Origin of the sequence: Streptomyces sp. NBC_00057 (assembly GCF_045041165.1) — a bacterium.
Lineage (GTDB): Bacteria > Actinomycetota > Actinomycetes > Streptomycetales > Streptomycetaceae > Streptomyces.
Genome location: NZ_CP108256.1, coordinates 1084586 through 1142256, shown reverse-complemented (window position 1 = coordinate 1142256; position 57671 = coordinate 1084586). Strand labels below are relative to the sequence as shown.

The 57671-nt window shown below is 70.8% G+C and carries 40 protein-coding genes and 6 pseudogenes (2 of these 46 running past the window's edge); 21 read left to right on the top strand and 25 right to left on the bottom strand.

What is annotated here, in order from left to right; all coding sequences use genetic code 11:
* The 4 genes and pseudogenes from OG953_RS05685 to OG953_RS05670 form a co-directional block, all read right to left on the bottom strand.
* Positions 1-15215 carry the 5' portion of a non-ribosomal peptide synthase/polyketide synthase gene (locus OG953_RS05685; RefSeq protein WP_405682848.1) on the bottom strand. It extends 8623 nt beyond the left edge of the window, so 15215 of the gene's 23838 nt are visible here — the first part of the coding sequence; it begins with the start codon at positions 15213-15215; its stop codon lies beyond the left edge, outside the window.
* Between the two features lie 106 nt (positions 15216-15321).
* Positions 15322-17604 carry an ATP-binding cassette domain-containing protein gene (locus OG953_RS05680; RefSeq protein ID WP_405682846.1) on the bottom strand — a complete coding sequence of 761 codons (2283 nt, stop codon included), beginning with the start codon at positions 17602-17604 and terminating at the stop codon, positions 15322-15324.
* A 173-nt stretch (positions 17605-17777) separates the two neighbouring features.
* Positions 17778-18134, bottom strand: coding sequence for a DUF5132 domain-containing protein (locus OG953_RS05675; RefSeq protein ID WP_405682845.1), 357 nt, complete (start codon positions 18132-18134; stop codon positions 17778-17780).
* Positions 18135-18692: 558 nt separating this feature from the next.
* Positions 18693-19030, bottom strand: a pseudogene (locus tag OG953_RS05670) (hypothetical protein); the annotation flags it as partial.
* Positions 19031-19293: 263 nt separating this feature from the next.
* Here OG953_RS05670 and panD point away from each other — a divergent pair.
* The 3 genes and pseudogenes from panD to OG953_RS05655 form a co-directional block, all read left to right on the top strand.
* On the top strand, positions 19294-19719 hold the full coding sequence (gene panD, locus OG953_RS05665; RefSeq protein WP_405682844.1) for an aspartate 1-decarboxylase: 426 nt from the start codon (positions 19294-19296) through the stop codon (positions 19717-19719).
* A gap of 30 nt (positions 19720-19749) precedes the next feature.
* Positions 19750-20109: a GNAT family N-acetyltransferase gene (locus OG953_RS05660; RefSeq protein WP_405682843.1), complete on the top strand. Its 360-nt coding sequence runs from the start codon at positions 19750-19752 to the stop codon at positions 20107-20109.
* Positions 20110-20175: 66 nt separating this feature from the next.
* Positions 20176-20662: pseudogene (locus OG953_RS05655) on the top strand (arylsulfatase); the annotation flags it as partial.
* Positions 20663-21028: 366 nt separating this feature from the next.
* On the opposite strand, the gene OG953_RS05650 reads toward OG953_RS05655, so the two are convergent.
* From OG953_RS05650 to OG953_RS05640, 3 genes and pseudogenes are all read right to left on the bottom strand, one after another.
* On the bottom strand, positions 21029-21472 hold the full coding sequence (locus OG953_RS05650; RefSeq protein ID WP_405682840.1) for a hypothetical protein: 444 nt from the start codon (positions 21470-21472) through the stop codon (positions 21029-21031).
* 2 nt (positions 21473-21474) lie between these two features.
* A complete protein-coding gene (locus OG953_RS05645) occupies positions 21475-21963 on the bottom strand; it encodes a MarR family winged helix-turn-helix transcriptional regulator (RefSeq protein WP_405682839.1) in 489 nt (162 codons plus the stop codon).
* A gap of 72 nt (positions 21964-22035) precedes the next feature.
* Positions 22036-22840: pseudogene (locus OG953_RS05640) on the bottom strand (helix-turn-helix domain-containing protein); the annotation flags it as partial.
* 88 nt (positions 22841-22928) lie between these two features.
* Here OG953_RS05640 and OG953_RS05635 point away from each other — a divergent pair.
* The gene (locus tag OG953_RS05635; RefSeq protein ID WP_405691657.1) at positions 22929-23321 is read left to right on the top strand and encodes a M64 family metallopeptidase; all 393 of its coding nucleotides are present in this window, start codon (positions 22929-22931) and stop codon (positions 23319-23321) included.
* A 111-nt stretch (positions 23322-23432) separates the two neighbouring features.
* Here the strand turns inward: OG953_RS05635 and OG953_RS05630 are convergent, their stop codons facing one another.
* The 4 genes from OG953_RS05630 to gndA form a co-directional block, all read right to left on the bottom strand.
* Entirely contained in the window at positions 23433-24230 is a 798-nt protein-coding gene (locus OG953_RS05630) for a family 1 encapsulin nanocompartment shell protein (protein WP_405682837.1), read from the bottom strand.
* Entirely contained in the window at positions 24230-25297 is a 1068-nt protein-coding gene (locus tag OG953_RS05625) for a Dyp-type peroxidase (protein ID WP_405682835.1), read from the bottom strand. Before OG953_RS05625 ends, OG953_RS05630 begins: the two co-directional genes overlap by 1 nt.
* Before the next feature lie 399 nt (positions 25298-25696).
* A complete protein-coding gene (locus OG953_RS05620) occupies positions 25697-25843 on the bottom strand; it encodes a hypothetical protein (RefSeq protein WP_405682834.1) in 147 nt (48 codons plus the stop codon).
* A 70-nt stretch (positions 25844-25913) separates the two neighbouring features.
* Positions 25914-27356, bottom strand: coding sequence for an NADP-dependent phosphogluconate dehydrogenase (gndA, locus tag OG953_RS05615; protein WP_405682832.1), 1443 nt, complete (start codon positions 27354-27356; stop codon positions 25914-25916).
* Positions 27357-27520: 164 nt separating this feature from the next.
* On the opposite strand from gndA, the pseudogene OG953_RS05610 reads away from it, so the two are divergent.
* The 3 genes and pseudogenes from OG953_RS05610 to OG953_RS05600 all read left to right on the top strand — a co-directional run.
* Positions 27521-27847, top strand: a pseudogene (locus OG953_RS05610) (TetR-like C-terminal domain-containing protein); the annotation flags it as partial.
* 318 nt (positions 27848-28165) lie between these two features.
* Positions 28166-28309: pseudogene (locus OG953_RS05605) on the top strand (ABC transporter permease); the annotation flags it as partial.
* A gap of 238 nt (positions 28310-28547) precedes the next feature.
* On the top strand, positions 28548-29906 hold the full coding sequence (locus tag OG953_RS05600; protein WP_405682831.1) for a peptidoglycan DD-metalloendopeptidase family protein: 1359 nt from the start codon (positions 28548-28550) through the stop codon (positions 29904-29906).
* On the opposite strand, the gene OG953_RS05595 is transcribed toward OG953_RS05600, so the two are convergent.
* Positions 29876-31120: a DMT family transporter gene (locus OG953_RS05595; protein ID WP_405682830.1), complete on the bottom strand. Its 1245-nt coding sequence runs from the start codon at positions 31118-31120 to the stop codon at positions 29876-29878. The genes OG953_RS05600 and OG953_RS05595 overlap by 31 nt on opposite strands.
* A gap of 224 nt (positions 31121-31344) precedes the next feature.
* Here OG953_RS05595 and OG953_RS05590 point away from each other — a divergent pair, with 224 nt between their 5' ends.
* Positions 31345-32025 carry a (2Fe-2S)-binding protein gene (locus OG953_RS05590; protein WP_405682829.1) on the top strand — a complete coding sequence of 227 codons (681 nt, stop codon included), beginning with the start codon at positions 31345-31347 and terminating at the stop codon, positions 32023-32025.
* 35 nt (positions 32026-32060) lie between these two features.
* Here OG953_RS05590 and OG953_RS05585 read toward each other — a convergent pair whose 3' ends face one another.
* From OG953_RS05585 to OG953_RS05560, 6 genes are all read right to left on the bottom strand, one after another.
* Complete coding sequence (locus tag OG953_RS05585) at positions 32061-33707, bottom strand: APC family permease (RefSeq protein WP_405682828.1); 1647 nt, start codon at positions 33705-33707, stop codon at positions 32061-32063.
* Positions 33708-33889: 182 nt separating this feature from the next.
* Positions 33890-34120 carry a hypothetical protein gene (locus tag OG953_RS05580; protein ID WP_405682827.1) on the bottom strand — a complete coding sequence of 77 codons (231 nt, stop codon included), beginning with the start codon at positions 34118-34120 and terminating at the stop codon, positions 33890-33892.
* Positions 34117-34671, bottom strand: a complete 555-nt coding sequence (locus OG953_RS05575; RefSeq protein ID WP_405682825.1) for a hypothetical protein — start codon at positions 34669-34671, stop codon at positions 34117-34119. The genes OG953_RS05580 and OG953_RS05575 overlap by 4 nt, the downstream gene beginning before the upstream one ends.
* Before the next feature lie 14 nt (positions 34672-34685).
* Entirely contained in the window at positions 34686-35141 is a 456-nt protein-coding gene (locus OG953_RS05570) for an ATP-binding protein (RefSeq protein ID WP_405682824.1), read from the bottom strand.
* A 99-nt stretch (positions 35142-35240) separates the two neighbouring features.
* Positions 35241-36866 (bottom strand): ATP-binding protein, encoded by a 1626-nt coding sequence (locus tag OG953_RS05565; protein WP_405682823.1) that lies wholly within the window; start codon positions 36864-36866, stop codon positions 35241-35243.
* Positions 36863-38143, bottom strand: a complete 1281-nt coding sequence (locus OG953_RS05560) for a PP2C family protein-serine/threonine phosphatase (RefSeq protein WP_405682822.1) — start codon at positions 38141-38143, stop codon at positions 36863-36865. The genes OG953_RS05565 and OG953_RS05560 overlap by 4 nt, the downstream gene beginning before the upstream one ends.
* Before the next feature lie 258 nt (positions 38144-38401).
* On the opposite strand from OG953_RS05560, the gene OG953_RS05555 reads away from it, so the two are divergent.
* The 3 genes from OG953_RS05555 (at position 38402) to OG953_RS05545 (ending at position 40741) form a co-directional block, all read left to right on the top strand.
* Entirely contained in the window at positions 38402-39886 is a 1485-nt protein-coding gene (locus OG953_RS05555; protein ID WP_405682821.1) for an SDR family NAD(P)-dependent oxidoreductase, read from the top strand.
* A 347-nt stretch (positions 39887-40233) separates the two neighbouring features.
* Positions 40234-40410, top strand: coding sequence for a hypothetical protein (locus tag OG953_RS05550; protein WP_405682819.1), 177 nt, complete (start codon positions 40234-40236; stop codon positions 40408-40410).
* A gap of 124 nt (positions 40411-40534) precedes the next feature.
* Entirely contained in the window at positions 40535-40741 is a 207-nt protein-coding gene (locus tag OG953_RS05545) for a hypothetical protein (protein WP_405682817.1), read from the top strand.
* On the opposite strand, the gene OG953_RS05540 is transcribed toward OG953_RS05545, so the two are convergent.
* From OG953_RS05540 to OG953_RS05530, 3 genes are read right to left on the bottom strand one after another with little or no spacing between them, the layout of a single operon-like run.
* The gene (locus OG953_RS05540) at positions 40719-42155 is read right to left on the bottom strand and encodes a lipase maturation factor family protein (RefSeq protein ID WP_405682816.1); all 1437 of its coding nucleotides are present in this window, start codon (positions 42153-42155) and stop codon (positions 40719-40721) included. The two genes, OG953_RS05545 and OG953_RS05540, sit on opposite strands and share 23 nt — an antisense overlap.
* Before the next feature lie 49 nt (positions 42156-42204).
* A complete protein-coding gene (locus OG953_RS05535) occupies positions 42205-42717 on the bottom strand; it encodes a DUF1990 family protein (RefSeq protein WP_405682815.1) in 513 nt (170 codons plus the stop codon).
* The gene (locus tag OG953_RS05530) at positions 42714-43556 is read right to left on the bottom strand and encodes a YndJ family protein (RefSeq protein ID WP_405691655.1); all 843 of its coding nucleotides are present in this window, start codon (positions 43554-43556) and stop codon (positions 42714-42716) included. Before OG953_RS05530 ends, OG953_RS05535 begins: the two co-directional genes overlap by 4 nt.
* Before the next feature lie 130 nt (positions 43557-43686).
* On the opposite strand from OG953_RS05530, the gene OG953_RS05525 reads away from it, so the two are divergent.
* Entirely contained in the window at positions 43687-44139 is a 453-nt protein-coding gene (locus OG953_RS05525) for a hypothetical protein (protein ID WP_405682814.1), read from the top strand.
* A 16-nt stretch (positions 44140-44155) separates the two neighbouring features.
* On the opposite strand, the gene OG953_RS05520 is transcribed toward OG953_RS05525, so the two are convergent.
* The 4 genes from OG953_RS05520 to OG953_RS05505 form a co-directional block, all read right to left on the bottom strand.
* A complete protein-coding gene (locus OG953_RS05520; RefSeq protein WP_405682813.1) occupies positions 44156-45220 on the bottom strand; it encodes a FecCD family ABC transporter permease in 1065 nt (354 codons plus the stop codon).
* Positions 45217-46254, bottom strand: a complete 1038-nt coding sequence (locus tag OG953_RS05515) for a FecCD family ABC transporter permease (RefSeq protein WP_405682811.1) — start codon at positions 46252-46254, stop codon at positions 45217-45219. The genes OG953_RS05520 and OG953_RS05515 overlap by 4 nt, the downstream gene beginning before the upstream one ends.
* Positions 46255-46271: 17 nt before the next feature.
* Positions 46272-47321, bottom strand: coding sequence for an iron-siderophore ABC transporter substrate-binding protein (locus OG953_RS05510; RefSeq protein ID WP_405682809.1), 1050 nt, complete (start codon positions 47319-47321; stop codon positions 46272-46274).
* A gap of 326 nt (positions 47322-47647) precedes the next feature.
* The gene (locus OG953_RS05505) at positions 47648-49015 is read right to left on the bottom strand and encodes an FAD-dependent oxidoreductase (RefSeq protein ID WP_405682808.1); all 1368 of its coding nucleotides are present in this window, start codon (positions 49013-49015) and stop codon (positions 47648-47650) included.
* Between the two features lie 259 nt (positions 49016-49274).
* Between OG953_RS05505 and OG953_RS05500 the strand changes: the two genes are divergently transcribed.
* The 9 genes and pseudogenes from OG953_RS05500 to OG953_RS05460 form a co-directional block, all read left to right on the top strand.
* The gene (locus tag OG953_RS05500; protein ID WP_405682806.1) at positions 49275-51341 is read left to right on the top strand and encodes a SpoIIE family protein phosphatase; all 2067 of its coding nucleotides are present in this window, start codon (positions 49275-49277) and stop codon (positions 51339-51341) included.
* Positions 51342-51462: 121 nt separating this feature from the next.
* The gene (locus tag OG953_RS05495; protein WP_405682805.1) at positions 51463-52854 is read left to right on the top strand and encodes a wax ester/triacylglycerol synthase family O-acyltransferase; all 1392 of its coding nucleotides are present in this window, start codon (positions 51463-51465) and stop codon (positions 52852-52854) included.
* Between the two features lie 146 nt (positions 52855-53000).
* Positions 53001-53996: an aldo/keto reductase gene (locus tag OG953_RS05490; protein ID WP_405682803.1), complete on the top strand. Its 996-nt coding sequence runs from the start codon at positions 53001-53003 to the stop codon at positions 53994-53996.
* Between the two features lies 1 nt (position 53997).
* Positions 53998-54309 carry an L-rhamnose mutarotase gene (locus OG953_RS05485; RefSeq protein WP_383974877.1) on the top strand — a complete coding sequence of 104 codons (312 nt, stop codon included), beginning with the start codon at positions 53998-54000 and terminating at the stop codon, positions 54307-54309.
* Between the two features lies 1 nt (position 54310).
* Positions 54311-55165, top strand: coding sequence for an amidohydrolase family protein (locus tag OG953_RS05480; RefSeq protein ID WP_405682802.1), 855 nt, complete (start codon positions 54311-54313; stop codon positions 55163-55165).
* A 36-nt stretch (positions 55166-55201) separates the two neighbouring features.
* Positions 55202-55346: pseudogene (locus OG953_RS05475) on the top strand (Fpg/Nei family DNA glycosylase); the annotation flags it as partial.
* 37 nt (positions 55347-55383) lie between these two features.
* Positions 55384-56136: a LytR/AlgR family response regulator transcription factor gene (locus OG953_RS05470; RefSeq protein WP_405682800.1), complete on the top strand. Its 753-nt coding sequence runs from the start codon at positions 55384-55386 to the stop codon at positions 56134-56136.
* Between the two features lie 64 nt (positions 56137-56200).
* Entirely contained in the window at positions 56201-56563 is a 363-nt protein-coding gene (locus OG953_RS05465; protein ID WP_405682799.1) for a hypothetical protein, read from the top strand.
* Positions 56560-57671, top strand: partial view of a cation acetate symporter gene (locus OG953_RS05460; protein WP_405682798.1) — the 5' portion only. The gene runs 352 nt beyond the window's last position; the window shows 1112 of its 1464 coding nt (coding positions 1-1112); it begins with the start codon at positions 56560-56562; the stop codon falls past the right edge of the window. The genes OG953_RS05465 and OG953_RS05460 overlap by 4 nt, the downstream gene beginning before the upstream one ends.

Sequence of the window (57671 nt, the reverse complement as noted above, 5' to 3'; positions counted from 1 at the left end):
GCCGGACGTACGACCGCGTCGGGACGCGCTGCCACGTAGCCGACGAGCCGCTCGTCCTGTGCGAGGACGGCGGTCTGGGCGACGGCGGGGTGCTCGGCCAGAGCTGCCTCGATCTCGCCGAGCTCGATGCGGAAGCCGCGTACCTTCACCTGCTGGTCGGCGCGGCCGACGTACTCCAGGTCGCCGTCGGCGCGCCGGCGCACCAGGTCGCCGGTGCGGTACATGCGCTCGCCGTCCGTGCCGAACGGGCAGGCCACGAACCGTCCGGCCGTCAGTGCCGGCTGGTTCAGGTACCCGCGCGCCAGGCCCGCCCCCGTGACGTACAACTCTCCCACCACACCCGGCGGCACGATGCGCAGGCGCTCGTCGAGTACGTATGCCAGGAAGCCCGCGACCGGTCGGCCGATGGGCGGCACGCCCGACCCCGGGGACAGTGGGTCGCTCATCGTCGCGCACACCGTCGTCTCCGTCGGACCGTACGCGTTGATCAACCGGCGTCCGGCCGCCCACCGGGACACCAGCTCCGGCGCACACGCTTCACCCGCCACCACCAGGGTGGCGGCCGAGACGTCGGCGCCGTCCAGCGCCGCCAGGGCCGAGGGCGGCAGCGTCACATGGGTGACGCCGAGCCGGCGGTCCGTCAGGGCCTCCAGCGGGGCCTCGGCCGGGGCCAGGACGAGGGCGGCACCGGTGAGCAGGGCACTGCACAGGTCCCAGAAGGACGCGTCGAAGCTGGGCGAGGCGAGCTGGAGCACCCGGCTGCCCGGCTCCACGCCGAGCCGCTCGGCCTGTGCCGCCACCAGGCCCGGCACACCGGTGTGGCTCACGACGACGCCCTTGGGGCGGCCGGTCGAGCCGGAGGTGTAGATCACGTAGGCGGGGTGCCGGACGTCGAGCGTGATCTTTGGATCGGTGTCCGGCCAGTCTCCGTCGGCGACCATGGCCGGGTTGTCGATGACCACCGTCGGTCGGGCGTCGTCCAGCATGAACGCGATCCGCGACTGGGGGTACGAGGGATCCACCGGCAGGTACGCGGCCCCGGCTTTCAGCACGCCCAGGACGGCCACCACGGACTCGAGCGAGCGCGGCAAGGCCACTGCCACGATCTGCTCCGGGCCCACGCCCCGAGCGATCAGCGCATGCGCGAACCGGTTCGCCCGGGCATTGAGCTGCCCGTACGTCAACTCGGTCTCGCCACGGACCAGCGCGATCGCATCCGGCGTCGCCTCCACCTGCGCCGCCAGCATCTCCGGCAGGCTCATGGTGGCAGACCCGCCCTCAGCGGCAGGCAACAGCTCGCGGCGCTCGTCATCGGACAGCAGATCGATCCCGCCGATCGGCCGGTCCGGAGCGGCCGCGACCGCGGCCAGCAGCTTGGTCCACCGGGCGAAGAGGGCCTTCACGGTCGAGCGGTCGAACAGGTCGGCGCTGTACTCCACCGCACCGCTCAGTCCGGCCGGAGTGCCGTCGGACCCGTGCTGCTCCGCCAGGCCGAAGGTCAGGTCGAGCCGGGAGGTCCCGGTGGACACGGCCATCCCGGCAGCCCTCAGGCCGGGCAGCTCGAACTCACCGCCCGGCGCGTTCTGTACGACCAGCCCGGTCTGGAACAGGGGGTGGTGCGACAGTGACCGGGACGGGTTCAGCACCTCCACGAGGTGTTCGAAGGGCACGTCCTGGTGGGCGAAGGCCGACAGTGCCGTCTCCCGCACCCGCCCCAGCAGCTCGGCGAACGTCGGGTCGCCGCTCGTGTCGGTGCGCAGCATCAGCGTGTTCACGAAGAACCCGACCAGATCGTCCAGCGCCTCGTCCGTACGCCCCGCGATCGGGCTCCCGATCGGGATGTCCGTTCCCGCGCCCAACCGCGTGTACAGCGCGGCCAGGGCCGCCTGGAACACCATGAACAGACTGGTGCCGGTACGCCGCGCCAACTCCAGCAGCGCGGCATGCAGTTCGGCGTCGATCCGCACGTCCAGCAGGTCGCCGCGGTACGACATGGCGGCCGGACGCGGCCGGTCGACGGGCAGGTGCAGCTGGTCGGGCAACCCGGCCAGCGCCTCGGTCCAGTAGGCGACCTGACGCGCGAACACACTGTCCGCGTCCCGCTCGTCACCGAGGATCTCGTGCTGCCACAGGGTGTAGTCGCCGTACGTCACCGGCAGCGGAGGCCATGCGGGCGCCTCACCGCCCCGCCGGGCGGTATAGGCCGCGGCGAGGTCGCGGGCCAGCGGGCCCATGGACCAGCCGTCACCAGCGATGTGGTGCAGCACCAGCAGCAGTACGTGCTCCTGCGGCGCGACCGCGAACAGCGCGACCCGCAGCGGCAGTTCCGACGTCAGGTCGAACGCCCGCACCGCCGCCTCGCGCAGCAGGGCCGGAACCTCCGCCTCGCCGACCGCGCGCACCGCCAGCGGGACAGTGACCTCGGCGGCGTCCAGCACCCGCTGGTGCGGAACCCCGGAGGTGTGCGGGAAGATCGTGCGCAGGGTCTCGTGCCGGGTCACCACGTCGGCGAGCGCGGCCTTCAGCGCAGCCCGGTCGAGGTCGCCGGACAGCCGCAGGGCGAGCGGCATGTGGTAGGTGGCGCTCGGCGTCCCGAACTGCTGGAGGAACCAGAGCCGGCGCTGTGCGAACGACAGCGGCATGGGCTCGCGGCGGGGCTGGGGAACCAGGGCCCGCCGCGCGGTGCCGGCGTCGTGCAGCCCGGCCGCGAGGCCGGCGGGCGTCGGCGTCCGGAACAGGCTGCGCAGTTCCAGCTCGACGCCGAGGGTCGCCCGGACCCGCGAGACCAGCCGGGTGGCGAGCAGGGAGTGACCGCCCAGGTCGAAGAAGTCGTCGTCCACCCCCACCTGGGGTGCGCCCAGCACCTCGGCGAACAACTCGCACAGGATCTGCTCCTGCGGCGTGCGCGGCGCGCGGCTGCTCCCGGCGGTATCCGGCTCGGGCGCGGGCAGCGCCGCACGGTTCAGCTTCCCGTTCGCCGTCAGCGGCAGCGCGTCCAGCAGCACGAACGCCGACGGCACCAGGTAGTCCGGCACGCGGTCGCGCAGGTACGCCGCCAGCGTCGCAGCCGTGGCCCCGGTCTCGGCCGTGGGCACCACGTACGCGACGATCCGGGTCTCGGTCGGCCGGTCCACCCGGGCGAGCACCGCGACCTGGGCGACACCCGGATGCGCGGCCAGCTCGGCCTCGATCTCGCCCGGCTCGATCCTGAACCCGCGGACCTTCACCTGGTGGTCAACCCGGCCCCCGAACTCCAGCTCGCCGTCGGCGCGCCAGCGAACCAGGTCACCGGTGCGGTACATCCGCGCGCCGGCCGGACCGTACGGGTTGGCGACGAACCGCGTGGCGGTGAGCCCGGGCCGGTTCAGGTAGCCGCGGGCGAGTCCCGCACCGGCGAGGTACAGCTCGCCCGGCACGCCCGGGGCGACCGGCCGCAGTGCCGTATCCAGCACGTACACCTGGCAGTTCGCGATCGGACGGCCGATCGGCACCGGGAGCGGGCAGTCGGAGGGGTCGGCCGGCAGCGGGTAGGCGGTGATCACGTGGGTTTCGGCGGGGCCGTAGTGGTTGTGCAGCACCCGCCCCGGCCGCCGGGCCTGGAAGCGGTGTACCGCACCGCCCAGCCGCATCGCCTCGCCGGCCTGCGCGATCAGCCGCAGGTTCGGCAGCTCGAGCTCGGCCTCCTCGGCGGCCTCGGCCAGCGCCTCGACCACCAGATTGGGCGCGAACAGCTCCTCGACCCCCTGCCGGTCCAGCCACCGGGCGAACAGCTCGGCGCTGCGGCGCTGCTCCTCGGTCGGCACCACGAGGGTCTTGCCGTACAGCAGCGCGGACAGCATCTCCTGCACCGAGACGTCGAAGCTGATCGCGGTGAACTGCGCGGTGCGCGTGCCGGGTTCGCCACCGACAGCCCGGTGGTGCCAGGCCAGCAGGTTCAGCAGCCCGGCTGCGGGCATCACCACGGCCTTGGGCCGGCCGGTGGAGCCCGAGGTGTAGATGACGTAGGCCGGGTGCCGCGCGTCCACGGCGACGGCCGGATCGTGCTCCGGCTGCTCCTCGACCGGTGTGACGGCCGCGAGGTCGTCGAGCACCACGGCCGGTCGCGCGTCCTGAAGCATGTACGCGATGCGGGCGGCCGGGTAGTCCGGGTCGACCGGCAGGTACGCCGCACCCGTCTTGAGGACCGCGAGGACGGCGACCACCAGCTCGGTGGAGCGCGGCAGTCGCAGGGCGACGACCTGCTCCGGTCCCACCCCACGCGCGATCAGCGCGTGCGCCAGGCGGTTGGCCCTGCGGTTCAGCTCCCGATAGGTCAGTGCGGTGTCCTCGAACACCACCGCCGGGGCGTCCGGGGTCGCCCGGACCTGGGCCTCGAACAGGGATGGCAGGCCGGTGAGGGGAGCCGGGCACGCGGTGTCGTTGCGCACGACCAGCAACTCGTGTCGCTCCTCGGCGGTGAGCACGTCGATCCGGCTCAGCGGCCGCTCCGGCTCGGCGACCACCGATGCCAGCAGGCCCAGCCACCGGGCGACCAACGCCTCCACCGTGGCGCGGTCGAACAGGTCGGTGCTGTACTCGACTCGTCCGATGATGCCCTCGGCCGGCCCGCCGGTGCCGCCGCGCTCCAGCAGGTGGATGGAGAGGTCGAACATCGCCGTGGGCGTCCGCACCAGTACGGTCTCGGCGCTCAGGCCGGGCAGGGAGAACTCGGTGCGGGGCACGTTCTGCAGCGCGAGCAGCACCTGGAACAGGGGCTGGCGCGCGAGCGACCGGGCCGGGTTGAGGGCCTCGACGAGGTGCTCGAACGGCAGGTCCTGGTGCGCGTACGCGGCCAGCGCGTTCTCCCGGACTCTGCCCAGCAACTCGGCGAACGTCGGGTCGCCCGAGGTGTCGGTCCGCAGCACCAGGGTGTTGACGAAGAACCCGACGAGGTCGTCCAGAGCCTGGTCGGTCCTTCCCGCGATCAGACTGCCTACAGGGATGTCCGTGCCCGCGCCGAGCTTGTCCAGCAGCGCCGCCAGTGCGGCCTGCAACACCATGTATGCGCTGGCCCCGTGCTCCCGGCCCAAGCGGAGCAGCCCGGCGTGCAGTTCGGCGTCCACCTCGACGGCGAGGTGGCCGCCGGAATAGGAGGGGGCGGAGGGACGGTGGCGGTCGGCAGGGAGACGGATCTGCTCCGGCAGGTCCGCCAGCGTCCGTGTCCAGTAGGCCGTCTGACGGGTGAACAGGCTGTCCTGGTCGGCCGCGTCACCGAGCAGCCGGTGCTGCCACAGGGTGTAGTCGGCGTACTGAACGGGCAGCGACGCCCACTGCGGTTCCTCGCCCCGGCAGCGCGCCGCGTACGCGGTGGCCAGGTCGGTCGACAACGGGCCCAGTGACCAGCCGTCACCGGCGATGTGATGGACCACCACCAGCAGCACGTGTTCGTCCGGCGCCGCCTCGAACAGGTCGGCTCGCAGCGGTGGTTCGGAGGCGAGATCGAATCCGCGCGCCGCGGCCGTCACCAGCAGCTCCGGCAGGTGAGTCTCGTCGGCCGGGGTGGCCCGCAGCTTCGGCCGCACCGCCCCGGGGCTCAGCACCTTCTGGAACGGTACGCCGTCCGTCGTCGGGAAGACCGTCCGTAGGCTCTCGTGACGGTCGATGACGTCGGCGAGCGCCTTCTCCAGGGCCACCCGGTCCAGTGGTCCGGAGAGCCGCCACGCAAGCGGCATGTTGTAGACCGGTCCGGCGCCCTCCAGCTGGTGCAGGAACCACAACCGCCGCTGCGCGGACGAGAGCGGTACGAGCTCCGGCCGGTCCGCCCGGCTCAGGGCGAGCCTGGCCCGGTCGGCGTCGCCCATGACGGCGGCCAGCCCGGCCACCGTCGGGGTCCGGAACAGGGTGTGCAGCGCCAGCTCGACGCCCAGGGTCGCCCGGACCCGGGCCACCAGCCGGGTGGCCAGCAGGGAGTGTCCACCCAGGTCGAAGAAGTTGTCGTCGACGCCGACCTGCGTCAGGCCCAGCACCTCGGCGAACAGCCCGGCCAGCACCTGCTCCTGCGGGGTGCGCGGTGCCCTGCCGACCCGCGATCCGGTGAACTCGGGCTCGGGCAGGGCGCGCCGGTCGAGCTTGCCGTTGGCGGTCAACGGCAGGGTGTCGAGGGCGACGAACGCGGCGGGCACCATGTAGTCCGGCAGCGACTCGCGGAGGTGGGTGCGCAGTTCCTCCGGCTGAAGCTCGGCGCCGGTGGCGGGCACCAGGTAGGCGACCAGGCGGGTGTCCTCCGCCTGGCCCTTCCGGGCGATCACCGCGACCTGACCGACCTGCGGGTGTTCGGCCAGCGCCGTCTCGATCTCGCCGAGTTCGATCCGGAAGCCGCGCACCTTCACCTGGTCGTCGGCACGGCCGAGGTACTCCAACTGGCTGTCAGCGCGTCGGCGCACCAGGTCCCCGGTGCGGTACATGCGCTCACCTGCCGCGCCGAACGGGCAGGCCACGAACCGCCCGGCGGAGAGCTCGGGCCGGTTCAGGTAGCCGCGCGCGAGACCCGGGCCGGCGACGTACAGCTCCCCGGTCACACCGGGCGGCACCAGGTCCAGCCGCTGGTCCAGCACGTACGTCCGGAACCCGGCGACGGCACGGCCGATCGGCGGCACGCCCGTCCCCGGCGACAGCGGCTCGCTCATCGTCGCGATGACCGTCGTCTCGGTCGGACCGTACGCGTTGATCATCCGGCGCCCAGGCGCCCAGCGCGCCACCAGTTCCGGCGGGCAGGCCTCACCCGCGACCGCCAGCGTCGGCACGGTCACCGCGTCCGGCGACAGCGCCGCCAGCACGGACGGCGGTACCGTCGCATGGGTGAGAGCGAGGCTCGGGTCGGTCAGCGCGGCGACAGGCTCGTCCGCGGGCGCCGGCACCAGGGCGGCACCGGTGAGCAGGGCGCCGCACAGGTCCCACAGCGAGACGTCGAAGCTGGGCGAGGAGAACTGGAGCACCCGGCCGGCCGCGTCGATGCCGAGCCGCTCGACCTGCTCGGCGACCATTCCCCGCAGGCCCGCGTGGCTCACCACGACGCCCTTGGGCCGTCCGGTCGAGCCGGACGTGTAGATCACGTACGCCGAGTGTCGGGCGTCCACCGCAACGGCGGGATCGGTGTCCGGGCGCTCGGCCACGTCGGCCACCATCGCCGGGTCGTCGACCACCACGGTCGGCCGCGCGTCCATCAGCATGAACGCGATCCGCGACTCCGGATACGCCGGATCAACCGGCAGATAGGCGGCTCCCGTCTTCAGGATGCCCAGGACGGCCACCACGAACTCCACCGACCGCGGCAGTGCCACCGCCACGATCTGCTCCGGACCCACACCCCGAGCGATCAGCGCATGCGCGAACCGGTTCGCCCGCGCATCGAGCTGGCGGTACGTCAACTCCACGCCGTCGCAGGCCAGTGCGAGGGCCTCGGGTGCCGCCGCCACCTGCGCCGCGAACATCTCCGGCAGGCTCGCGGTGACCGCAGCCCCGGCCTCCACCGCGGGCAGCAGCTCGCAGCGCTCCTCGACGGACAGCAGATCGACGCGGCCGAGCCGCCGCTGCGGGTCGGCGACGGCTGCCCTCAGCAGCCGCACCCAGCGCGCGACCATCGTATCGACGGTGGCCGGATCGTACAGATCGCTCGCGAACTGGACGAACGCGTCGATTCCGTCCGGGGAGCCGTCCCCGGCATGCCGCTCGGACAGCGAGAAGACCAGGTCGAACTTGGACGTGGCCGTGGTCAGCTCCACCTCGTCGACGCGCAGCCCTGGCGGGGCGAAGTCGGCCCGGGGTGCGTTCTGCAGCACCAGCATGACCTGGAACAGCGGGTGGTGCGCCAGCGACCGCACCGGGTTGAGGGCTTCGACCAGGTACTCGAACGGCAGGTCCTGGTTGGCGTACCCGGCCAGCGCGGTGTCCCGCACCCGGCCCAGCAGCTCGGCGAACGTCGGATCGCCCGAGGTGTCCGTACGGAACACCAGGGTGTTGACGAAGTAGCCGACCAGCTCGTCGAGCGCCTGGTCCGTCCGGCCGGCGATCGGGCTGCCGACCGGGATGTCGTCGCCCGCGCCGAGCTTGCTCAGCAGCGCCGCCAGCCCTGCCTGAAGCACCATGAACAGACTGGTCCCGTGAACGCGGGCCAGCTCGCGCAGACCGCGGTGCAGCTCGGCGTCCAGCCCGGCGCGCACGAAGCCGCCCCGGTGCGAGGCGACCGCCGGGCGGGGCCGGTCGCCGGGCAGCCGGAGCTGCTCCGGCAGATCGGCCAGCTGCCTGGTCCAGTAGGCCGCCTGGCGGGCGAACAGGCTCTCCTGGTCGGTGGCGTCACCGAGCAGCTCGTGCTGCCACAGGGCGTAGTCGGCGTACTGGACCGGCAGCTCCGCCCACGCCGGCTCCTCGCCGCGGCAGCGCGCCGCGTAGGCGGCGGTCAGATCCTGCGCGAGCGGGCCCAGCGACCAGCCGTCACCCGCGATGTGGTGGAGCACCACCTGGAGCACGTGCTCGTCCGGCGCCAGCTCCAACAGCTCGACGCGCAGCGGCAGATCGACCGCCAGATCGAACGGACGAGCCTTCGCGGTCGCCAGCGCGTCCGGCAGCCCGGCCTCGGTGGTCCCGCTCACGTCCAGCCGCGGGCGGGCCGCCAGGACATCCAGCACCTGCTGGTACGGCACGCCGTCCACCACCGGGAAGACGGTGCGCAGACTCTCGTGCCGGGCCGCCACGTCCGCCAGGGCGGCTCGAAGGGCCCGCCGGTCCAGGTGTCCGGACAGCCGCCATGCCAGGGAGATGTGGTAGTTCGCGCCGGTGCCCTCCAGCTGGTGCAGGAACCAGAGCCGACGCTGCGCGAACGACAGCGGGATCAGCTCGGGACGCAGGTGGGGCGCCAGCGCCGACTGCGCCCGGCGGGCACCCACCAGGGCGGAGGCCACGCCGGCCGGGGTCGGGGTCTCGAACAGGGTGCGCAGCTCCAGCTCCACGCCCAGGGTCGCGCGGACCCGGGCGGCCAGGCGGGTCGCCAGCAGCGAGTGCCCGCCCAGGTCGAAGAAGCTGTCCTCGACACCGGCCTCGGCCACCCCGAGGACCTCGGCGAACAACTCGCACAGGATCTGCTCCTGCGGCGTACGCGGCGGGCGGCCGGTGTTCGTCGGAGCGAGGTCGGGGGCGGGCAACGCACGTCGGTCCAGCTTGCCGTTGGCGGTCAGCGGCAGGCTTTCCAGGGTGACGAACGCGGCCGGCACCATGTACTCCGGCAGCTGCTCCCGCAGGTGCTCGCGCAGTTCGGCCGAGCGTGGGGCGGCACCCTGGGCGGGCACCAGGTACGCGACCAGCCGGGTGTCGTCGGCCCGGTCATGCCGCGCCAGGACGGCGACCTGGGCGACGCCGGGGTGCGCGGCGAGCACCGCCTCGATCTCGCCGAGTTCGATCCGGAAGCCGCGGACCTTCACCTGGTCGTCGGCCCGGCCCACGAACCGCAGGCTGCCGTCCGCGCCCCGGCGCACGACGTCGCCGCTGCGGTACATGCGCGCACCGGCCGGCCCGAACGGGTCGGCCACGAAGCGCCCGGCGGTCAGACCGGGCCGGTTCAGGTAGCCGCGCGCCAACCCGGCGCCCGCGACGTACAGCTCCCCGGGCACGCCCGGGGGAACCGGCCGCAGGTGGGCGTCCAGCACGTACGTGCGCAGGTCCGGGACGGCCGTGCCGATCTGGCCGGCGAGGGTGCCGGACCGGTCGAGCGCGGCGTAGGTCACGTGCACGGTGGTCTCGGTGATGCCGTACATGTTGACCAGCAGCGGCGCGTCGTCCGGGTGTCGCTCGTACCAGCTCGACAGCCGGGCGTGCTCCAGCGCCTCGCCGCCGAACACCACGGTGCGCAGGGCGAGCGAACGGCCGGTCTCCGGTGCCTCCTCGTCCGCCTGCATCAGCTGGTAGAAGGCGGACGGCGTCTGGTTGAGCACCGTCACCCGCTCACGGGCGAGGAGCTCCAGGAACCGGTGGGGCGAGCGGCTGGTCTCGTGGTCCACGACCACCACACGGCCGCCGTACAGCAGCGGGCCCCACAGCTCCCACACCGAGAAGTCGAAGGCGTAGGAGTGGAAGAGGGTCCAGACGTCCTGCGCGGAGAAGCCGAACAGCTCCTGGGTGGTGCCGAACAGCCGCACCACGTTCCGGTGCGGCACCACGACGCCCTTGGGGTCGCCCGTGGACCCGGAGGTGTAGATGACGTAGGCGGGGTGGCCTGGATCGAGGGGGACCTCCGGGTCGGTGTCCGGCAGCCCACCCAGGTCGGCGGCGTCCAGCAGGAGCCGGTCCACCGGGTCCGTACCCGGCAGTTCGCCGGTCCGGCCCGTCGTCACGAGCAGCGACGGCCGGGCGTCCCGAAGAAGGTAGGCGATCCGGGCGGCAGGATACTGCGGGTCCACCGGAACGTAGGCCGCTCCCGCCTTGAGGACCGCGAGGACCGCCACCACCAGCTCGGCCGAGCGCGGCAGGGCCACGGCCACCAGTTGCTCCGGCCCCACGCCCCGGGCGATCAGGTGGTGCGCAAGCCGGTTGGCCCGGGCGTTCAACTCGCCGTACGTCAGCGTGACGTCGCCGCTCACCACGGCGACCGCCGCCGGGTTCGCCCGTACCTGCCGCTCGAAGAGCGCCGTGATGCTGTTTTCCGGCAACTCCCCGCTCCGGCCGCCGACGGCCGGCAGCAGCGCGCGGAGCTCGTCGGCGGACAGCACGTCCACCTGGCCGATCCGCCGGCCGGGGTCGGCGACCACGGCGCGGAGCAGCCGCAGCCACCGATCGACGATCCCCTCGACGGTGGCCGCGTCGAACAGGTCGGTGCTGTACTCCACCAGGCCCGACAGCCCGTGCGCGCCGGGCTGTTCGGTCAGCATGAACGTCAGGTCGCACTTGGCCGTCCCGGTGTGGACCAGGTCGGTCGCCACTCGCAGCCGCGGCAGGGCGAACGTGCCGAGCGGCGCGTTCTGCAACGCGAGCATGGTCTGGAACAGCGGGTGATGAGCCAGCGACCGGGTCGGGTTGAGCGCCTCCACGAGGTGCTCGAACGGCACGTCCTGATGCGCGTACGCGGCCAGCGCGTCGGCGCGCACCCGGCCCAGCAGGTCGGTGAACGACGGGTCACCGGAGAGGTCGGTACGCAGCACCAGGGTGTTGACGAAGAAGCCGACCAGGTCGTCCACGGCCTCGTCGGTGCGTCCGGCGATCGGCGTGCCGATCGGGACGTCGGTGCCCGCGCCGAGCTTGCTCAGCAGGGCGGCCAGCCCGGCCTGGAGCACCATGAAGAGGCTGGCCCCGCCATCACGGGCGAGCGCGCGCAGGCCCTGGTGCAGTTCGGCGTCGATCCGCACCGGCAGGTGAGCGCCCCGGTGGGACATCACCGCCGGCCTGGGCCGGTCGAACGGCAGCTCGATCTGCTCGGGCAGATCCGCCAGCTGCTCCCTCCAGTGGACCAGTTGACCGCTCAGCAGGCTGTCCGGGGCGGATTCGTCACCGAGCAGCTCCCGCTGCCAGAGGGTGTAGTCGGCGTACTGGACCGGCAGCGCAGACCACTCCGGCTTCGCCCCTTCGGAACGGGCCGCGTAGGCGGTCGTCAGGTCCCGCGAGAGCGGCCCCATCGACCAGCCGTCGCCGGCGATGTGATGCACCACCACCAGCAGCACGTGCTCGTCGGCTCCCAGCTGAAACAGTTCGGCGTGCAGCGGCGGCTCCTCGGAGAGCTCGAAGCCGTGCCGTGCCGCCTCCGCCAGCCGATCCGGCAGGTCGCCCTCGCCGACCTCGGTCACCCGCAGTCGCGGCCGTGCCTCGTCGAGGTCCAGCACCCGCTGGCACGGCACGCCGTCGACCACCGGGAAGACGGTGCGCAGGCTCTCGTGGCGCTCGACCACGTCCGCCAGAGCGGCTTCCATGGCCCGCTGGTCGAGGTTGCCGGACAGCCGCAGCGCCAGCGGGATGTTGTACGTGGCGCCCGGGCCCTCCATGCGGTGCAGGAACCACAACCGGCGCTGCGCGAAGGACAGCGGGACCGCCTCGGGCCGCTCGCGCCGCTTCAGCGCCGGCCGTGCCCGGTCCGCGCTGTCCACCGCCGCCGCCAGTTCCGCCACCGTCGGCGCGTCGAACAGGTCGCTCAGCCTCAGCTCCACGCCCAGCGCCGACCGCGCCCTGGCGACCAGCCGGGTGGCCAGCAGCGAATGCCCGCCGAGGTCGAAGAAGCTGTCGTCCGGCCCGACCTCGGCCACTGCGAGCACCTCGGCGAACAGCCCGGCCAACAGGTGTTCGGTCGCGGTGCGCGGAGCGCGGCCCGGGGCAGCCGCGGCCTGCTCGGGGGCCGGAAGAGCTCGTCGGTCGAGCTTCCGGTTCGGCGTCAGCGGCAGCGCGTCCAGCATCACGAATGCGGTCGGCACCATGTACTCCGGCAGCCGCTCGCGCAGGTGCTCGCGCAGCTCGGGAACGGCCACCGTGGCACCGGATACCGGCACGACGTAGGCGACCAGCCGGGTGTGCTCTTCGGTACGCATCGAAACGGCGGCCTGCGCGACCTGCGGGTGCTCGACGAGCACGGCCTCGATCTCGCCGAGCTCGATCCGGAAGCCCCGGACCTTGACCTGGTCGTCGGTACGGCCGAGGAACTCCAGGTTCCCGTCCGGGCCCCACCGCACCAGGTCGCCGGTGCGGTACATCAGCGAGCCGGCCGGCCCGAACGGGTCGGCCACGAAACGCTCGGCGGTCTGACCCGGCCGGTTCAGGTAGCCCCGTGCCAGGCCCGCGCCGGCGATGTACAGCTCACCCGCCACATCCCTGGGCATCGGCTGCAACGCGCCGTCCAGCACGTACAGCCGGGTGTTGCCGACCGGCCGGCCGATCACCGGACGCCGGCTCGACTCCAGCGGCGCGACGACGGAATTCACCGTGCACTCGGTCGGACCGTAGAAGTTCAGGCAGGACACCCCGTCGGCCGAGAGCAGCCGCTCCCACAACTGCTCCGGGACGGCCTCGCCGCCCGCCGCGACCATCGCGGGACGCCACTGCGGATCGTCCAGCATCCCCTGAGCGACCAGAACTCGGAGGTACGACGGGGTGGCCTCGACGAAGTCGAGTCGGCGGCGCCTGGCGTAGTCGACGAAGGCGTCCGGGTCGGTCCAGGTCGCCTGGTCCAGGACATGCAGCTCGTGGCCCGCGAACAGGCTGAGCAGCTGGTTCCAGGCCGCGTCGAACGAAACCGACGTGGTCAGGGCCACCCTCAGCCGCCGCCGATCCATGAGCAGGCGCAATGTCTGCTGCTGGTCGGCGAACAGGTTGAGCAGGCCGCCGTGCGTCGACACCACGCCCTTGGGCCGCCCGGTGGAACCGGAGGTGTAGATGACGTACGCCGGATGCTCCGGATCGACGGCCGATTCCGGGTCCGCTGCCGGGCAAGCCGCCACCATCGCGGCCGTCTCCGGTTCGTCGACCACCAGCCACTCGGCGGGACCGGCCTCGGGCAGCCGCTCCCGGGCACGGGCGTCGGTCACCACCAGGACCGGCCGCGCGTCGTCCAGCATGTACTCGATCCGGGCGGCAGGGTAATCCGGGTCGACCGGGACGTAGGCGGCCCCGGCCTTGAGCACCGCGAGCATCGCCGCCACCAGTTCCGCCGAGCGCGGCAGGGCCACCGCGACCAGCCGCTCCGGCCCCGCCCCACGGGCGATCAGGGCATGCGCCAGCCGGTTCGCCCGTGCGTCCAGCTCCGCATACGTCAGCGACGCGTCCGGCCCCACCACCGCGACGGCGTCCGGCGTCGCCCGCACCTGCGCCCGGAACACCTCCGGCAGGCTCGCGGCGGCGGCGCGGGTCACCGGACCGGCGCCCAGCGCCAGCAGCTCCCGTTCGTCGTCCGCGGCGAGCAGGCCGATCCGGCCGACCGGCTCCTGCGGGGCGCAGCCCGCGACGGTGTCCATCAGCGCGATCAGCCGCCGTTGATGGACGGCGAGTTCGTCCCCGCTCCAGGTCTCGGGCGCGCCCTGGAGTTCGACCCGGAGCTCACTGTCTCCCCGACAGCCCGTGACCCAGAGGGACAGCCCGGTGGTCGGCTCCGGGAGCAGGTAGCGCAGCGTGGCGGGATGCCCGGCGAAGCTCGGCGCGGCGTCGAAGACCAGGATGTTGACGACGAGGGGGAACGCCGCCCCGGTGGCACGGGGAACGTCGAGGTCCCGGAACAGGTCCTCGCTGCGGTAGCGCTGGTGCGCGAGGGCCGCGTCGGCCTCCCGTGCCACCTCGGCGACGAGGTCGTGCCACCGCATGTCCGGTCGCATCGGCAGGCGCAGGGGCACCACGTTCGCCATCGTGCCGGGCGTGGACAGCAGAGCGCGTTCGGCTCCCTCGCGCCCGGTGACGGGAAGGCCGATCAGCACGTCCCGGTCCCCGGTGAGCCGGTGTGCGTAGAGAGCCGCCGCCGCGATCAGCGGACGGGACCAGTGGACTTCGGCCTGTGCTGCCCCCGCTCGCAGCGCGTCCACGTGGAGCACAGCCGGTTCCACGGCGGTGTGCGAACCGCTCCCGCCACGCGGAGCCCAGCCGGTGAGCTGAGTGGGCTCCGGCCGGTCGGCGAGCCGCTCCGTCCAGTACGACTGATCGGAGACGAACTGCTCCGAGGCGCGGTAGCCGGCGTCACTGCGGATCAGCTCTTCCAACGAACGGAACGGCGACGGCGAGATGGGGCCGCCCGCGGCCAGCGCCGTGTACATCCGCGTGAACCGCCGCCGGACGAGGGAGAGGCCGAATCCGTCCATCACCAGGTGGTGGTAGTTCTGGTACAGGAGGTGGTGTGCCGGCGAGAGGCTGATCAGCGCGAAGCTGAAGAGCGGATCGCGTGAGAGGTCCAGCGGACGCATCCGGTCCCGGGCCATCCACGCGAGAGCCGCCACTCGTGGGTCGGGCTCCGAGCTCAGGTCGAGCAGATGGGGTTCCCAGTCCCATGCCCCGCGGACGACCTGCAGCGGCTCCTGCCCGTCGTCGACGAAACTCACGTGCAGCGCGTCGATCTCGTCGACCACCCGGCGCAGCGCGGTCTCGAAGAGCTCCGCGTCGACCGGGCCGTGGACCTCAAGATAGTCGCCGATGCGGTAGGCGGCGAGCGCTGTCCGCGCGCGCTGCTCGGCGAGCCAGATCTCACGCTGGGCCGCCGTCAAGGGAAGGGCATCGCCGTCGCGACGGGACATGGGGGTACCTCCGAAAGTGTGGGCAGGCGTGGTCGCAGGGCGCGCTGGGACACGGCGACCGCGGTGACGTCACGCGGTCGGCGGTCGGGTGGCGCGGCAGCTGCGGTCAGGCAGCGAGTTCGCCGGCCTGGAGTTGCCAGAGGGATGCGTAGAGTCCGTGCTGGGCGAGGAGTTCGTCGTGCGTGCCCTGCTCGGCCACGACTCCGCCCTCGTCCATGACGTAGATCCGGTCGGCGTGGCGGACCGTGGAGAGCCGGTGGGCGATGATCACCATCGTCCGGTCGGCCGCGAAGACGCGGAGCGTGCGCTGGATGGCGGCCTCGGTCTCGTTGTCCACGGCGGAGGTGGCTTCGTCGAGGATCACGACCGGCGCGTCCTTGAGGATCGCGCGCGCGAGCGAGATCCGCTGCCGCTGGCCGCCCGAGAGGGCGGCGCCGCGTTCGCCGATCACCGTGTCGTAGCCGTCCGGCAAGGCCGCGACGAAGGCGTGTGCCTCGGCCATCATGGCGGCTTCGACCACGGCCTCGTCCGAGGCGCCGAAGCTGCCGTAGCGGATGTTGTCGGCGATGGTGCCGTCGAAGAGGAAGGGGTCCTGGGCGACGAACCCGATCGCGTGACGCAGATCGTGCCGCGGCACGTCGCGCACGTCCCGCCCGTCGAGCAGCACGCTGCCGAACTGCGTGTCATGGAATCGCATCAGCAGCTTGGCGATCGTCGTCTTGCCGGAGCCGGTGGCGCCGACGAGGGCGGTGACCTGCCCGGCGGGGACGGTCAGCGAGAGGTCCTCCAGCGCCGGCGGCCGACCGGGGTAGGCGAAGGTCACGTTGTTGAGGACGATCTCCCCGTGCACCTTCTCGACGTCGAGCGGTCCGCCGGTGCCGTCGGTCTCGGCGGGCAGGGCGTGCAGCCGCTGGACGCGGTCGTAGGCGGTGATCGCGCGCTGGTACTGGTCGACGATGCCGCCGAGCCGGGTCATCCGCAGCAGCACCATCTGAGGCAACCCGATCAGCGGGCTGAACACCTCGAACGGCAGGCTGCCGTTGAGCACCGACCGGCCGCCGATCAGCAGGGTTCCGGCCATCGAGCTGGTCGTGCAGACCCGGACGATCTCAGCGTGGCGGATCGTGCTCCGGTCGGTCTGCTGGTTGCTCTCCTGAGCCTCCCCGCTCAGCCGGTCGATGCGCTCGGCCTCGTAGTCCTCGGTGCAGAAGCTCTTGACGGTGGCGCCGGCCTCCAGCGTGTTCACCAGTTGGCTGTGCAGCCTGGCGCGGTGCTCGCCGGAGACGGCGTAGTCGGCCGCGACCTTGTCCTGGTAGTGGAACGACAGCCAGGCGATGACCGGGATGGGCAGGAACGCGATCCAGGCGATCTGCGGCGCCAGCAGCAGGAACAGCGGCACCAGGAGGGCCAGGCTGGTGCCCAGTTGCAGCAGGTCGTTGGCCGAGGTGGCGAAGAAGGTGCCCAGTTGGCGGACGTCGTCGGTGAGCGCGCCAGCGATCCGGGTGGTTCGCTCGCCCTCCAGGTGCCGCAGTTCGAGGTGCTGCACGTGGGCGTACGTCCGGTTGCGCCAGTCGTGCTCGATGTCCTGGCCGAGCCGGCGCCACTGGACGTTCGAAGAGTACGAGAGACCCGCCACGGCGGCACAGGCCGCCGCCACCAGTCCTGCCAGACCCCAGAGTTGAGCGGACGCGGTCGTCAGGCCCAAGCGGACGAGCGGCGCGGCCTCGCCCTTGATGAGGACCAGCGCGGTCCAGCCGAGGAAGGTACCGAGCGCCATCTCCGAGACCTGGCAGGCGACCGACAGCGCGGAGGCGCGGTGGAGACGCCGGCGGTGCGGTCCGACGATCTCCAGCAGGGGGTGTCGTTCGGCGCCGGCTCCGGGCAGGTCCTGGGGCGCGTCTACGGTTCTGCGCCAGGCCTTGCGGACAACGGCCCCGGTCGCCGCCGCCACTCCGCCCAGCGCCACTAGTTGCTTGCTCGGTGCCGATCCGCGGATCAGGGCGATGCCGGCCGCCACCCCACCCCCGACGGCAAGCACGGAGCGCACGACGCCGCGGTCCGGCTCGGCGGCGGGCCGTGCCGGGGCCGCACGCCCCGCTCCGGCCGAGCCGTCCACCATCGCGGTGACGGCTTTGCGGACGAGTCCGCCGACGTCCGCGGCTCTCACCCGCGCGTCGTGCCGGACGAGGACCCCGCCGGTGATCGGGCTGGCCTGCGCCTCGGTAATGCCGGGAAGGCGTCGCAGGAGTGCGGCGAGGACTTCGGCCGCCTGAGGCCGTCCGACAACCAGCTTGACGTCCCAGCGCTGGCGGCCCGGAATGACCGAACGCGGACGCACGTCCAAATCCACGGAGCGATATCCGGCTGCGGCAGCCAGCAGAGAGGGCATCTACGATCACCTGTTTATGGAGGTCGCAAAAAAAGACCGTGTCGAGCACGACGAATCAATGCGACAGAGTGGAAATTCCGAGAGAAACGAAGTGGCCGACAGATCCGCGGCCGACCGGCACTCGGGTGCATTTCTCCGAGCCCGCGTGGCGGCCCACGCCGCTGGACAAACCTTTAGCGCGCCTTGCTGCCGCCGGCAGTCGCGCGGATCTTCGGAGCCCTCGCATCGCCCTCGGCCCGGGCGGCGACCTCATCCTGCTCGGCCTTCGGGGCGCTGCTCTCGGCGGCCCGCCGGCCGTCACCCGGAGGGGCTTGGACGTCACCGGCGGCGATCTGCGCCGCCACCATCTCGGCGGCCACCTCGGCCGCAAGGTCATGGATGTTCTCTCCGGCCTCGTGGGTCGCCTTCTTCACCTCATAGGCGAGACTGACGGACGTCTTGACGACGCCGCGCATCAACGGCTTGAGGAGACGCTTGGCCAGTGGCGCGGCGATGAGACCGATCAGGAAGGGCGGTACTACGGGCGGCATGATGCTCCATCCTCGTTACGCATAGGTGAGATAGGGACCCCCGGGGCACTGCGAACTCCGAAGCAGCACACAGTTGGGCGGATGGAAGCACCCAATTCCAGAATTCGAGATCTCCCCAATGGGTTGAATTCCTCGTCGATGGGTCCTACATCCGCTCTTCCATCACCGTAGTCGATCCATGTCCACCGGTGCCAAATGGTCCCGGCTGGTTTCACTCATGTGAGTGCTATTGCTCTCCCCGAGCACCATTGATTGCGGTATGCGGACGATCCGCTGGACTTATTTTCCTACATACTGAGGCGGGAAAACGGCGGCCCGCCACCTCCCGGCACGGCTTCGTGGAAGCTCCGCACGTCGAATTCGGCGCGCCGGCCGACCTCCACCCAGACCCGCGGTCGGCCGACCTCCAGGTAGCCCGCGCGGCAGCAAAACGCCCGCCCGGGCGGCGGCGCCGCCGCTGCTGGGTGGGGCGTCCGGCGTCCGGTTCAGTGGCTGCCGCGCTGTTCGGGTCGGGGCTGGAGCCGGCTGCGCGCGGGAAGGAGCGACCGTGCCGGTCTTTCAGGCCGAACGCGGCGTCGCTTCGAGGCTGTAGCGGTCAGACGAACGAGCAGGGTGTGGCTCGCCGGGGAAGACTTGGCGGGTGTGCCAGTCGCGGTGAGCGGCAGCGGCAGGGCGCGCACCTGGCTGTGGGCTGACGAATGGACGGCCCGCGAGAGCTATGACGTGCTCGCGGGCGGCCGGGCTGTGGTCGACGAAGCGCTGTGAGACCAGGATGCGGCGACCCTCTCCCACGCGAGCACGCCTTTGTCGAGGAGCTTGTGGTGCGGCGAGCGCAGGTACGGCCCGATGTTGTCGTCGGGGCCGCCGAACGCCCACCAGCGCACGTGGGCGGGCCTCCAGCCCAACAGCTGCTGGAGCGCTCCGATCCGCCGGCCGATTGGCATGTCGAGCCATGCGAGGTCGCACTGCATCCGAAGCTCGCGCAAGAGAGCCGGATGCCGCTGACGGGTGCGGGAGCAGAGCCACGTTCGATATCGACTGGCAGGTGAGTCCTCGAACACCCGGCGACAGCCGACCACACATACGAAACGATGTAGCCTCCGATGACCGCCCTTGACCTGCAGAAGCAGGCAGGGAGCAGAAGAATTGGGGTTTCTACATGTTTCGTACAGTATTCAAGTCCAAGATCCACCGGGCCACCGTGACCCAGGCCGACCTGCACTACGTCGGCTCCGTCACCGTCGATGCCGCACTGATGGAAGCCGCAGACCTGCTGCCCGGCGAGCTGGTGCACATCGTCGACATCGACAACGGCGCCCGCCTGGAGACGTACGTCATCGAGGGCGAACGCGGCTCCGGTGTCATCGGTATCAACGGCGCCGCCGCCCACCTCGTCCACCCCGGTGACCTGGTCATCCTGATCAGCTACGCCCAGGTCGACGACGCCGAGGCCCGTGGACTGACCCCGCGCATCGTGCACGTCGACGCCGGCAATCGTATCGTCGCGCTCGGCGCCGATGCCTCCGAGCCCGTACCCGGTACCGCCACCGAACGGAGCCCGCACGCCGTCCCCGCGGCGCGCTGACCCGGCTCGACCACCGAGGGAGCACCCGTCATGGCAGAACAGACCGACCGGATCGAACTCGACATCCGCGACGACCGCGCGAGCGGCAACCTGCTCGCGTACGAGAACGGCAAGGCCGTTGGAGTCATCGCGTACTTCGTGATGGACGGCGACCCCGCGGCGCTCGTGGCCGTGCACACCGTCGTCGAACCCGGCCACGAGGGCAAGGGCATCGCCGGCGCCCTCGTCCAGGAGTTCTACGCCATGGCGGCCCTTGAGGGCGTCCCCGTCGTCCCGCTCTGCCCGTACGCCGCGAAGTGGGCGCAGCGCCACCCCGACCGGGCTCCCGAAGCCCCGGCCGAACTGGTGGAGCAGGCGAAGGTCCAGCTCAAGTCCCACCCCGAACTGTAGTGATCCCATCGGCCGGGGGGTGTACCGTTCGGCCGATTACGCTCGCCCTGCTGCACATCTCCCCGGTCCCCGGTCCATGTCGCGGTCTTCGACGCTCTCCGGGACACGGACCATCCCGGATCAGCCCTGCGTCATCTCGTGTACGAGGACCTGCTCACCCGGGCAAGGGAACCGGGCCCGGAGGTGGTGGCGGGCAAGATCAGGACGCTGCTCGCGGGCGCCGTCGCCGAGGGTTCCTCCGCAGTCCTCTGTACCTGTTCGACGATCGGCGGGGTCGGGGCCGACCCTCGCGCTGCTCGCCGGAGGGGCGGGGGACCGGCCCGTCGAGGTCCGTACCGTGATGGTCGACGGCGCCTGGGCGTGCTTCGAAGCCGGTGACGGTGACGGCTGTCTGGACCTGGTCGCGGTCGCGGCCGATGCGGTGACGGACGCCGATGTGATCGTGCTCGCGCAGGCGTCCACGGCCGATGCGGTCACCCGTACGGACACCCGGATCCCGGTGCTTTCCAGCCCCTGGCCGGGCCTCGCCGCCGAGGCCGCCGCCGCGCGCTGACCAGCCGTTCGGGTTCCGGACCTGCGCGGATCATTCGGAACCTGTACGTATGGACTCACCAGGCGCGGGCAGTCGCTCCGAGGGACGGTGGAAGGAGATCCACCCCGAACCGCTCGGAGGCCCCCGATGACCAATCCGTACCCCGACCCCGTGCCACCGGCGCCCACCCCGGGACCGATGCCGGGGCCTCCGGCTCCACTGCCGGAGCCGCCGCCCCCGCCGCCGGGCCCCGTCCCGCCCGGCCCGTCACCGGATCCGATTCCGCAGCCGCCCACACCCGAGCCGGCGCCGACGCCGGCGCCCCGGTCGGCCGGATGACCGCCGCCGGGTGTGCTTCGCGGGCTCTGTTCTCCCGGGCGGTACGCCTCAGGCCCCGGCCAGGACGGCGTTCGCCCGCGCGGTGACCTCGGTGAGTACGCGGCCTGCCGCTGCCAGGTCCTCGGCCGGCAGATCCGCGTACAGCCGGGCCGTGATGTCCGCTATGCCCGCCCTGTGTGCGTGCTGGCGGTCACGACCTGCGGGCGTGAGGCCGACGCGGGCTGTGCTGCCCGGGACCTCCTCCAGCAGCCCCGCGGCGGACAGCTCGGCCACCGTTGCTTCGGCGGCCTCCGCGTCGATCTTCAGCGTGCCGGTCATACGGTCGACGAGTCGGCCGCGCTCGATCGACTCGCCGGTGTCCGCGATGACGTTCAGTGCCACCGACTGATGGAACGTGGTTCCGGTGGTCGCCAGCAGTCGTTCGAGAACGGCCCGGGTGGCGTAGTGGGCCTGGCCGATGACCTGGCCGTTGACGGTCGGTGTGACAGGCATGACTACTCCTTGGTGGATTTGGTCGATGAACTTGGAATTGCGGGAATCGGTACGTCGAGAAGTGCTGTCAACGTGCGGGTGAATGCCTTCGTGTCCGCACCGTCCAGGCCGCCCAGCGGGGCCAGTTGCTGATCGAGGAGCTCTCGTACGACATCGACCGCGCGGAGCGTGACCGCGCGCCCCTCATCGGTCAGCGAGAGCTGGACGGCCCGGGTGTCGCCGGGATCGGTGGTGCGCTCGATGAGGCCGGCGGTCTCCAGGGTGCGGGCCAGTTTCGACACGTAGAGGGGCTCGAGCCCGGTGTGGTCCGCGAGCCGGCGCTGGCTGGGCCGCAGCCCCGACTGTTGCATCCCCAGCAGGGATCCGAGCAGTGAGTACTGCGCATGTGTCAGGCCGAGCGGGCCGATCATCCGGTCCACGGCCACCCGCCACTTCATCGACAGGCGCCAGACCAGGAAGCCGGGGGTCGGTCCCTGCGGTGCGTTGCTCATGAAAGATAGAGTACATGGCGACTATGTACTTGGCTATTATTTACATGGCCGCTGAATTGCGTGCGCGGGCACGGCCGCCTTGGCGAGGGAGGCGTCCGCTTCCGTGGTGCGGCCCGCTGCGATGAGGGTGCGCGCGACGCTCCGGTGCAGTCCGGCCACCAGTTCCGGATCGGACACCTGCGGCGCGAGAGCCAGTGCCGGCTCACCCGCCTGTGCGGCGCGGGCATGGGCGCCCATGTCCATGTACGGCGCGATCGCGGCTATGTACAGCAGCAGGAGTGCGCCGGAATCCTGCAGGCCGGAAGCGTTGAGCTCGTCGATGGCGCTTTCCAGCAGGTAGCAGGCGTAACGGAGTTCACCCGCCAGTAGATGGGCGACCGCCCGGCCGCGGACGGCCGGGGCGCACCGGGGGAGCGGTGCGTCGGCGAGCAGCCTCTCCGCGGCCTCGAAGTGGCCGCGGCCGCGGGCAGATCGCCCGTCTCCAGTGCGCACTGGCCGAGTCCGAGCAGGGCTGCGGTGCGTTCGCTGTCGAGTCCGTGCCTATCGGCCTCGGCGAGCAGCCGGGTGTAGGTGGCGGCGGCGTCCTCGGTGGCGCCGGTGGCCAGTGTCCGTTGGGCCTCGACGAGCTTCAGCCGCAGCTCGGTGGCGAGATGGGCGGGGCGTCCGGTCGCCAGTTCCTCGTACGTCACGCCGAGCCGGTCCGCGAGGTGGCGCACGGCCGCTTCCGACGGGCGGACCCGGCCCGCCTCCAGGGTGGAGATATAGGCGGGGTGCAGGAGGACTCGGCGAGCTGTCGCTGGGTCGGTCCGAGTTCGGTGCACAGCCGTTGTACGCGCCGACCGGCGGCTCGGCGGTCGGCGTAGCCGGCGTACGGCACTTGGACCGGAGGCGAGCCGGGCGGAATCAACTCCACCACCTACACGCCCGCGCAACTCACCGAGAACCAGGCCAAGTGGTAACGCCGGCTGGGGCGGAGCGACCCGGCGGGCGGCACGGTCGGCGCGTACGAGGGCAGCGCCTATTACCCGTTCGGCATCCACCGCCCCACCGCCTCATCGATCATGCGCGAGCTGAGCAACACCGAGTTCAACCTGCCTGGACGTGAGGCGGTGATCGCCGGGTTCTACCGTGCGGGCAACGCACTGAGCAGCACCGTCGACACGGACGCCACCGTCGGACCCGGCCGCCGTATCGCGGTGACCCCGGCGGACCTCACCGCCGTCGGTGCCGCCACCGGCCTCGCCAGGACCGATCCACGCTGGTACGTCGACGGCGTCGAGAAGGTCGCCGCCCGGGGACGTACTCCGTCACCCCGGCCTCGCTCGGAGTCCATGCGGACGGTCGCAGCCACAAGGTGACCGCCGAGGCCGTGGACCGTACGGACGCCATTCGCGATCCCGCCGTCCGTGCCCTGGCCACCGACACCCTCACCTGGAGCGTCAGACCGACCGGACGCCGGTAGCAGTTGCTCAGGCGATGATCGGGACGACGGCCTCGGGCGTCAGCATCCGGAAGGTGAAAGCCTGATGGAGGTAGAGCCGGATACTGGTCGCGTCGTGGTCCTGATAGCCGATCGACAGATCCTGGCCCAGGCACAGTTCGAAGTCGCCGCCACGGGTGGACAGCAGCACACCACCCGCGACGGCGGGCGCCCAGAGGATCTGGTCGTCGAGCAGCCGGGCCAGGTGGGTGGCCACCGGATATCCGTGGTCGGAGGTCTCGGTCGCCTCGGTGAAGGCGTCGGCACCGAGCAGCAGCCGGTACGGCCCCCCGACACCGGCCAGCCGCAGTCGGGTGAGTGCCTGGCTGACGGTGGCCGGGTAGTCGCGGGCGTCGGCCGGCAGCGGCAGCGGTGAGTGCGAGGAGCCGTCCCGAAGTCCGGTGATGCCGGCCGACGCGTACCCGTCGATGATCGCCATGTCCTCGGCGAACGCACAGGTGCGGGCCGCTTCCTTGACGGGCTGCCAGTCGCTGTCGGCGGAACCGCGCTCGACGTCGTCCACGGCCGACCGGGTCACCGTGAACGGCACCCGCCAGTCGATGACGGGCACCGAGGTGCGGGCCCGGGCGATCACGTCCGGCGTGGGGGGATCGATGTCGCGCAGATGACCGTCGCCGATGGCCGCCAGTCCGGGGCCGTCCGGGCCGGTCACGTCGACGACACGGCGGCCCGCCAGATGGCGGCTGAAGGTGCGCCGGGCCTCTTCTTCGATCTGGTCCCAGGCGGCTTCCGTGACAGGGGCGAGTTCGCGGTGGAGGTTGTTCATCACTGGACGCTTTCTTGCAGGCTGCCGATGTGCAGCGAACCGTCGTCCGAACGGGCCGGGGCCGGTGCCACCGCCGGCGCGGACGCCGGCTCCGGCAGGGTCTCGGTCGCGGTCACTGCGGGCGACGGCGGCGGGGCGTCGAAGAAGTCGGCGCTGGGGACGTAGAAGAGCGTGCCGGTGACCGCCGTCGAGAAGTCGAGGATGCGGTCGTACGTGCCGGTCGGATTTCCGAGGAACATATTGCGGAGCATCTGCTCGGTCACGCCCGGGTCGGCGGCGTATCCGATGAAGTACGTACCGAACTCGCCCTGTTCGAAGCTGCCGAACGGCATGTTGGCCCGCAAGATCTCGCGTTCCGTGCCGTCCGGGCCGGTGATCGTATTGAGGGCGACATGCGAGTCGGCGGGCTTGACGTCGTCGGAGAGCTCGATGTCGGCGAACTTCGTACGGCCGATGACCCGCTCCTGCGCCTCGGTGCTCAGCGTGTTCCAGGACGCGAGGTCGTGCAGATACTTCTGCACGATGACATAACTGCCACCCGCGAACTCCGGATCCTCGGCGCCGACCAGGGCCGCCGACCGTGCCCCCGCCCCCACCGGGTTCTCGGTGCCGTCCACGAAGCCGAGCAGATCCCGGTGGTCGAAGTAGCGGAACCCCTGCGTTTCGTCGACGACCTTCACCGCGCCGCCGAGCCGGTCCAGGAACCGGGCCGCCCACTCGTAACACACGTCCATCCGCTCGGCCCGGATGTGGAGCAGCAGGTCCCCCGGAGTGACGGGGGCATGGTGTCGGGCACCGTGCAACTCCTGGAACGGGTGGAGCCCCGCAGGGCGCGGCCCCGCGAACAGCCGGTCCCAGGCGTTGGAACCGAAGCCGGTCACGGAGACCAGGCCGGTGCCGGGGAACCGGAATCCGATGGAGCGGGCGATCGCCGCGAGATCGGGCAGCACCTCGCGTACGACGTGCTCACCACCGGGCTCGATCGTGGCGACCAGGATCAGGGCGGCGCTGGTCAGCGGCGCGACGACGGGCTGTGCCGCGACAGGTTCCGGCGAGGCGTCGGGCATACGGGGGCTCCATGGGTCGTCAGCGGTACGGAACGGCAGCGGGCTCGCGGGTGTGGGGGCGACGAGCGGGCCCGCTGCTACTTACGCATACGTACGACGACGCCGCACCCCGGGTCACCCGACCGGGCGACTACGCGGATGGTCCTGTTCCCGTGATCCCCGGGCGCGCCTTTGGGCCGTCACGCGGGGCGACCAACCGACGATCCGGGACGCGAGTTCATCCGCGTATCCGGAGGCCAAGGAGCCGCAGGGGCCCGCACGTGGTCGTCGACCGCAGCCTGATCAACGGCCAGTACCCGTCCTTCTCCATACCGCCCGAGGCGGAACTGCTGAAGAAGCCGACCTGACGAGGGGTGCCATCACGCGCCGGGGCGGCGTCGACGCATCCGGGGCGCGGGGTCAGCCGTCCACCACGACCGGCCGGTCCGGCGGACAGTCCGCCAGGAGCATCGCGATCAGCTCGGGCAGCCCGGCCGGCAGCAGCAGGTCCGTCGTCGCGGCGGTTCCGCGGCGGTCCACCAGCGGTGTCCGGGTCCGGGGGCGCATGCGTCAGCCCGGTCTCCTGCAACTCCCTCCGCATTCACCGAGGGCGTGGAGCGCCCACCGGCGTCGCGTATCAGCCTGCCTCGACCTCCGACCGGTCGCCGCCCCAGAGCGTGTGGAAGGAGCCCTCGCGGTCCGTGCGCCGGTATGTGTGCGCGCCGAAGAAGTCGCGCTGTCCCTGGGTGAGCGCCGCGGGCAGCCGGTCCGCGCGCAGTCCGTCGTAGTACGCGAGCGCGGCTGCGAACCCCGGCGTCGGCACCCCTTGCCGTACCGCCTCGGCGACCACTGTGCGCCAGTCGTCCTGCGCCGCACCGATCTCCTCGGCGAACTGCGCGTCCGAGAGCAGGCTCAGCAGGTCGGGGCGGGTGTCGTAGGCCGCCCGGATCCGGTCCAGGAACGCGGCCCTGATGATGCACCCGGCCCGCCAGATCGCTGCCACCGTGCCGAGGTCGATGTCCCAGTCGTAGGCCTCGCTGCCCGCCCGGATCTGGTGGAACCCCTGCGTGTACGAGACGATCTTGGACGCGTACAGCGCCTGCTCCACCCGGTCGGCGAAGGCCGCAGCCGCTGTCTCGTCGAGCGCCTTGGGCGACGGGCCCGCCAGGTCCTGCGCCGCTTCGCGCAGATCCGCGTGGCCGGACAGCGAGCGGGCGAATACGGCCTCCGCGATACCGGAGACGGGCACCCCCAGATCCAGCGCGATCTGCACCGTCCAGCGGCCCGTGCCCTTCTGCTCCGCCCGGTCCTGCACGATGTCGACGAAGGGCTTTCCGGTGGCTGCGTCGGTGTGGGCGAGGACCTCCGCCGTGATCTCGATCAGATACGAGTCCAGGCGGCCGGTGTTCCAGCTGCGAAATGTCTCGGCGATCTTGGCGGGGGAGTAGCCCGCCACCGCACGCAGCAGGTCGTACGCCTCCGCGATCAGCTGCATGTCCGCGTACTCGATGCCGTTGTGGACCATCTTCACGAAGTGCCCGGCACCGTCGGGACCGATGTGGGTGGTGCACGGGGTGCCGTCCTTCGCCTTGGCGGCGATCTTCTCCAGCAGCGGCCCCAGCGATTCGTACGACCGGGTCGAGCCGCCCGGCATGATGCTCGGCCCGTTCAGCGCGCCCTCCTCCCCGCCCGAGATGCCGACGCCCACGAAGTGGATGCCGCGCTCGCGCTGTTCCTTCTCGCGGCGGCGGGTGTCCTCGAAGTGTGCGTTGCCGCCGTCGATGATGACGTCGCCCTCTTCGAGGAGCGGGGCGAACTCCTGGATCACGGCGTCCGTCGGATCGCCCGCCTTCACCATGATGACCAGCCGACGCGGACGTTCCAGCGCCGCGACGAACTCCTCCGGCGTGTGTGCGGCAACGAAGGAACCCTCGTCGCCGAACTCCTTGACCAGGGCGTCCGTCTTCGCGGTCGTGCGGTTGTGCAGGGCGACCGTGAAGCCATTGCGGGCGAAGTTACGAGCAAGATTGCGGCCCATGACCGCGAGTCCTGTAACGCCGATCTGCGCAGTGCCGCTCATCTGTGTGCTCTGCAATCTGTGTGGGGGATGCCGGAATCTTCAGTATGGATACGGGGCGCGGGGACGGCCTGTTCTTCATGGGCCGGATGGACCCGCCTATGCATATGAGGAAAATACCTAGAGGGTCTAGGTATTGCTCCGATGGAGGTGTCGGATGGTCCGTGCGGGTGTTCGCGCCGGAGCGGCCCGGGCGGTACGAGGCGACGCAGATGCGGATCGACCCCGCCGTCGCCGCCCAGTCGTCCCCGTACCACCGCACCATCGAGACCACGGGCGCGATGCTGCGCGCCTACGGCCTGGCCGAGCCCGATCTCACGGACGCGGTACGGCTGCTGCGCAGCACCTTCCACGGCTACTGCGCCCTGGAGGCGAGCGGAGGCTTCGGCGCGCCCCGCGACGTGCAGACGTCCTGGGAGCGGTCCGTCGAGGCCCTGCACTTCCTGCTGGAGCACTGGCCGTCCGCGACGAACAAGGGGGAGAACGATGACTGACCGCACGACACCGGCCCGCACCGGCCGTGTGAAGGTGCCCGGAGCGACGCTGTACTACGAGTGCGCGGCGAGGGCCCGCTGCTGCTGATGATGCCCGGCGGGAGCGCCGACGCGGGGATCTACGACCGGATGGCAGCGCAGCTGGCCGACCGGTGGACCGTGGCCGCCTTCGACCCACGGGGATACTCGCGCAGCGTCCTCGACAGGGAGACCGGCGACCGACGAAGCCCGCGCCCTGGCCGAGCGACTCACCGCGCCCCTGGAATCGGCGGCCCGCCTCACCCTGCTCAACGCACTGTCCGCCGCCAGGGGCGAGGTCAGCCCTTCACACCGATCATCGAGACGCTGCGCGGCCTGCTGATGGGCACCGAGATCGGCAACAGCGGGAACATCGCGCTCGCCTGGTGCGTCGGGATGAGCCTGGTCGGCCATCTGTGGGCGCGGTCGGTCTTCAACCGTGACGTCACACACCAGGTAACTCTCCCCCGGAGAAGGCCGGATGGCCGACGCAGTTGTCAACCCTCGTACCGGACAGCACGGTACGAGGGCTGACGAGTGCACCGGCCACGAAACTCGGGCGGCGGTGTTTCTTGGGTCGCCCGTGACGGGTGAGCCGCTATCGCTCCCTTGTCATCGGCCTTTGTCTGCACATAAGTTGGGCGCTTGCGACGTGTCCTACTGTCAGTGGGGGAGCCAAGTCATGGCCGCAAACGGACGGCACCGCAGATATCGGCCCAGCCGGCTCAACCGTGCCTCGCTCACGGTCACCGCCGGCGGTGCGGGCATCGCGCTCCCGCTCATTGCAGCCGCCTCGGCAGGCGCCGCCTCGACGGATGTCTGGGAGAAGGTAGCCGCCTGCGAGTCCACCGGCGACTGGCACATCAACAGTGGCAACGGCTACTTCGGTGGCCTTCAGTTCACCCGGTCGACGTGGGCGGCCTACGGCGGCACGGTCTACGCCCCGCGCGCCGATCTGGCCAGCAAGGACCAGCAGATAGCCATCGCCGAGAAGGTGCTCGAAGGGCAGGGACCCGGCGCCTGGCCGGGCTGCTCGACACGGGCGGGGCTGACCAGTGGCGGGGAAGCCCCCGGCATCAACCCGCAGTCGGAGCGGACCAGCCACGTACAGGCGCCCGGGAAGGCTGCCGCCGGGAAGCCGGAGACGAAGCGGACGTCCACGCCTGCCAAGCCGACCACTGTGCCCGGCCAGCGCGAGTCGTACACCGTGGCCAGTGGTGACTCGCTCTCCACGATCGCGGCGACCGAGCATGTCCGGGGCGGCTGGCAGCACCTGTACGCGGCGAACCGCACGGTCGTGGGGGACGATCCGGATCTCATCTTTCCCGGACAGCGCCTGAGCCTCGATGTGGCCCAGGCACCGAAGGCGGGTTCCGGGACGGGCTCGACGCCGGCCGCGCAGCCGAAGACCGCACCGCACCAGAAGGCGAAGCCGCAGCACCAGACCATCAAGCCGCAGCAGCATCCGGCCACGTCGCAACACCAAGCTGCGAAGCCGCAGCACCAGACCACCAAGCCGCAGCAGCATCCGGCCACGTCGCAACACCAAGCCGCGAAGCCGCAGCACCAGACCACCAAGCCGAAGCAACACCCGAAGAAGACCGAGAGCTACGAGCCGCAGCGGGCGGAGAAGCACTCCGATGGTTTCGTCGCGCCGGTTGCGGCAGGTATCGGTACCCCGTACCACCGGGCCGGTTCCTGGGCCAGTGGCTATCACACCGGTGTCGACTTCCCCGTCCCGACCGGCACTTCGGTGAAGGCGGTCGGCTCCGGCACGGTCGTCTCGGCGGGCTGGGCGGGGGCGTACGGATACCAGATCGTCATTCGGCACAGCGACGGCAAGTACAGCCAGTACGCGCATCTGTCCGCGCTTCATGTGCGTGAGGGCCGACATGTCTCCGCAGGCCAGCGGATTGCGCGCTCGGGCTCCACCGGGAACGTCACCGGTCCGCACCTGCACTTCGAGATCCGTACCGGCCCCGGTTACGGCTCGGACATCGACCCGCTGGCCTACCTCAGGGCGGGCGGCGTCAGCGTCTGAACGACCCCCTGGGGCCCGGCTGTGTCAGCCGGTGCGGCAGGCCCCGCGGACACGCCGCCCCGACGTGCCGCAGTGCCGGTGTGCGATGACCGCCCGGGCCCGAACTCCACCTGCCCGAGGCGACGCTCCAGAGGCATCATCAGAGGCATCACAGGGGCAGCCGAGAACGTTTCCGCGATGGTCTCGACGGCCGCGGCGGGCGTCGGCGGTGCGGGCTCGAGAAGAATGACGACCGTCTGCGTCTCAGCCGGCCGGGCCAGATCCACCGCCGGTTCCGCAATACCTCCGGCGCAGGGCTCCGCGTCCGAGCCCTCCGCGTCCGCCCCGTCGCCCAGAACGTCCGGGTACTCGCTTCCGGTCGGCTGCCCGGCGCGGTGCTCCGCGCCCAGCCGCTCCGTCGTGAGAAGTATCAGCCCGCCCGCGGCGACCACCCCGCAGGCCAGCGCGAGTATGGTGCCCGCCGTACCGTGCCGGAACTGCTCATCGAACATGGTGATGCCGACAGCCGCGGCTATCACCGGGTTCACCACGGTCACCGTGGCCAGCGGCGCGGTCAGCCCGGCGCCCCGGTACGCGGCCTGGGAGAGCAGCAGCCCGGCGGCCGCGAACGTGCCTATCGCCAGCAGCGCAGGCATTCCGGCCCCTGCCGTACCGGAGGTCCACTGTACGGCCACCGTCTTCGTGAACACCGAGGCGATACCGAAAGCGACGCCCGCGGCCCCGGCCAGGATCACGCCCCGTACCACCGGCCGGTGCAAGCCCTTGGAGATCAGGAAGAGCGCTGCGACCGCACCGAGCGTCACGCCGGCGAGCGTCAACTGATCCGGGCCGCTCAGGGTGTGCGACTCGACGTTCCCGGTGAGCGCGAGCAGGCCCGCCAGACCGACGGTCGCCATGATCGCGCCGCGCCATGCGATGGCACCTGCCCGGCGGCGTACGAAGAGTGCCGCCATCGGCAGGGCGAAGACGATGGTCAGCGCACCGAGCGGCTGGACGAGACTGAGCGGACCGCAGGCCAGCGCCACGACATGCAACACCGCGCCCACGCCGTTCAGTGCCACGGCGGCCCACCAGACACGGTTGCGTAAGGGTGCGAGCGAGCGGCCGTCTCCAGCCGTGGCCACGCGCTCCTGGACGATTGCCCCGGCCGCGTAGGCGACCGCGGAGACCAGTGACAGCAGCACGGACAGCGCAAGGGAACTCATGTACACCACGATGTCCCTTCAAAGCCGCTGCGTCGTCGTCCTTGAGGCGGCAATCCTGCGTACTGCCTTGGTAGTACGTGAGTACTCCCAGTGTCCTCCTCCCAGCGGTAGTCCTCCCTCCGGAGGGCCCCGGAGCGATCAACCCGAGGGGTTACGGTGAAGGGCGGGTCGCGGCACTCCGGGTGCCCGCGATGTCACGAGTGGCGGCCGGGGAGCCGAGAAGGGGCAACACGATGGACGAGCCGGCAGCGGCCTCTGTGGGCGGATTCTTCACACTGCGTACCGCTTCACCGCCCGACGGAGCGTACCGCCCGCTGGCACTGTTGTACGCGGGGGAGTCCGCACCGCTCACGGCCCGCATCGACACGGTCGCCACCCGGCTCCGTACCCCTGAGCGCAGAGTCGCCGCCTCCGTCGCACACCTGGGGCTGGCCTCCCGCCTCTGGTCGATCGCACTCGGCCCGGCGGCCGTGACCGGCCGTTTCCCCGATCTCTCGCCCGATGCCCTGCACTGGGACCCACAGCACACCGTCCCCGACGACCTGTGGCTGAGCACCGCCGAATCGCTGCCCGCTACCGCTGCCCGGATTCGGGAAGCCGTGCAGTACGCCCATCTCGTGCCCCTCGCCGAGGCGATCCACCGCGACGGCCACCTGTCGAACGGGCTGCTGTGGGGCAACGCGGGTTCGGCGCTGGCGGGAGCCCTGCGCGAACTGGTCACCTGGGCCCGCACCCACCGCCGCCCCGACGTGTCGGGCCGGGCCCGCGCCCTGGCCGCCGAACTCCTCGACCACCCGGACCTCCGGAACACCGGCGCCCCGCACGACCCGGCGTTCCGCCGCCGCAGTTGCTGCCTGTACTACCGCTGCCCGGGCGGCGGTCTGTGCGGCGACTGCGTCTTCGAGAACGTCTGACACCCGGACGCGCCGGAGCCGGGCGGGAGGCCGGGTCACCCGCCAGGCACCACCTCGACGGAGCCGATGTACTCCTGGGTCTCCTCGTCGGGGAGCCGCACGGCCTGGGCCCAGAAGTAGATCACCAGGCTGAACGCGGCGATGAGCACGACGTCCCACCACAGCGGCACGGCATCGGTCGCACCGCAGGACGCTGACGACGCCGGGCCGGTGCTGCAGAAGCCGCCCTGCCAGGAGATCAGCCCCATGCCCACGAGGTACACCGGCAGCCACTGCGCGGACCGCCAGTCCATGTGCGGAACCTTTGGGTTGAGCTTGAGCAGCGCGGAGCCGCCCAGCAGCAGATAGCCGAGCACGATGGCCACGCCGAGCCGCCACAGGGTGTCCCAGCCCGCCCAGTAGATGATCAGGTTCGAGACGATGAAGGCCACGGGCGCCCAGAACATCCCGGCGGGCAGCCGGTACGGGCGAGGCCGGTCCGGGTCCTGTTTGCGCAGGCATCCGAAGGCGAGCGGCGCCCCCGCGTACATCAGCACACTCGCGGACGTGACGAAGCCGACCAGCTTCTGCCACGTGGGGAACGGCAGGAACACGATGAGGCCGACCACGAACGCGAAGAGCAGGCTGAACCACGGGACGCCGCGCTTGGTGGTGCGCTCGAAGACCGCGGGGACGTAGCCGTTGCGGGACAGGCCGTAGGAGACCCGAGAGGTGGCGGTGGTATAGATCAGGCCCGTACCGGACGGTGACACGACCGCGTCGATGTACAACAGCGTGGCGAGCCAGCCGAGTCCGACGGAGGTGGCGAGCCCGGCGAACGGGCCCGCCTTTCCGCTGAAGGAGAGATTGGCCCAGCCGTGGGCGAACGCGCTGTGCGGCAGGGCGGCGATGAAGACGACCTGAAGTGCCACATAGACGAGGACGCCGATGAGGATGGAGCCGATCACCGCCCGCGGGATGTCCCTGGCCGGGTTACGGCTCTCGCCCGCGAGCTGGTCGGCCTGCTCGAAGCCGAGGAGCGCGAAGATGATGCCGCTGGTGCTGATGGCGGAGAGCACGCCCCCGGCGCCGAAGGGGGCGAAGCCCTGGTAGCCGAAGTTGCCGCTGTGAAAGGTGGTGGCGGCCAGCACGATGATGGTGAAGACGGGGACGGCCACTTTCCACCACGTCGCCACGCTGTTGGTGTGGGCGAGCCATTTGATGCCGAGGAAGTTGACGACGACGAAGAACGCCATGAACGCGACAGCCAGCCCGTACCCCGCGGGTGTCAGGTGATTCTTGCCGGTCTGCAACCAGGGGGCGTGGACGCTGAGATAGTTCAGCGACGCCATGACCTCGATCGGCGCCACGGTGACGGCCTGCAGCCACGAGAACCATCCGAAGGACGCACCGGCGGCACTGCCGAAGGCATAGTGCGGGAAGCGGGCGGTCCCGCCCGCCACCGGGTACATGGCCCCCAGTTCGGCGTGGACGAACGCCAGCACAATGATGGCGAGTGCCCCGATTCCCCAGGAAATGAGCGCCGCCGTGCCGGCTGCCTGCGCGGCGAACAGGGCGCCGAACAGCCAGCCGGACCCGATGATGGACCCCTCCGAGGTCCAGATGAGACCGATCAGCCCGATTTCCCGCTTGAGGCCCGGATTCGTGGGCGCCGTGGGTGCGACCGGCTTGGACATCCGCATGCGGCATGCACCCCTTGTTCCGGTGGGGATGAGGCGTGGGGTGTAGGTCTGCGTCCAGGGGGACCTCAACAGGATGCCCCGATCTTCGTGAATCGTTCCCGGAGCACGCGGAAGTTGCGCCGGTCGGCTCGCACCTGAGGTCGTCGCCCGATGGTGGATCCGAACGACCCGGAGGGGATGTGTCAGTCGTTGTGCGGCGTGGACAGCACCGATCCGTCGATGCGGCCGGTCTGGATGACCGGCCCGTGCTGGACGCCACCGCTGATCACGTTGTGCACGGCGGGTGACGCCTGGTTTCGGGGCGGTTCACCGAGTGAGTCGAGCAGCGAGCGGAGTTCCGCGCGCGCCGATGGATCGGCGCGCAGGAGGGTGTGAAGCCTGTCCCGCCCCTCGGCGGCGACGGCGTTCGTCACCGACTCGTCCTGGGTCTCACGGCCTCTGAGGAGGGAATTCCGCGCCGAGTCCAGAGCGGTGAGCGTATCGCGTGTCCCTGCGCTTCACGTTGCGAGGCCGGCCCCCGGATCCGCGCCGGCAGCGCACCGTCCTGGCCGCGCAGGGACAAGGCCACGGTCTGCCGGGCATCCTCGCGGTACAGCGTGAACAGGGCCCGCCGCACCAGCGCGTATCCGACGAGGTCACGATCGCCGCAGGCCGTTGCCAGGTCCACGGCGCGGTCGGTCCACCACAGGGCGGCTTCCTCGTTTCCGGTTTCCTGCACCAGCCAGCCCACATACTCGGCGTACCGCGAGCCGAGAGCCAGCAGCCCGGAGCGCGTGGCGGGGCCGACGGTGGCTGCCGGCTTCCGTAACGTATGCGTCTGGGCGATGAGTACGGGAAGCAACAGTCCCGGGCTCACGCTCTGGCCGAGGCGCCGATAGTGGGTGAACAGGGATCGCGACGCCTCCAGCACCCCTTGGCCCTCGGCATCCGCCAGAGCCTTCGGGCCATCCGCACCCAAAGTCATGAATGAGCCACAGCTCAGCTGCTCAGCTCGAACTCGGCCCGGATACGCTTGCCCACCGGCACGCGCTCGGCGGTCAGCCGGTCGCACAGCGCCACCACGATCTCCATGCCGTGGCCGCCGGGGCGCGTCGGGTCGGGTGAGTAGAACAGCGGCAAGGCCGTGCTGCTGTCGTACACCGTGACGCTGACGCGCTCCGCGGTGCCCTCCAGCTCCAGCAGATACGGGCCCTGGCTGTAGCGGTCGGCATTGGTGACCAGCTCGCTCACGGCCAGCATCAGATCGCTGCGGGTGCGCTCGCCGAAGACCGCGAGCCACTCCGCGGCCAGCCGGACCAGAAAGCGGTCGGTCAGGGCCCGGGCCTGCGCGATGCAGCCGGGCTCGCCGTCGAACACCTCGGCGCTGTGCAGAACCTCCGTGAGCCGGTCTCCGCAGGGGCGGCCGGCCGGTCGTGAGGTGACCTGTTCGTTCATGTGCTCCAGCCAGGGCGACGCAGGGGTGTTCGATGACAGCTTCTCGACGTTCGCCTACCCGCGACGAACGGTCCCACTCCGGGGAAAATCCGGCAGATCTCAGCTATGGCCGGGCCGCCCGACGAGGGATTCCGCGACGAGCGGTTCAGCAGTGGTGCGCGCGGATACGGCGGGGACGACCGGCAACGTGAAGCGGATACAGGTGCCTTCGGCGGCCTCCGGCTCCAGCCAGATCCGGCCCCCGTGGAACTCCACGATCTTCCGGCACAGGGCCAGACCGATGCCCGTTCCCTCGTACTGCTCCCTGCCGTGCAGACGCTGGAAGATGACGAACACCTTCTGCGAGAACTCCGGCGGGATACCTATGCCGTTGTCCGCCACGGAGAAGTGCCAGTCATCGCCGTCCCGTACGCAGCCGACCGTGATCCGGCACGGTACGTCGGGGCGGCGGAACTTCACCGCGTTGCCGATCAGGTTCTGCCAGACCATGGCGAGCGCCGTCGCGTCCCCGGTCGGTTCGGGCAGCGGGCCCTTCCGAACGACCTCGGCACCGGACTCCTCGACGACCAGCGCGAGATTGGCCAGCGCACGGTCGAGGGAGCGGTCGAGGTCGACCGGCTTCCACTTGTCGTGCACCCGCCCCATACGGGAGAAGGTGAGCAGATCGTTGATCAGCACCTGCATCCGCTCGGCGCCGTCGACCGCGTAGTCGATGTACTGCCGCGCCCGGTCGTCGAGCTCCGCGGCGTACCGCTTCTCCAGAAGCCGGCAGAACGAGGCGACCTTGCGCAGCGGTTCCTGCAGATCGTGCGAGGCGACATAGGCGAACTGTTCCAGTTCGGCATTGGACCGGCGCAGCTCCTGTGCCTGTTCCGCCAGCAGCCTCCCGCGCTCCTGGGATTCGGCGAGCTCCTCGACGATGCGGCGGCGCATGTCCTCCACGGCCGCCGCCACCGCCCGCACGTCGGACGGTCCGTCGACCTCGATCCGGTTACGGAACGCCCCCGAGCTGACCGTGTCCGAGGCGGCGGTCAGCCGGCGCAGCGGCCGGCCCACCATCCGGTTCAGCAGCAGACTCAGCGAGACAACCGCGAGCAGAAAGCCCCCGACCAGCGAGATGAGCACCTGGTCACGGGTGGTGCGGGCGGTGCTCAGATCGGCGCGGGCCCGGTCGCGCGCCACATCGAGATGCGCCTGCTGTGTCGTGTACAGCCGCCGCAGAGTGTCGAATTCGCCCTTGCTCCGCCGGATCGGGGCCGAGGACTCGGACGCCGGGCCGTCCCGGCGGACCGCGGCGACCAGTGGCTCGGCGTGCCGGCTGCGCCACTCCCGCGCGGCTGCGGCGATCCGGTCGAGATCGCGGGCGAAGGGCTGCTCGTCCCCGACGAGGGCACGCACCTCGGCCAGCCGCAGCTTCTCGTCCCGCATCCCCGCCTCGTACGGCCGTAGGAAGGTCGAGTCACCGGTGAGCGCGTATCCGCGAACCCCGGTCTCCTGGTCCAGCAGGGTGTTCTGCAACTGGAAGGACGACGAGCGGGCGGGCTGGATGCGGTCCACCAGTTCGGTGGTGCGGTCGGATATCCGGGACAGCACCAGGCCACCGACGGTCAGCTCGGCGCAGACGACCAGTACGAAGACGGCGAGAATCAGATGGACCCAGCTCTGGACCGACAGGCGTGAGGCGAGGCCGCGTCGACGGGCCGGCGATGCGTCCCGGCCGCTCATCGCGGATCCCCCCGTCCCCAGCCCAGATGGAGCACGGCCACGTCGTCGGCGAGACCGCCGTACGGGGACGCGGCCCCGGCGGCCTCGTCGACCAGGGCGTCCACAAAGGCGCGGGCCGCCAGCGCCCCGTGCCTGCGGGCCATGGCGAGCAGCCCGTCCTCGCCCAGCCGGGAACCAGGCCCCGTGCGCCCCTCGAAGAGGCCGTCCGTGAAGAGGACGATCCGGCCGTCCCCGGGCAGGGACAGCTCCGAGACGCTCCACCGCCCCGCCCCCGGGAGCAGCCCCAGGGCCATTCCGGACTCAGGCTCGACCCGGCTCACCCGGGCACCGCTGCGCAGCAGCAGCCCGGGGTGACCGGCCCGCACCACCCGCACCCGACGGCGGTCCGGCGCGAAGGACAGTGAGGTGACGGTGGCGAAGACATGCGGGTCGGAACGTTCGGCGACCAGGATCTCCTCCAGTAGCCCGACCTGTTCGAGCTGGCCGGTGGCGCACAACACCGCGGTGCGCCAGGCCACCCTCAGACAGACACCCAGCGCCGCCTCCGCCGCCCCGTGACCCGACACGTCGCCGATCACCGCGTGCACCGTGCCGTCGGACGTCTGCACCACGTCGTAGAAGTCACCGCTGAGCAGGGCGTGCGCCCGGCCCGGTGCGTATCGCGCCACCGCTTCGAAGGAGTCGTCGCGTAGCAGGGGCACGGGCAGCAGCCCGCGTTCGAGGCGGGCGTTCTCCTGCGCCACCAGCCGGTTGGCACGCAGCGCCGCGGCGGCGCGCTCGACCTGCTTGCGCTGGAGGGCGTACCGGACCGAGCGGCCCAGCGCCTCCGGATCCAGCCGCCCCTTGACGAGATAGTCCTGGGCGCCGGTCGCCACGGCCGACAGGCCCGTATCGGCCTCGGCCCTGCCGGTCAGCACCACAATGGCCGCATCGGGCGCCGACTCGACGATCTGGGTGACGGCGTCCAGGCCGTACACATCGGACAGGTGCAGATCGAGCAGTACGCAGCACGGGGTCCGACAGCCGGCCAGGAACCGGCGCGCCTCCGCGAGCGTCCTGCACCAGGTCGGCGCGGAGTCCAGTTCGCTGTCCGCGAGCATCTCCTCGACGAGGAGCGCATCACCGGCGTCGTCCTCGACCAGCAGGATCACGGCATCGACGTCCCACACCGAACCGTTGCCGAGACTGTCGCCGACCGGCACAAGTCTGTTCTGTACGGGGACGGCGGCCGGGCGCACAGGCTGCGCCGGAGGGCCGCCCGCAGGGAGTTCGGCCACTCTCCACCCCCTTGTACGGACGGCACAGCTCAACCCTGGCCGTATCGCACGGAAGCATATGTGACCGATCCGTGGCGGAGCCGTCGGGGCGGAGGGCCGCAGCCATGCACACATGCGCCCGCGAACTGCGGTGAACCACTGTGAAGTCACGCGAACGGAGCAGCATCCGGTGCATGGCAGACTTGATCGGGGCGTTCGGCCCGGCAGGACCACGTATGGCGGTCGGCGCCACGAGTGACAAGCGACAGAGGAACGGCAATGACGGTGACAGAGGACAGCCCGGAGCTCGCTCCCGGTACTGAGGAGTTCGGTCCCGGTATCGACCCGGAGCGGCTGGCCGTCTGCCTGAGCGTGCTCGACGAACTCGACAACATCGAGGTCGACCACCCCGACGCCATCGCCGTGCGCCGCGCCACGGCCGGGATCTACCGGACCGTGAAGCAGCGCCGCCGTCAGGAGCGCCGCGCCGCCAAAACCGCGCACGACAAGGCTGTCACCGAGGCCACCGCGACCGGCTCGGCCGACCGCATCGACGACGAGACCCAGGGGGTCCTGCCGTCGTCCTCGGCCCGTGCCGAGATCGCGGGCGTTCTCCAGCGGCCCCGGTCCTGCTACATCTGCAAGACCAGGTACGTCGAGGTGGACGCGTTCTACCACCAGCTCTGCCAGCAGTGCGCCAAGGAGAACCGCTCGCGCCGCGACGCACGGACCGACCTCACCGGCCGGCGCGCGCTCCTCACCGGCGGCCGCGCGAAGATCGGCATGTACATCGCGCTGCGGCTGCTGCGCGACGGTGCGCACACCACCATTACCACCCGTTTCCCCAACGACGCGATCCGCCGTTTCAAGGCGATGCCGGACAGCGACGAGTGGATCCACCGGCTGAAGATCGTCGGCATCGATCTGCGCGACCCCGCCCAGGTCGTCGCGCTCGCCGACTCGGTCGCGGCCGAGGGGCCGCTGGACATTCTGATCAACAACGCGGCGCAGACCGTGCGCCGCTCCGCGAACGCGTACAGCGAACTGGTCAACGCCGAGTCCGCCCCGCTCCCGGCGGGCGAGCTGCCTGCCGCCGAGGTCATCGGCACCTTCGGCAGCGGCACCGTCGACCGTGTCGCGGCCCTCCCGGCTGCCCGCAAGGAAGGCCTGAGCGCGCAGGACGTCACCGAGCTCGCCCTGGTCACCGGGTCCGCCTCCCTGGAGCGGATCGCCGCCGGAACGGCGATCGACGCCGGCGGTCTCGTACCCGACCTGCATGACACCAACAGCTGGATCCAGACCGTCGAAGAGGTCGAACCGATCGAGCTGCTGGAAGTCCAGCTCTGCAACTCCACCGCACCCTTCATCCTGATCAGCCGGCTCCGCCCGGCGATGGCGGCGACCGCCGCCAAGCGCGCCTATGTGGTCAACGTCTCCGCGATGGAGGGCGTGTTCAGTCGTGGTTACAAGGGCGCGGGCCACCCGCACACCAACATGGCCAAGGCCGCGCTGAACATGCTCACCCGCACCAGCGCCCAGGAGATGTTCGAGAAGGACGGCATCCTGATGACCGCCGTCGACACCGGCTGGATCACCGACGAGCGCCCGCACCCCGACAAGATCCGCCTCGCCGAAGAGGGCTTCCACGCCCCGCTCGACCTGGTCGACGGCGCCGCCCGCGTCTACGACCCGATCGTGCGCGGCGAGGAGGGCGAGAACCTGTACGGCTGCTTCCTCAAGGACTACGCGCCCGCCAACTGGTAGCCAACCGGTGGCGCAGCGTTCGTGCGGCGCCGTGGACCCGGCCCGCGACTCGTTCCCGGCCGGGTCTTTTCCGTACTCGATGGCCGAAAGTGACCTAGTGCACACATTCCATCGAGCGGGATCGCGCTCATTTGGTTAATCTGATGCGAACGGACGTCATCGAGGAGTCCACAAAACCTCCTCGACCGTCCTGGGACAGACTTGCAACCAAGTCGCCGTCCCGCCCCGTACCCGGCGCCACCGCGACCGAACCGATCTTGCCCCTGCCCCTCGCGGGTGGTCGACTCCCGGTATTGAGGCCGGGGCGTCGGCGACGCCCGGGGTTACGCGACACAAAGGAGTGCGCGGTGACGACACCAGAACTGACGAAGCGCGAGAAGCGACCCGCCGAACGGAACGGAGAGCGGGCCCGCGGGCCCGAGAAGCTCCGGAACATCGAGGTCTGGGCCAGGTCCGCGCCGATCCGGCTGGCCGGCTACGAGGACGACCTCGCCGAGCCGCACATCCTGCCCAGCGTCGACTGACCGCTTCTCACCTTCACACCTTCACACCCGAACTCCGGCCCGCACCCCGCGAGGGGTGGGCCGGAGCTCGGGTGTTCGGGGGCGTCCGCTGTTCGGGAACTGGGCACCGCCAGGGACGGCAACGTTGTCGCACGCGGACGCGGACAGCAGGCCGCCACCGTCCGACGCTCGCTCACCTTCGGTGTCCCGCGGTGACCGGGTCACCCTGCTCGGCCACGTCCGGCCGCTCAGCCGGCGCACCCCGGGCGGCTCGCTGGTGATCGACGTACCGGCGGCGGCCCTCAGGAGCGGGAAGCACGCCTGGGTGTTCAAGATCGCCTGGTTGGGCTGAGCCAGGAGGGACCGAGCGATACGGGGGGCATGAAGTCCCGCACATAGGTGCGGTGCCACCAGCGTCCCGTGGCCCGCAGTTCGCGCCAGGTCGTGTACCGGTAGTGGTACAGCCTGGCGCGGACATGTGTGGGCGGGGTCCCCGGGAACGGGTTGTGACGCAGCAGCCGCAGCGTGTCCCGGTCGTTCTCCAGCAGCCGCTCCACGAACTGGCCGAACCAGGGGCCCGCGTACGCGGGGGAGAGCGCCGCGAACCACATCAGCCAGTCGAGCCGCAGATGGTACGGGGCGAACTGGCGGGGCAGCCGGCGCGGATCGCCCGGCTTGCCGCGGAAGCCGTACTCCTGCCAGACCGTGCCGTCGTGGAGCACCTGCTCGTCGGTGCCCTCGACCACCACCTCCAGCCGGACCCGGCTGATGCTGCCGAACGCGCCGTAGGTATTGACCAGATGCAGCGGGTCGAACGAGCGGTTCATCACCTGGCGGCGGGAGACCAGATTGTGCGCCGGGCGGTAGCTGAGGAACACGACCAGCGCGGTGACCGCGATGACGACGATCTCGTACCAGAGCGGCGGCGCGGACTGCGCGGGCGGCTCGGTGAACAGGGACCAGTCGACGGCGGACAGGGCGAGAGTGATCGTCACCCAGTTCAGCCAGGCGAAGTTCCCCGAGACGACCAGCCACAGCTGGGTGACGATCATCAGCCCCGCGGCCGCGCTCGCCACCGGCTGTGGAGTGAAGAGGAGCACCGGCACCAGGAGTTGAGTGACATGGTTGGCCGCCACCTCGGCCCGGTGGACGGGCCTCGGCAGCCGGTGGAAGAACCAGCTCAGCGGTCCCGGCATCGGCTGGGTCTCGTGGTGGAAGTACAGACACGTCAGCTTGCGCCAGCACTCGTCGCCGCGGATCTTGATCAGCCCGGCGCCGAACTCCACCCGGAACAGCACCCAGCGCAGCAGCCACAGCACCAGCACGGGCGGCGCCGTGTCCGCGTTGCCGAGAAAGACGGCGAGGAAGCCGGTCTCCAGCAGCAGGGACTCCCAGCCGAAGCCGTACCACGTCTGGCCGACCTGGACGATCGACAGATAGAGCGCCCACGGCAGTGCCCAGAGAACCATCGCCGCCCAGAGCGGAACATACGCGTCCACGCCCGCGATCAGTGCGACGGCGAGCGCGCAGCCGGTCCAGCAGACGAGGGCGAAGAAGCGGTCGGAGTAGTGGAGCCGGAAGAGGCCGGGCGCGCTGCGCCAGTCCGTACGCCGCAGGAAATCCGGTACGGGCAGCATGCCGCGTTCGCCGATCAACGCCCGGAACTGGAGCGCGGCGGTGAGAAACGCGACCAGATAGATGCCGGCCAGAGCCCGCTGGAAGATCAGCCGGCTGAGCCAGTACCCGTCTGCGGTGAACCACTCCATCGTTTCCAGTATCGGTCCGGTGACGCGGCTCGGCCCTTCAGGCCCGTGCTCACCGGCCTTCGGTGACGATCCGGCGCAGCGTGGTGCCGAGCCTGCGGGCGTACCACCGCTGGATCACCGGTACGACGGGCCCCGCGAGCCGGGTGTGCCAGGCGGCCGGGCGGCTGAACGCCATGACGGTGAACCACACCGCCCCGTCGTCCGCGAGCTCCACCATGAAGCACTCCTCGCCGCACTCGGGGTGCCGGACCAGCGTCCCGTAGGCGAATCCGATGCGGTCCTTCTCGTACGCGGCCCAGACGACCCGGCAGGGTGCGGTGAACCGGAACGGGCCGATGCCCAGCGACACCCGAACCGAGACCCCGGCCTCGGCGCGGGCCGCCGACGCGCGGACCCCGGCTCCGCTGGTGCGATGCATGCGCCATTCGGTGACCGCCGCGCCCGCTGCCTCGAAGTCGGCCCGGCCGCGCCCGACCCGGGTCCGGTGGTGGAGGTGGTGGTAGCCGTCGGGAAGCGGGCCGAGGCGAGTGGCTCCGACCTCGGGGTAGGTGAAAGTGCTCATGCGGTCCTGTCCTCGTGATCGGTGTGGTTCCGGATCCTGCGCCAGGCGAGCACGGAGCAGAGTGCGAAGCCCAGTGCGTTGCCGAGACCGTGGGTGGCAGCCATCCACGTCAGCGTGGGGTGAGGGAGCCCGGTGGCCTCGCCCAGCGCCCAGCTCAGCGCGAGCACCATGGTGACCACGAGCACGGCGGACGAGGTGGCGAGCAGCAGCCGCGTGATCCGGTCCCGTTGCCTGCCGCGGATCGATCGCCAGGTGAGCAGGGCGACGGTCCACATGCCCGCTGTCAGAACGGCTGCCCCGGCCAACTCGGCCCAGTCCCCGATGAAGTAGCCGATCAGGACGAGCAGGGTGCCCAGCGGCACGCTCAGCGCAGCGAACCTGCCTGCGGCACTGTCGGCGATCCGGCAGACGAGCCCCGAGACCAGCGCGGCGGCGAATCCGGCGAAGTGGAAGTGCGGCACGGTCAGTGCCAGGATGCCGAGCCCGAAGCCGAAGAGTGCGTGCCCCGAGCGTTCGGCGACCAGCGCGATGGCGGCGATCGAAGGGGTGACCAGGGCGGTGAGCAGGGCGATCTCGGCGGGTGCTCCGGACGTCGAGAGATTACGGAGCAGCCGGGGCGGGGCGTGCAGCGCGAGGAGTACGGCCCCGAGCGCGTAGCAGGCCGCCAGGGCGGTGGCTGCCGCGCCGCGCGGCAACCACAGGGAGACGGCGCCGGGGACGGCGAAAAGCGGCCACAGGCGCCGCATCCGGTCCAGCTCGGGCGCACCGGCCAGCCGCAGCCCCACCGGGACCACCACCAGCATGCCCAGCATCACGATCAGACCGACCAGCACCGACATGGCCATCCCCCGACTTGAACGTATTCAACTCTGGTCGGTGCCGACTCTACGAGTTTTCTTGAACGCGTTCAAGACGGCTTGCGGGGAGGGGCTGGGAGAGGGGGCACGGCCCGATGGCAGGATGCCCGGCATGGAGATCATTCCCGGACGAGGCGTCGACCTCGTCACGATCGGCGACCACCGGACCCGGGTCGAGGAGCGGATCGGGCCGCCGCACAACGGCCCCGACACCGGCTGCGCCGTCTACGCCACCACACCGGCGCTGGTGATCACCTACGCGCCCGACGACACCGTCGAACTCGTCGAGGTCGGATACAGCGGGCAGGGCGGTGAGGCCGAGGCGAGTTACGACGGAATCCAGCTGACTCACCGGCTGATCGACGACGTCGTCGCCGAACTGCACGCCAAGGGGTACACCAGCACGCCGTGCGACGTCGGCCACGACTTCCATGCCGGATTCTCCGTCTGGTCCATGCGCGTGCTGGAGGCGCGCGAGGTGGACCCGACGGCCGGAGCGGACGACCCGCGGTGCGTTGTCGAGGGGGTGTCCGTGGCGCCGTACAGCTGCTTCAGCGGAGAGTAGCGTGCGGCGCCGGACCTCACAGCACTCCCCGGCGCCACTCCCGTACCAGCAGCCAGCCGAGGTACACACCCCCGATGGCCATCGTGTAGATACCGACGGGCAGGTTGTCGAACAGCGGCAGTTGCTGGGCGCAGAGATCCGCGATCACCAGCAGCAGCGCGCCGGTCAGCGCCGACAGCAACAGGTGCGGGCCGGAGACCCGGGTGATCCGCTTGGCGATCTGCGGAGCCGTCAGAGAGATGAACGCGATGGGTCCGGCGACACTGACGGCGCCCGCCGAGAGCACGATCGCCAGCACGATGGCGATCGTCTTCGTGCTGCGGGGCTCGGACCCGAGTGCGCCCGCGATGTCGTCGCCCATCTCCCCGATGTCCAGCCGGCGCGCGATCAGGGCGGTGAGCGGGGCCACGATCAGCAGCACCAGCCAGATCGTGGTGGCGTCGTCCCAGGACCGCGCCGACAGGCTGCCGTTGACGTAGGCGGTGAGGACGGCGGCCCGGTCGCGCTCCATGGCGTAGACGACGTACTGGGTGACCGCCGTGCCGATCGCGGCGACACCGATCCCGGCGATGACGAGCCGTGCGGGGTTACGGAACCCGGTGCCGGTCGACACATGGACCAGCACCATGGCGAGGACGGCACCGAGCAGTGCGCCGAGGGCCACCGGCACGGTGTCCGGGAACATCAGCGCGGTGATCGCGGCGCCGGCGCCCGCGCCGGACGCCAGCCCGATCACATCCGGGCTGCCGAGCGGATTGCGGGTGACGGACTGGAACAGTGCCCCGGAAAGACCGAGGGCTCCGCCGGTGCCTATGGCGACCACCAGACGCGGGCCGCGCAGGCGTTCCAGGACGAACGCGTTCTTGCCCTCGGCCCCGCCCGTCAGCGCCGCGGTGAGATCGGTGAGCGGAATGCCCAGCCGCCCGAGCGACAGCGTGGCGACGGCAGCCACCACGAGCAGCACGAACAGCACGAGTGCCGTCAACAGGGACACTCGCCGGAACGGCAACGCCACCGTCCTGCCGATCGTCAGGAACATCCTGGGCGAGACGGTACGGAATCCGGCCTGATGCGACGTCATGCGTTCCCCCTCATCCTGCGTACGGCAATGAGCAGTGCGGGCGCTCCGATGAACGCTGTCACGACACCGACCATCAGTTCCTGCGGGCGCATGACCACCCGCCCCACGACATCCGCGAGGAGCAGCAGAGCGGGACCGGCCAACGCCGAGAAGAGGATCTGCACACGGAAGTCGACACCGACCAGGGCCCGCACCACATGCGGAACGGCCAGGCCGACGAAGGCGATCGGGCCGACCGCCGCAGTTGCCGCGGCGCTCAGCAGCGTGGCCGAGAGCAGCCCGCCCGCCCGGACCAGGGCCGGGTTCGCCCCGAGGGACGCCGCGGTCGAGTCACCGAGTGCGAGCGTGTTGAGGCCGGGCCCCAGCACCGCGGCTATCACCAGTCCGACCACAGCGAAGGGCAGAACCGAAAGGAAGACGTCGAAGTCCCTGCCGCCGAGCGCGCCGACGACCCAGTACCGGTAGCTGTCGAACACCTGCGGCCGGCTCAGGGTCACTGCCTGGATGAACGCCATCAGCACGGCGGAGAGCACCGCACCGGCGAGCACGAGCCGCACCAGTCCGCTGCCCGAACCCGCCGATCCGATCGCATGGACGAGCAGACCGGCGATCAGCGCACCGGGCAGTGCCCACCACATGGTGTCGGTAGTGCCCGAGGCCCCCAGGAAGGCCGTCGCGGCGACGATGCTCGCCGAGGCGCCCGCGTTGATCCCGAGGAGACCGGGATCGGCCAGCGGATTGCGGGTCACGCCCTGCATGAGCGTGCCCGCGACGGCCAGACAGAGACCGGCGAGTATCCCGAGCGCGGTCCTCGGATAGCGGCTCTCGACGATGGCGGTGACATTCGGATCGGCGGTGCCGGACAGGACGTGCAGCACATCGCTGAACGAGGTGGTCCGGCTGCCGAACATGATGCTCGCGAATACGGCGAGGACGAGGACGACGACTGCGATGACGAGGGAATACACCCGTCGAGCGGTGCCGGCCCGTGAGGTTCCGGCACCGCTCGGCGGTGCGTGCGTGGTGGTGGCCATGTGGGTGGTGGCCGGCCTCAGCCGTTGTCGGCGGCCTTGATGGCCTTGTCGATCAGCGGCAGGTAGCGGTCGATCACCCACGGCACGGTGAGCGGGTTGATGATCGAGGAGGCCGTGACGAAGGAGTTGTCCTTGCTGTAGACCACGGCGCCGCTCTTGACCGCGGGCATCGCCGCGTACAGCGGCTGAGCCTCGATCTCCTTGCGGGACTTGTCATCCATGTAGAAGGTGAAGAGCAGATCGCTGTCCTTCAGCTTCTCGGCGTTCTCCAGACCGATCAGCGCCGAGTCGGTGCCCTTCGTCTCCTTGAAGGTGTTCACCACCGGGTCGACGGTGAGGCCGAGCGAGGAGAGCATCTTGACGCGCTGCTCTTCGGGCTTGAACACGCCGAGGGTGCCGGGACCGGTGTTGTAGATGTACGAGAACTTGTAGTCCTTGTAGTTCGGCCGGGTCGCTGCCGCGTCGGACAGCTGCTTCTCGATCTTCGAGACGAGGCCCTTCGCCTCGTCCGTCTGTCCCAGCGCCTTGCCGATGATGTCGATCTGCTGGTCCCAGTCCGTGCTCCATGCCAGATCGGGGTAGGCGACGGTGGGGGCGATGTCCTTGAGGATGTCGTAGTCCTTCTGCGTGATCCCGGACCACGGCGCGAGGATGACATCCGGCTCCAGTTCGGTGATGGCCTCGAAGTCGATGTCCTCACCACCCGTGAACTGGGTCGGCAGCTTGTCGCCGGACTTCTTCACCGCCTCGTGGATCCAGGGCAGATAGCCGGTCTTGTCGCTGCCCCACTCGTACTTCTCCATGCCCACCGGGGTGTGGCCGAGCGCGATGGCGGTCTCGGCCGAGCCCTGGCCGAGGGTGACGATCCGTTCGGGCTGTTCCTTGATCTCGGCCGTGCCTAGCGCGCTCTTGATCGAGACGGGGAACGCTCCGCTGCTCTTCCCGGATGCGCCGGAGGTCTCCTTGCCGTCGTCGCTCGACGAACAACCACCGAGGACGAGAACGAGCGCTGCGGCGGTGGCAGTTGCGGCGAGCGTCCGGCGACGCACGCGGGTGAACCGGGACATGGATGTTCCTCATGGGTTGGTGGACGGAGCAGTCGGATCCCGCGCGGACTGCGAGGATTTAGGTAAGCCTAAGCTAAGTCAACTTCCGTCTACAGCCGGCCTCCGGCCAATCGGCGTCCGCCCTTGGTTCGGGCTCATTGGCGAAAGGTCTGGGCCGACCTGCGTTGGGTGCATCGTGGCGCGCGGATGTGTTTGTCAGGAGCATGTCAGTCAGTGCGCTGCAGGGCCGTTGAGCCGATCACAAGCCGGGGGGATCTGCCGAGGTGGACGGAACTGCCCTCCGGTCGGCCGCCGCGGGCGGCCGACCGGGTCGGTCGGTGCGTACTTCAGGAGCGGGGCTCGGAAGCGTCCAGCATGGCGTCGCGCTCCACGACCTTGATCCTCTCGCGTCCCTGCTCCGCGCCCAGGGCCTGCTCGTGCGCGTCCAGGCGGTACCAGCCCTCGCGGGTGGTGTAACGAACGCCGCGCTCCTCCAGGAAGGCGGTGACGGCCTCCGGCTCGGGCTGTGCCGGGGTGGCCAGCCGGCCGGTGGCGTGGTCGTCCAGGAGGCAGGCGACCGTCTCGTTGGCATCGCCCTTGGTGTGGCCGATCAGACCGATCGGGCCGCGCTTGATCCACCCCGTGACGTACACCGACGGCATGGGCTCCTCGCCGTCGACGACACGCCCTGCGGCGTGCGGGACGGTGCCGGAGGCCACGTCGAACGGGAGCTTCGGGAGCTCCTGCGAGTAGTAGCCGACCGCGCGGTAGACGCTCTGTACGTCCCAGTCGGTGAAGCGTCCGGTGCCCTTGACGTTCCCGGTGCCGTCCAGCTCGGTCCGCTCGGTGCGCAGACCGACGACCCGGCCGTCCTCGCCGAGGATCTCTGCCGGGGACTCGAAGAAGTGCAGGAACAGCTTGTGCGGCCGGTCGCCCACGTCGCGGATGGCCCAGTTCTCCAGCGTGGAAGCGACCATGTTGGCCTGCTTGTTGCCGCGCCGGGTCTCGATCGAGCCCGCGTCGTACTCGATGTCCTCGGGGTTGACGATGACCTCGATGTTCGGTGAGTGGTCCAGCTCCCGCAGCTCCATCGGGCTGAACTTGGCCTGCGCGGGACCGCGACGCCCGAAGACATGCACTTCCAGGGCCTTGTTGGCCTTGAGGCCCTCGTGGACGTTCGCGGGTATCTCGGTCGGCAGCAGTTCGTCCGCCGTCTTGGCGAGCATGCGTGCCACGTCCAGTGCCACATTGCCCACCCCGAGCACGGCGACCTTCTCCGCGTCCAGGGGCCAGGTGCGGGCCACATCGGGGTGTCCGTCGTACCAGGAGACGAAGTCGGCCGCGCCGTGGGAACCGTCCAGGGAGCCGCCGGGGATGTCGAGCGCGCGGTCCGCGTCGGCGCCGGTGGAGAAGATCACCGCGTCGTAGAAGGACCGCAGATCGTCCAGGTCGATGTCGGCGGGGTAGTCGACGTTGCCGAACAGTCGCAACTGCGGCTTGTCGAGCACCTGGTGCAGTGCCTGGACGATGCCCTTGATCCGCGGGTGGTCAGGGGCCACTCCGTAGCGGATCAGGCCGAAGGGGGCGGGCATCCGCTCGAACAGGTCGATCGAAACACCCGGGTCCTGGGCGGCCTCGGATTTCAGCAGCGCGTCCGCTGCGTAGATTCCGGCGGGGCCGGCTCCGACTATGGCGACGCGGACGGGGCGGGTCATGGAGTTGCAGGTCCTTAGAACGGGCTGAGCGGGCAGTGCGGCGCAGGGTAGAAGTAAGGATGGGCTTACCGTGCTCCACGGGACACGGTATCCGCTGCTGACCCGCGACCTCTGGGCGGGCGGCCCTCCGGGCGGTCGAGGGCGCTGCAGCCCGGTGCCCTGTGGGGGACGGGGAGGTGCTCCGACTGCGCGACACCGGATTCCCCGCCGGTGCGGGGTTCGCTCGAAGAATCGGACAAATAATGGCAGAGTGACCCACATGGATGATCGGGTAGCGGGTGCCCTGTCACTCCCGGACGACTGGCCCGCCCACCCGGATCTCAGCCTCGCCCTGAACCGTATGGGCAGCTTCGACTGGGACCTCGACAGTGGCCTGATGCACATGGACCGGCCCGCACTCGATGTGTTCGACCTGCGGGCCGAGGAATACGACGACCGGCCGGAGTCGCTCGCGCCGCGGGTGCCGCCGGACGAGGGTGTCCGGCTCGACGCGATGGTCGCGCAGGCCCTCAAGGGCGGGCAGAGAAATTACGGCGCGTATTTCAGGATCCTGAGGCGCGACGGCACTCTGCGCTGGACTCATACTCAGGGCTTCATCCAGCGCGACGAGACCGGCCGCCCCCGTCGCATCATCGGCATCGTCCGCGACGCCACCCAGGAGCTGGCCGACTCCACCGCCCGCCGCGAACTGGACATGGAGCGGCGGCGCCGCACCAGCCTGGTGGAAGGCACCACGGCCGCGCTGGCCCACGCCCGGACGGTCCGGGACGTCATCGACGTGCTGAAGAACTCGCAGGGCCTGGCGCATCTCGGTGCGACCAGCCTGGTCGTGGGCCTGATCGAGGCGGGACGTATCCATCTGGTGGCGGACGGCCCGGAGGGCTCCTTCGTGCCCGGCACCCGTTACACCCGGACGGACGAGCAGTACCCGATGAGCGAAGTGGTGACTACGCTCTCGCCCCGCTTCATCGAGTCCGCCACGGATTTCGCCACCTCGTACCCGATTCTGTGGCCCCACATCAGCCACCTCGGCATCACGTCCGCCGCCTATCTGCCGCTGATCGCCCAGGCCCGGCCCATCGGCGCACTCGGACTGCTCTACAGCGAGAAGGACGGCTTCACCGGCGACGAACGCAACCTGCTCGTCGCGCTCGGCAGCTCCATCGCCCAGAGTCTGCAGCGGGCCATGCTGTACGAGCAGGAGCACGATCTCGCCGAGGGCCTCCAGCAGGCCATGCTGCCGCGCCGGATCCCGGACGTGCCGGGCGCGCAGGTCGCCGTGCGGTACCGGTCGGCCCGGCTGGGTCGGGACATCGGGGGTGACTGGTACGACGTCATCCCGCTGCCCGGCGGCCGGGTCGGGGCCGTCATCGGGGACGTACAGGGCCATGACACGCATGCCGCGGCCGTCATGGGGCAGTTGCGCATCGTGCTGCGCGCCTACGCGGCGGAGGGGCACAGTCCCGCCACGGTGATGGCCCGGGCCTCCGTGTTCCTCCATGAGCTGGACACCGACCGCTTCGCGACCTGCTCCTACGCCGAGGCCGACCTGACGACGGGAGTGGTGCAGCTGGTCCGGGCCGGCCACGTCGATCCGCTGGTGCGCGACACCGACGGCAGCTGCCGCAGGCTGCTCGTGGAGGGCGGGCTGCCGCTGGGGCTGTCGGCCGAGTTCGGGCGGCTCGAGTACCCGGTCAGCACGGTCGAGCTGGACCCCGGTCAGACGCTGGTGCTGTTCACCGATGGTCTGGTGGAGCTGCCCGGAGCCGATCTCGACGAGGGCATGCAGTTGCTGACGTCCATGGTGCGCAACGGTCCGCAGGACCTCCAGAGGCTGGCCGACCAGCTCTGCGAGGAGGTCGACGAGCGTGGCGGCGAGGACGATGTCGCGGTCCTGCTGCTGCGCCGACAGGCCGCTCACGCACCCCGGCCGGGCGGTCGGCTCCAGCAGCATGTCGCACAGGGCGACCCGGAGGCGCTGAGCTCCGCGCGGCACATGATCCGTGCGGCGGTGCGGGCCTGGGGCGCCAGGACGCGGGCCGATGATGTAGAGCTGGCCGCCGACGAGCTGGTCACCAACGCGCTGATGCACACCGACGGCGGGGCGATCGTCACGATCCGGGTGCTCACCGGGCCCGAGCGGCGGCTGCGGGTCGACGTCGAGGACCGTTCCAGCGCGCTGCCCCGGCGCCGGGACGCGGGGCAGGCCGGGGTGTCCGGGCGAGGGCTGATGCTGGTGGACCGGCTGGCGGACCTGTGGGGTGTGGAGTCGCGGGGCAGCGGTAAGTGCGTGTGGTGCGAATTCGTCATTCCGGAACGCGAATGACGGCAATGTTGAGTACTACCCGACAGTAACAGAACGTAACATGTCTGTGCTTGACCGTAACCGACCGCGAACGATTGACTGCGACTCCGTCAGTCTTTGTCTTCGATGACATGAGGATCCGTTGGGCACTGAGCTACTGGCACCTCTCGATCTGGCCTTCTGGCACCTCGAATCCGATGCCCACCCCATGCACCTCGGCGCGCTCGCCGTCTTCTCCCCTCCGCCCGACCCGGCGCACGGCGCCGGCCCGGAGACCGTGCTGGAGCTGCTGGGCACCCGCGCTGCCGCGATTCCTCGGCTGCGGATGCGGGTCAGGGACGTGCTGCTGCCGGTCGGCGGTGCGGCCTGGTTCGTGGACAAGGACTTCGACGTGCACCGGCACATCGAGCGGGTGCAGCTGACCGAGGCCGAGTCGCGGGGCGAGGGCGGCGGATTCATGGCGGGCGCCACCCGGCTCGCCGGCGAACTGATGGAGCGGCCGCTCGAACGGGGTCTGCCGCCCTGGCAGATGTATGTGATCGGCGGTGCCGAGGGCGGGCCCTTCGCGGTGCTCGTCAAGCTCCATCACGCCCTCGCCGACGGAATGCGCGCGGTCGCCATCGGAGCCGGGATCTTCGACGAGATCGCCTCCGTCGCCGGACGCGCCCGCAGCGGTATGCCCGCCCGCCGGGCGCGCGCGGTCCAGCCCCGCTCCTGGATGCCGGGCCCGCGCCAGGTCGCCGGCCTCGCGCTGGGCCGGATCGAGGATCTCGGGCGGGCGTTCGGGGTCGGTGCCTCCATGGTGCGGGCCAGTCGCCTCGATCCGCGCGGCGCGCCCGCACTCACCGCGAGCTCCAGCGGCACCCGGCGGCTGGTCACCGCGGACCTGGACCTTGACGCCGTCCAGCGGATCCGGCGGGCGGCCGGAGGCACGACCAACGATGTCCTGCTCGCGGTCGTCGCCGGGGCGTTGCGCCGCTGGATGCTGGAGCGCGGCGAACCGCTGCCCGTCGAGGACCCGCGCGCCCTGGTGCCGGTCTCCCGCCGCAGACCGGGCCAGGCCGCCGCGAGCGGGAACAAGCTCTCCGCCTATCTGCTCGGGCTCCCCGTCTCCGAGCCCGACCCCTGGAAGCGGCTCCGTACCGTCCGCACGGCCATGGACCGCAACAAGGCTGCAGGGCCCTTCCGCGGCGCCGGCGCGGTGGCCGTACTCGCCGATCAACTGCCCTCGCTGGCCCACCGCTTCGGCGCACCGATCGCCGGGAACGCGGCCAGGATGCTCTTCGACGTCCTGGTCACCAGCGTGCCGCTGCCGCGTTCGGCGCTCTCGCTCGGCGGCTGCCCGCTGCGCGCCGTCTATCCGATGGCACCGCTGGCCCGCGGCCAGTCCCTGGCCATCGCCCTGTCCGCATACGGCGGCCGGGTGCGGGTCGGGTTGGTGGCCGACGGCAAGGCGCTGCCCGACCTGGAGCGGCTGGCGGGCTGCGCCGACGACGAGGTGGCGCAGCTGCTCGCCCTGCTGCCCGCTCGGTGAACGGCCTGCACCCCGATCGACCATAGATCGGACAGATTTCTGGGAATGTGCCGCGGTTCACGGTGTCTGAGGTGTTGACGTGCCCAAGTGATCCGATGAATATTCGCTGTGTGCAGGAAGTGATCAACGGGGAGGGCGGCGGAAGCATGCGGCGCAACAGGCTGGGAAGCAGCGCGGTCGAGATCACCGAGCTGTCCTTCGGAGCGGCTGCCATCGGCAATCTCTTCAGTGCCGTCGACCCCGCGCAGGCGGCGGCCGCCGTCGACGCCGCATGGGACGAGGGCGTCCGCTACTTCGACACCGCGCCGCACTACGGACTCGGCCTCTCCGAACGACGGCTCGGCGAGGCCCTGCGAGCCAGACCCCGCGACTCGTATGTGCTGTCCACCAAGGTGGGACGGGTGCTCGACCCGCTGCCCGCCGACACCGGTACGGCCTGCGAGAACATGTCCGACAGTCTCTCCGAGGGCTTCGCCGTACGGGCCACGCACCGCCGCCGCTGGGACTTCAGCGCCGAAGGCGTACGCCGCAGCATCGAGGACAGCCTGGAACGGCTCGGCCTCGATCGCCTCGACATCGCGTATCTGCACGACCCGGACGACCACGCGGAGACCGCGTTCCACGACGCGTACCCCGAACTGGAGAAGCTGCGTGCACAGGGTGTCATCGGCGCGATCGGCGCGGGCATGAACCAGACCGCGATGCTCACCCGCTTCGTACGCGACACCGATGTCGACGTCGTGCTCTGCGCGGGCCGATACACCCTCCTCGACCAGTCCGCCCTGACCGAACTGCTGCCCGAGGCGGCCGCCCGCGGCCGCAGCGTCGTCGTCGGTGGGGTCTTCAACTCCGGGCTGCTCGCCGACCCGCGCCCCGGTGCCACATACGACTACACGGCCGCGCCCCCGGCCTTCCTGGACCGGGCGCTGCGCATCAAGGCCGTCACCGAGGGCCACGGCGTCCCGCTGCGGGCCGCCGCCCTCCACTACCCGCTCGCGCACCCGGCCGTCGCCGGAGTGCTCGTCGGCACCCGCTCCCCGGACGAGGTGCGCGATGCCGCCGCCCTGCTCCGCCGCGAGATCCCGGACGCCCTCTGGGACGACCTGCGCGCCGAGGGCCTGCTGACCGAGGACGGACGCTGACATGAGAATCGCCCTGCACACCAAGGTCCGCGCCGACCGCATCGAGGAGTACGAGGCCGCGCACCGCGAAGTCCCCGCGGAGCTGACCACCGCGATCCGCGCAGCGGGCGCCACGTCCTGGACGATCTGGCGCAGCGGCACCGATCTCTTCCACGTCATCGACTGCGAGGACTACGCCGCACTCCTCGCCGAACTGGAGAAACTGCCCGTCAACGTCGCCTGGCAGGCGAGGATGGACGAGCTCCTCGACGTCGCGCACGACTACTCGTCGGACGGCGCCGAAGCCGGTCTCCCGGTCGCCTGGGAGCTGTGACATGACCGGTCAGCAACGGATCGTCGACGCCCACCACCATGTGTGGGATCTGTCGGTGCGCGACCAGGACTGGATCACCGGCGACGAACTCGCCCCGCTTCGGCGTACGTTCACCCTCGCCGACCTGGAGCCCGAGGCGCGCGCCGTCGGGGTGTGCGCCACCGTCCTCGTCCAGACCGTCACCGTCGCCGAGGAGACGCCCGAGTTCCTGGCCCTCGCCCACGACAACGGCCTCGTCGCGGGCGTCGTCGGCTGGTGCGACCTCACGGCGCCGGACGTCGCCGACACCCTTGCCGCGCTGCGTGAACTCCCCGGCGGCGACCGGCTCGTCGGTATCCGCCACCAGGTCCAGGGCGAACCCGACCCCCAATGGCTGCTGCGCCCCGACGTCCGGCGCGGACTGCGTGCCGTCGCCGACGCAGGGCTCGTCTACGACCTCGTCGTCCAGGCCCACCAACTGCCCGCCACCGTCGAGGCCGCCGCCCTGCTGCCCGGGCTGACCTTCGTACTCGACCACGCCGGCAAACCGCCCGTCGCCACCGGTGAACTGCGCCCCTGGGCCGACGACCTCCGGGCCCTCGCCGCCCGCCCCAACACCGTGTGCAAACTCTCCGGCCTGGTCACCGAAGCCGATGTGCACTCCTGGACCGTGAGTGATCTGCGCCCCTATGCCGACACCGTCCTGGACGCCTTCGGACCAGGCCGGCTGATGTTCGGCTCCGACTGGCCGGTGTGCCGGCTCGCCGCGACGTACGAGGAGGTCGTCGAAGCGGCACACACCCTGACCGACTCCCTCACCGAGGACGAGCGGGCTCGCGTCCTCGCCACCACGGCCGAGCGAGTGTACGGCCTCTGACAGACATCCGGGCGACGGCTTCGGCAGTCTGGAACCATGCCCGAACTGCCGGAAGCCGAAGCCCTGCGGGTCTTCCTCGACGACCACCTGGTCGGACAAGGAGATCGACCGCGTCCTGCCGCTCACCGTCAGCGTCCTCAAGACGTACGACCCACCGCTGACCGCCCTGCACGGTACACTCAGCGCGGAACCCTCGTGTACGCCCTAAACTCCGCCCCATGCTGCGCGTACTCGCCGTCGACGACGAAGAACCCGCCCTGGAGGAACTCCTCTACCTCCTGCGCGCCGATCCCCGCATCCGCAGCGCCGAGGGCGCCACCGGGGCCACCGAGGCGCTGCGCCGCATCGGCAGCGCCGTCGAGGCGGGCCCCGGCGACCCGTCCGCCATCGACGTCGTCTTCCTCGACATCCACATGGCGGGCCTCACCGGCCTCGACGTCGCCCAGCTGCTGGCCGGATTCGCCGCGCCCCCGCTCATCGTCTTCGTCACCGCACACGAGGGCTTCGCCGTCCATGCCTTCGACCTGAAAGCCGTCGACTACGTCCTCAAGCCGGTCCGTCGCGAACGTCTCGCCGAAGCGGTACGACGCGTGGCCGAACAGGTCGGCGACCGCTCCGCACCCGCACTCGACACCGCGAACGACCAGATACCGGTGGAACTCGGCGGAGTGATCCGGTTCATTCCGATCGACGACATCGCCTACGCCGAGGCCCAGGGCGACTACGCCCGGCTGCACACCGACAACGGCAGCCACCTCGTCCGCGTCCCCCTCACCACCCTGGAGGAACGCTGGCGCTCGCGCGGCTTCGTACGCATCCACCGCCGCCATCTCGTCGCGCTGGGGCGGATCGATGAACTCCGACTCGACGCGGGCAGCATGAGCGTGCGCATCGGCACTGCGGAGCTCGCCGTGAGCCGTCGCCACGCCCGAGCTGTGCGCGATCTGCTGATGCGCCAGACCGGCCGCTGACCAGGCCCTGCCCGGGCTCGAACCCCTTCCCACGACCGTCCGGTGCTGCGTACACTCCGGGCCCATGTCCGCAGAGTCAACGCCCCGGCGTGAAGTGGTGACGGGGGAGCCCCGGCGGGTGCGCCCGCTGCCGCGCTACCGCACCCAGTCGGAGATCGACGAGCAGACCGCACTCGGCGGTGCCTACGTCCGTTCGCTGATGCGCAGCCAACTGCGGGCCGGACTCACCGCGTTCACCGTCCTCGCCGTCGTCGTCGGCACACTGCCGCTCGTGTTCGAAGCCCTGCACAGTGCCGCGCTCGTCTGGGGCGTCCTGGGGTTCGCCGCCTATCCGCCACTGACCCTGGCCGCTTGGTGGTATGTGCGACGGGCCGAGCGCAATGAACGCGACTTCGCCCGGCTCGTGGAAGGCCGCCCCGCACCGTGAGCCGTACGTACGCGGTGGCGGCCGTCGCCGTCGTCGTCGTCGCGACCGTCCTCGTCGGTGGTTTCGGACTGCGCATCTCCCGTACCACCTCCGACTTCTACGTCGCCTCACGCACCGTACGGCCCCGGCTCAACGCCGCAGCGATCAGCGGCGAATACCTCTCCGCCGCCTCCTTCCTCGGCATCGCCGGCCTGGTGCTCGTGCACGGCCCGGACATGCTCTGGTACCCGGTCGGATACACCGCGGGCTATCTGGTGCTGCTGGTGTTCGTCGCCGCACCGCTGCGCCGCTCGGGGGCGTACACCCTGCCCGACTTCGCCGAGGGGCGGCTGGAATCGCGGCAGGTGCGCAGGCTGGTGAGCGTCTTCGTCGTCGCGGCGGGCTGGCTCTATCTCGTACCGCAACTCCAGGGCGCGGGGCTGACGCTCAAGATCCTGACCGGGGCGCCCGGCTGGCTCGGCGATGTGCTCGTGGCCTCCGTCGTCGTCATCGCCGTCGCTGCGGGCGGCATGCGTTCCATCACCTTCGTACAGGTCTTCCAGTACTGGCTGAAGCTGACCGCACTCCTCGTCCCCGCGATCTTCCTGGTCCTCGCCTGGCAGGGCGACGGGCAGCCCCGCGTCCACTTCGACGAGCAGCTTTCCGTGTTCCGCGCCGACCATCCGCTGTACGCCACCTACGGGCTGATCGTCGCGACCTTCCTCGGCACCATGGGCCTCCCGCATGTCGTCGTCCGCTTCTACACCAGCCCCAACGGCCGCGACGCCAGACGCACGACGGTCGCTGTCCTCGCCCTCATCGGCCTGTTCTATCTGCTGCCGCCGGTCTACGGTGCACTGGGCAGGCTGTACGCCCCCGAGCTGATCCACGGCGGGGACGCGGACGCCGCCGTGCTGCTGCTGCCCGAACGCGTCATCGGCGGGCTCGGTGGGGACCTGCTCGGCGCGCTCATCGCGGGCGGCGCCTTCGCCGCATTCCTGTCGACCGCGTCCGGCCTCACGATGGCCGTCGCCGGGGTCATCACCCAGGACGTGCTCCCGTCGCGCGGGGTACGGCACTTCCGGCTGGCCACCGTCCTCGCCATGTGCGTACCGCTGGCCGGTTCGCT

Coding starts and splice junctions, on each gene's coding strand:
- OG953_RS05590 (WP_405682829.1), top strand. CDS start 31,345: ATGGACGAGCCGGCAGCGGCCTCTGTGGGCGGATTCTTCACACTGCGT.
- OG953_RS05625 (WP_405682835.1), bottom strand. CDS start 25,297: ATGCCCGACGCCTCGCCGGAACCTGTCGCGGCACAGCCCGTCGTCGCG.
- gndA (WP_405682832.1), bottom strand. CDS start 27,356: ATGAGCGGCACTGCGCAGATCGGCGTTACAGGACTCGCGGTCATGGGC.
- OG953_RS05505 (WP_405682808.1), bottom strand. CDS start 49,015: ATGACCCGCCCCGTCCGCGTCGCCATAGTCGGAGCCGGCCCCGCCGGA.
- OG953_RS05535 (WP_405682815.1), bottom strand. CDS start 42,717: ATGAGCACTTTCACCTACCCCGAGGTCGGAGCCACTCGCCTCGGCCCG.
- OG953_RS05570 (WP_405682824.1), bottom strand. CDS start 35,141: ATGAACGAACAGGTCACCTCACGACCGGCCGGCCGCCCCTGCGGAGAC.
- OG953_RS05540 (WP_405682816.1), bottom strand. CDS start 42,155: ATGGAGTGGTTCACCGCAGACGGGTACTGGCTCAGCCGGCTGATCTTC.
- OG953_RS05490 (WP_405682803.1), top strand. CDS start 53,001: ATGCGGCGCAACAGGCTGGGAAGCAGCGCGGTCGAGATCACCGAGCTG.
- OG953_RS05600 (WP_405682831.1), top strand. CDS start 28,548: ATGGCCGCAAACGGACGGCACCGCAGATATCGGCCCAGCCGGCTCAAC.
- OG953_RS05525 (WP_405682814.1), top strand. CDS start 43,687: ATGGAGATCATTCCCGGACGAGGCGTCGACCTCGTCACGATCGGCGAC.
- OG953_RS05530 (WP_405691655.1), bottom strand. CDS start 43,556: ATGTCGGTGCTGGTCGGTCTGATCGTGATGCTGGGCATGCTGGTGGTG.
- OG953_RS05500 (WP_405682806.1), top strand. CDS start 49,275: ATGGATGATCGGGTAGCGGGTGCCCTGTCACTCCCGGACGACTGGCCC.
- OG953_RS05480 (WP_405682802.1), top strand. CDS start 54,311: ATGACCGGTCAGCAACGGATCGTCGACGCCCACCACCATGTGTGGGAT.
- OG953_RS05630 (WP_405682837.1), bottom strand. CDS start 24,230: ATGAACAACCTCCACCGCGAACTCGCCCCTGTCACGGAAGCCGCCTGG.
- OG953_RS05680 (WP_405682846.1), bottom strand. CDS start 17,604: ATGCCCTCTCTGCTGGCTGCCGCAGCCGGATATCGCTCCGTGGATTTG.
- OG953_RS05620 (WP_405682834.1), bottom strand. CDS start 25,843: ATGCGCCCCCGGACCCGGACACCGCTGGTGGACCGCCGCGGAACCGCC.
- OG953_RS05660 (WP_405682843.1), top strand. CDS start 19,750: ATGGCAGAACAGACCGACCGGATCGAACTCGACATCCGCGACGACCGC.
- OG953_RS05470 (WP_405682800.1), top strand. CDS start 55,384: ATGCTGCGCGTACTCGCCGTCGACGACGAAGAACCCGCCCTGGAGGAA.
- OG953_RS05675 (WP_405682845.1), bottom strand. CDS start 18,134: ATGCCGCCCGTAGTACCGCCCTTCCTGATCGGTCTCATCGCCGCGCCA.
- OG953_RS05485 (WP_383974877.1), top strand. CDS start 53,998: ATGAGAATCGCCCTGCACACCAAGGTCCGCGCCGACCGCATCGAGGAG.
- panD (WP_405682844.1), top strand. CDS start 19,294: ATGTTTCGTACAGTATTCAAGTCCAAGATCCACCGGGCCACCGTGACC.
- OG953_RS05575 (WP_405682825.1), bottom strand. CDS start 34,671: ATGACTTTGGGTGCGGATGGCCCGAAGGCTCTGGCGGATGCCGAGGGC.
- OG953_RS05585 (WP_405682828.1), bottom strand. CDS start 33,707: ATGCGGATGTCCAAGCCGGTCGCACCCACGGCGCCCACGAATCCGGGC.
- OG953_RS05555 (WP_405682821.1), top strand. CDS start 38,402: ATGACGGTGACAGAGGACAGCCCGGAGCTCGCTCCCGGTACTGAGGAG.
- OG953_RS05645 (WP_405682839.1), bottom strand. CDS start 21,963: ATGAGCAACGCACCGCAGGGACCGACCCCCGGCTTCCTGGTCTGGCGC.
- OG953_RS05520 (WP_405682813.1), bottom strand. CDS start 45,220: ATGACGTCGCATCAGGCCGGATTCCGTACCGTCTCGCCCAGGATGTTC.
- OG953_RS05515 (WP_405682811.1), bottom strand. CDS start 46,254: ATGGCCACCACCACGCACGCACCGCCGAGCGGTGCCGGAACCTCACGG.
- OG953_RS05510 (WP_405682809.1), bottom strand. CDS start 47,321: ATGTCCCGGTTCACCCGCGTGCGTCGCCGGACGCTCGCCGCAACTGCC.
- OG953_RS05565 (WP_405682823.1), bottom strand. CDS start 36,866: ATGAGCGGCCGGGACGCATCGCCGGCCCGTCGACGCGGCCTCGCCTCA.
- OG953_RS05650 (WP_405682840.1), bottom strand. CDS start 21,472: ATGCCTGTCACACCGACCGTCAACGGCCAGGTCATCGGCCAGGCCCAC.
- OG953_RS05465 (WP_405682799.1), top strand. CDS start 56,201: ATGTCCGCAGAGTCAACGCCCCGGCGTGAAGTGGTGACGGGGGAGCCC.